The sequence below is a fragment of the Gemmobacter denitrificans genome (genome assembly GCF_036964905.1).
Taxonomy (GTDB): Bacteria; Pseudomonadota; Alphaproteobacteria; order Rhodobacterales; family Rhodobacteraceae; genus Gemmobacter; species Gemmobacter denitrificans.
The window spans coordinates 447,195-503,707 of record NZ_JBALHR010000002.1 but is presented as its reverse complement, the minus strand read 5'-3'; the positions used below and the strand labels follow the sequence as shown (position 1 = coordinate 503,707).

General features: G+C 63.7%; 52 protein-coding genes, 1 tRNA gene, 2 pseudogenes and 1 riboswitch (2 of these 56 cut by a window edge). Of the genes and pseudogenes, 29 read left to right on the top strand and 26 right to left on the bottom strand.

What is annotated here, in order from left to right; all coding sequences use genetic code 11:
* The 5 genes in view from V6590_RS05620 to V6590_RS05600 are tightly spaced (at most 4 nt apart) and all read right to left on the bottom strand, a layout consistent with a single transcriptional unit that may run on beyond the window.
* Nucleotides 1–291: the start of a CheR family methyltransferase gene (locus V6590_RS05620; protein WP_335420770.1), read on the bottom strand. 645 nt of this gene lie to the left of the window's left edge; the window shows 291 of its 936 coding nt (coding positions 1–291); the start codon lies at nt 289–291; its stop codon lies beyond the left edge, outside the window.
* The gene (locus V6590_RS05615; RefSeq protein ID WP_335420768.1) at nt 288–758 is read right to left on the bottom strand and encodes a chemotaxis protein CheW; all 471 of its coding nucleotides are present in this window, start codon (nt 756–758) and stop codon (nt 288–290) included. Before V6590_RS05615 ends, V6590_RS05620 begins: the two co-directional genes overlap by 4 nt.
* A gap of 4 nt (nt 759–762) precedes the next feature.
* Nucleotides 763–2,874, bottom strand: coding sequence for a chemotaxis protein CheA (locus V6590_RS05610; protein ID WP_335420766.1), 2,112 nt, complete (start codon nt 2,872–2,874; stop codon nt 763–765).
* Between the two features lies 1 nt (nt 2,875).
* Nucleotides 2,876–3,244: a response regulator gene (locus tag V6590_RS05605; RefSeq protein ID WP_335420764.1), complete on the bottom strand. Its 369-nt coding sequence runs from the start codon at nt 3,242–3,244 to the stop codon at nt 2,876–2,878.
* The gene (locus V6590_RS05600; protein WP_335420762.1) at nt 3,241–3,546 is read right to left on the bottom strand and encodes an STAS domain-containing protein; all 306 of its coding nucleotides are present in this window, start codon (nt 3,544–3,546) and stop codon (nt 3,241–3,243) included. Before V6590_RS05600 ends, V6590_RS05605 begins: the two co-directional genes overlap by 4 nt.
* A 247-nt stretch (nt 3,547–3,793) precedes the next feature.
* On the opposite strand from V6590_RS05600, the gene V6590_RS05595 reads away from it, so the two are divergent.
* The 3 genes from V6590_RS05595 to V6590_RS05585 are packed head-to-tail and all read left to right on the top strand — an operon-like array spanning nt 3,794 to nt 7,273.
* On the top strand, nt 3,794–4,780 hold the full coding sequence (locus V6590_RS05595; protein ID WP_335420760.1) for a CheB methylesterase domain-containing protein: 987 nt from the start codon (nt 3,794–3,796) through the stop codon (nt 4,778–4,780).
* Complete coding sequence (locus V6590_RS05590) at nt 4,777–5,289, top strand: chemotaxis protein CheD (RefSeq protein WP_335420758.1); 513 nt, start codon at nt 4,777–4,779, stop codon at nt 5,287–5,289. Before V6590_RS05595 ends, V6590_RS05590 begins: the two co-directional genes overlap by 4 nt.
* A gap of 34 nt (nt 5,290–5,323) precedes the next feature.
* Nucleotides 5,324–7,273, top strand: a complete 1,950-nt coding sequence (locus V6590_RS05585) for a methyl-accepting chemotaxis protein (RefSeq protein ID WP_335420757.1) — start codon at nt 5,324–5,326, stop codon at nt 7,271–7,273.
* 195 nt (nt 7,274–7,468) lie between these two features.
* Here V6590_RS05585 and V6590_RS05580 read toward each other — a convergent pair whose 3' ends face one another.
* Together V6590_RS05580 and V6590_RS05575 are read right to left on the bottom strand one after the other, a co-directional pair.
* Nucleotides 7,469–11,155 carry a vitamin B12-dependent ribonucleotide reductase gene (locus tag V6590_RS05580; RefSeq protein ID WP_335420756.1) on the bottom strand — a complete coding sequence of 1,229 codons (3,687 nt, stop codon included), beginning with the start codon at nt 11,153–11,155 and terminating at the stop codon, nt 7,469–7,471.
* A gap of 539 nt (nt 11,156–11,694) precedes the next feature.
* The gene (locus V6590_RS05575; RefSeq protein WP_335420754.1) at nt 11,695–12,573 is read right to left on the bottom strand and encodes a DMT family transporter; all 879 of its coding nucleotides are present in this window, start codon (nt 12,571–12,573) and stop codon (nt 11,695–11,697) included.
* A 159-nt stretch (nt 12,574–12,732) separates the two neighbouring features.
* Here V6590_RS05575 and V6590_RS05570 point away from each other — a divergent pair, with 159 nt between their 5' ends.
* The 3 genes from V6590_RS05570 (at nt 12,733) to eno (ending at nt 15,920) form a co-directional block, all read left to right on the top strand.
* Nucleotides 12,733–13,521 (top strand): DUF533 domain-containing protein, encoded by a 789-nt coding sequence (locus V6590_RS05570; protein WP_335420752.1) that lies wholly within the window; start codon nt 12,733–12,735, stop codon nt 13,519–13,521.
* Nucleotides 13,522–13,623: 102 nt separating this feature from the next.
* On the top strand, nt 13,624–14,526 hold the full coding sequence (locus tag V6590_RS05565; RefSeq protein ID WP_335420750.1) for a DMT family transporter: 903 nt from the start codon (nt 13,624–13,626) through the stop codon (nt 14,524–14,526).
* A gap of 116 nt (nt 14,527–14,642) precedes the next feature.
* Nucleotides 14,643–15,920, top strand: coding sequence for a phosphopyruvate hydratase (gene eno / locus V6590_RS05560; protein ID WP_335420748.1), 1,278 nt, complete (start codon nt 14,643–14,645; stop codon nt 15,918–15,920).
* A 72-nt stretch (nt 15,921–15,992) separates the two neighbouring features.
* Here eno and V6590_RS05555 read toward each other — a convergent pair whose 3' ends face one another.
* Nucleotides 15,993–16,271, bottom strand: a complete 279-nt coding sequence (locus V6590_RS05555; protein ID WP_335420746.1) for an FAD assembly factor SdhE — start codon at nt 16,269–16,271, stop codon at nt 15,993–15,995.
* Between the two features lie 59 nt (nt 16,272–16,330).
* On the opposite strand from V6590_RS05555, the gene V6590_RS05550 reads away from it, so the two are divergent.
* Nucleotides 16,331–17,533 (top strand): pyridoxal phosphate-dependent aminotransferase, encoded by a 1,203-nt coding sequence (locus tag V6590_RS05550; protein ID WP_335420744.1) that lies wholly within the window; start codon nt 16,331–16,333, stop codon nt 17,531–17,533.
* Between the two features lie 9 nt (nt 17,534–17,542).
* Complete coding sequence (locus V6590_RS05545) at nt 17,543–17,962, top strand: hypothetical protein (protein ID WP_335420743.1); 420 nt, start codon at nt 17,543–17,545, stop codon at nt 17,960–17,962.
* Between the two features lie 4 nt (nt 17,963–17,966).
* Here the strand turns inward: V6590_RS05545 and V6590_RS05540 are convergent, their stop codons facing one another.
* The 5 genes from V6590_RS05540 to V6590_RS05520 form a co-directional block, all read right to left on the bottom strand.
* Nucleotides 17,967–19,322 carry an MATE family efflux transporter gene (locus tag V6590_RS05540; protein WP_335420741.1) on the bottom strand — a complete coding sequence of 452 codons (1,356 nt, stop codon included), beginning with the start codon at nt 19,320–19,322 and terminating at the stop codon, nt 17,967–17,969.
* A 67-nt stretch (nt 19,323–19,389) separates the two neighbouring features.
* Entirely contained in the window at nt 19,390–20,292 is a 903-nt protein-coding gene (locus tag V6590_RS05535) for a nickel/cobalt transporter (RefSeq protein ID WP_335420739.1), read from the bottom strand.
* Nucleotides 20,280–21,038, bottom strand: coding sequence for a DUF1007 family protein (locus tag V6590_RS05530; RefSeq protein WP_335420737.1), 759 nt, complete (start codon nt 21,036–21,038; stop codon nt 20,280–20,282). Before V6590_RS05530 ends, V6590_RS05535 begins: the two co-directional genes overlap by 13 nt.
* 78 nt (nt 21,039–21,116) lie before the next feature.
* Entirely contained in the window at nt 21,117–22,085 is a 969-nt protein-coding gene (gene ppk2, locus V6590_RS05525; RefSeq protein WP_335420734.1) for a polyphosphate kinase 2, read from the bottom strand.
* A 270-nt stretch (nt 22,086–22,355) separates the two neighbouring features.
* Nucleotides 22,356–24,101: a bifunctional helix-turn-helix transcriptional regulator/alpha/beta hydrolase gene (locus V6590_RS05520; protein ID WP_335420733.1), complete on the bottom strand. Its 1,746-nt coding sequence runs from the start codon at nt 24,099–24,101 to the stop codon at nt 22,356–22,358.
* Between the two features lie 107 nt (nt 24,102–24,208).
* Between V6590_RS05520 and V6590_RS05515 the strand changes: the two genes are divergently transcribed.
* On the top strand, nt 24,209–24,853 hold the full coding sequence (locus tag V6590_RS05515; protein WP_335420731.1) for a glutathione S-transferase family protein: 645 nt from the start codon (nt 24,209–24,211) through the stop codon (nt 24,851–24,853).
* Between the two features lie 126 nt (nt 24,854–24,979).
* Nucleotides 24,980–26,935, top strand: a complete 1,956-nt coding sequence (gene parE / locus V6590_RS05510; protein WP_335420729.1) for a DNA topoisomerase IV subunit B — start codon at nt 24,980–24,982, stop codon at nt 26,933–26,935.
* An 11-nt stretch (nt 26,936–26,946) separates the two neighbouring features.
* Here parE and V6590_RS05505 read toward each other — a convergent pair whose 3' ends face one another.
* The 4 genes from V6590_RS05505 to V6590_RS05490 form a co-directional block, all read right to left on the bottom strand.
* Nucleotides 26,947–27,708, bottom strand: a complete 762-nt coding sequence (locus tag V6590_RS05505; protein WP_491546693.1) for a glycosyltransferase family 2 protein — start codon at nt 27,706–27,708, stop codon at nt 26,947–26,949.
* A gap of 406 nt (nt 27,709–28,114) precedes the next feature.
* Nucleotides 28,115–29,218, bottom strand: coding sequence for a phage portal protein (locus V6590_RS05500; protein ID WP_335420726.1), 1,104 nt, complete (start codon nt 29,216–29,218; stop codon nt 28,115–28,117).
* A 99-nt stretch (nt 29,219–29,317) separates the two neighbouring features.
* Nucleotides 29,318–30,616 carry a DNA-packaging protein gene (locus V6590_RS05495; RefSeq protein WP_491546694.1) on the bottom strand — a complete coding sequence of 433 codons (1,299 nt, stop codon included), beginning with the start codon at nt 30,614–30,616 and terminating at the stop codon, nt 29,318–29,320.
* On the bottom strand, nt 30,609–30,857 hold the full coding sequence (locus tag V6590_RS05490; RefSeq protein WP_335420724.1) for a hypothetical protein: 249 nt from the start codon (nt 30,855–30,857) through the stop codon (nt 30,609–30,611). The genes V6590_RS05495 and V6590_RS05490 overlap by 8 nt, the downstream gene beginning before the upstream one ends.
* Before the next feature lie 745 nt (nt 30,858–31,602).
* On the opposite strand from V6590_RS05490, the gene V6590_RS05485 reads away from it, so the two are divergent.
* Together V6590_RS05485 and V6590_RS05480 are read left to right on the top strand one after the other, a co-directional pair.
* On the top strand, nt 31,603–32,091 hold the full coding sequence (locus V6590_RS05485; RefSeq protein WP_335420723.1) for a hypothetical protein: 489 nt from the start codon (nt 31,603–31,605) through the stop codon (nt 32,089–32,091).
* 128 nt (nt 32,092–32,219) lie between these two features.
* Nucleotides 32,220–32,357, top strand: a pseudogene (locus V6590_RS05480) (IS5/IS1182 family transposase); the annotation flags it as partial.
* Between the two features lie 16 nt (nt 32,358–32,373).
* Here the strand turns inward: V6590_RS05480 and V6590_RS05475 are convergent.
* From V6590_RS05475 to cobO, 5 genes and pseudogenes are all read right to left on the bottom strand, one after another.
* Nucleotides 32,374–32,511: pseudogene (locus V6590_RS05475) on the bottom strand (IS3 family transposase); the annotation flags it as partial.
* Nucleotides 32,512–32,780: 269 nt separating this feature from the next.
* Nucleotides 32,781–32,856: transfer RNA gene (locus V6590_RS05470), tRNA-Ala, on the bottom strand.
* Nucleotides 32,857–32,912: 56 nt separating this feature from the next.
* Nucleotides 32,913–33,935, bottom strand: coding sequence for a CobW family GTP-binding protein (locus tag V6590_RS05465; protein ID WP_335420721.1), 1,023 nt, complete (start codon nt 33,933–33,935; stop codon nt 32,913–32,915).
* Between the two features lie 52 nt (nt 33,936–33,987).
* A complete protein-coding gene (locus V6590_RS05460) occupies nt 33,988–35,433 on the bottom strand; it encodes a cobyric acid synthase (protein ID WP_335420719.1) in 1,446 nt (481 codons plus the stop codon).
* 230 nt (nt 35,434–35,663) lie between these two features.
* Nucleotides 35,664–36,302: a cob(I)yrinic acid a,c-diamide adenosyltransferase gene (cobO, locus tag V6590_RS05455; RefSeq protein ID WP_335420717.1), complete on the bottom strand. Its 639-nt coding sequence runs from the start codon at nt 36,300–36,302 to the stop codon at nt 35,664–35,666.
* Nucleotides 36,303–36,465: 163 nt separating this feature from the next.
* Nucleotides 36,466–36,660, top strand: a riboswitch (cobalamin riboswitch).
* 80 nt (nt 36,661–36,740) lie between these two features.
* On the opposite strand from cobO, the gene V6590_RS05450 reads away from it, so the two are divergent.
* Genes V6590_RS05450 through cobJ form a run of 7 tightly spaced genes read left to right on the top strand, consistent with a single transcriptional unit; the run spans nt 36,741 to nt 44,673 of the window.
* Nucleotides 36,741–37,139 carry a DUF1636 family protein gene (locus V6590_RS05450; protein ID WP_335420715.1) on the top strand — a complete coding sequence of 133 codons (399 nt, stop codon included), beginning with the start codon at nt 36,741–36,743 and terminating at the stop codon, nt 37,137–37,139.
* Nucleotides 37,136–38,170, top strand: coding sequence for a cobalamin biosynthesis protein CobW (gene cobW, locus V6590_RS05445; protein WP_335420713.1), 1,035 nt, complete (start codon nt 37,136–37,138; stop codon nt 38,168–38,170). The genes V6590_RS05450 and cobW overlap by 4 nt, the downstream gene beginning before the upstream one ends.
* A gap of 3 nt (nt 38,171–38,173) precedes the next feature.
* On the top strand, nt 38,174–41,401 hold the full coding sequence (cobN, locus tag V6590_RS05440) for a cobaltochelatase subunit CobN (protein WP_335420710.1): 3,228 nt from the start codon (nt 38,174–38,176) through the stop codon (nt 41,399–41,401).
* A complete protein-coding gene (gene cobG, locus V6590_RS05435) occupies nt 41,398–42,585 on the top strand; it encodes a precorrin-3B synthase (protein ID WP_335420705.1) in 1,188 nt (395 codons plus the stop codon). Before cobN ends, cobG begins: the two co-directional genes overlap by 4 nt.
* A gap of 2 nt (nt 42,586–42,587) precedes the next feature.
* A complete protein-coding gene (locus V6590_RS05430; RefSeq protein WP_335420700.1) occupies nt 42,588–43,217 on the top strand; it encodes a precorrin-8X methylmutase in 630 nt (209 codons plus the stop codon).
* A 2-nt stretch (nt 43,218–43,219) separates the two neighbouring features.
* Nucleotides 43,220–43,945: a precorrin-2 C(20)-methyltransferase gene (locus V6590_RS05425; RefSeq protein ID WP_335420697.1), complete on the top strand. Its 726-nt coding sequence runs from the start codon at nt 43,220–43,222 to the stop codon at nt 43,943–43,945.
* Entirely contained in the window at nt 43,942–44,673 is a 732-nt protein-coding gene (cobJ, locus tag V6590_RS05420; protein ID WP_335420694.1) for a precorrin-3B C(17)-methyltransferase, read from the top strand. Before V6590_RS05425 ends, cobJ begins: the two co-directional genes overlap by 4 nt.
* A 98-nt stretch (nt 44,674–44,771) precedes the next feature.
* Here the strand turns inward: cobJ and V6590_RS05415 are convergent, their stop codons facing one another.
* Nucleotides 44,772–45,500, bottom strand: coding sequence for a cobalt-precorrin-6A reductase (locus tag V6590_RS05415; protein WP_335420692.1), 729 nt, complete (start codon nt 45,498–45,500; stop codon nt 44,772–44,774).
* Here V6590_RS05415 and cbiE point away from each other — a divergent pair.
* From cbiE to V6590_RS05385, 6 genes are all read left to right on the top strand, one after another.
* Nucleotides 45,499–46,674 carry a precorrin-6y C5,15-methyltransferase (decarboxylating) subunit CbiE gene (gene cbiE, locus V6590_RS05410; RefSeq protein ID WP_335420690.1) on the top strand — a complete coding sequence of 392 codons (1,176 nt, stop codon included), beginning with the start codon at nt 45,499–45,501 and terminating at the stop codon, nt 46,672–46,674. The two genes, V6590_RS05415 and cbiE, sit on opposite strands and share 2 nt — an antisense overlap.
* Nucleotides 46,671–47,018, top strand: coding sequence for a cobalamin biosynthesis protein (locus V6590_RS05405; RefSeq protein ID WP_335420687.1), 348 nt, complete (start codon nt 46,671–46,673; stop codon nt 47,016–47,018). The genes cbiE and V6590_RS05405 overlap by 4 nt, the downstream gene beginning before the upstream one ends.
* On the top strand, nt 47,015–47,797 hold the full coding sequence (gene cobM, locus V6590_RS05400; RefSeq protein WP_335420685.1) for a precorrin-4 C(11)-methyltransferase: 783 nt from the start codon (nt 47,015–47,017) through the stop codon (nt 47,795–47,797). The genes V6590_RS05405 and cobM overlap by 4 nt, the downstream gene beginning before the upstream one ends.
* Nucleotides 47,794–49,104 carry a cobyrinic acid a,c-diamide synthase CobB gene (locus V6590_RS05395; protein ID WP_335420682.1) on the top strand — a complete coding sequence of 437 codons (1,311 nt, stop codon included), beginning with the start codon at nt 47,794–47,796 and terminating at the stop codon, nt 49,102–49,104. Before cobM ends, V6590_RS05395 begins: the two co-directional genes overlap by 4 nt.
* Nucleotides 49,101–49,820, top strand: coding sequence for a uroporphyrinogen-III C-methyltransferase (cobA, locus tag V6590_RS05390; protein ID WP_335420677.1), 720 nt, complete (start codon nt 49,101–49,103; stop codon nt 49,818–49,820). The genes V6590_RS05395 and cobA overlap by 4 nt, the downstream gene beginning before the upstream one ends.
* A 134-nt stretch (nt 49,821–49,954) precedes the next feature.
* Complete coding sequence (locus V6590_RS05385; protein WP_335420674.1) at nt 49,955–50,755, top strand: dimethylarginine dimethylaminohydrolase family protein; 801 nt, start codon at nt 49,955–49,957, stop codon at nt 50,753–50,755.
* On the opposite strand, the gene V6590_RS05380 is transcribed toward V6590_RS05385, so the two are convergent.
* On the bottom strand, nt 50,752–51,159 hold the full coding sequence (locus V6590_RS05380) for a hypothetical protein (RefSeq protein ID WP_335420672.1): 408 nt from the start codon (nt 51,157–51,159) through the stop codon (nt 50,752–50,754). The genes V6590_RS05385 and V6590_RS05380 overlap by 4 nt on opposite strands.
* A gap of 87 nt (nt 51,160–51,246) precedes the next feature.
* On the opposite strand from V6590_RS05380, the gene V6590_RS05375 reads away from it, so the two are divergent.
* A complete protein-coding gene (locus V6590_RS05375; RefSeq protein WP_335420669.1) occupies nt 51,247–52,248 on the top strand; it encodes a GT-B fold glycosyltransferase domain-containing protein in 1,002 nt (333 codons plus the stop codon).
* On the opposite strand, the gene V6590_RS05370 is transcribed toward V6590_RS05375, so the two are convergent.
* A complete protein-coding gene (locus V6590_RS05370) occupies nt 52,249–52,842 on the bottom strand; it encodes a LysE family translocator (protein ID WP_335420874.1) in 594 nt (197 codons plus the stop codon).
* Between the two features lie 76 nt (nt 52,843–52,918).
* Between V6590_RS05370 and V6590_RS05365 the strand changes: the two genes are divergently transcribed.
* Nucleotides 52,919–53,371: an Lrp/AsnC family transcriptional regulator gene (locus V6590_RS05365; protein ID WP_335420666.1), complete on the top strand. Its 453-nt coding sequence runs from the start codon at nt 52,919–52,921 to the stop codon at nt 53,369–53,371.
* A gap of 164 nt (nt 53,372–53,535) precedes the next feature.
* Complete coding sequence (locus tag V6590_RS05360; RefSeq protein WP_335420663.1) at nt 53,536–54,825, top strand: O-acetylhomoserine aminocarboxypropyltransferase/cysteine synthase family protein; 1,290 nt, start codon at nt 53,536–53,538, stop codon at nt 54,823–54,825.
* A gap of 56 nt (nt 54,826–54,881) precedes the next feature.
* Here the strand turns inward: V6590_RS05360 and V6590_RS05355 are convergent, their stop codons facing one another.
* Nucleotides 54,882–55,574 (bottom strand): SIMPL domain-containing protein, encoded by a 693-nt coding sequence (locus V6590_RS05355; protein WP_335420660.1) that lies wholly within the window; start codon nt 55,572–55,574, stop codon nt 54,882–54,884.
* A gap of 176 nt (nt 55,575–55,750) precedes the next feature.
* On the opposite strand from V6590_RS05355, the gene V6590_RS05350 reads away from it, so the two are divergent.
* Nucleotides 55,751–56,513: the 5' portion of a hypothetical protein gene (locus V6590_RS05350; RefSeq protein WP_335420657.1), read on the top strand. The gene runs 2,375 nt beyond the window's last position; the window shows 763 of its 3,138 coding nt (coding positions 1–763); the start codon lies at nt 55,751–55,753; its stop codon lies off the right edge, out of view.

Here is a 56,513-nt window from a genome sequence, read left to right as displayed (position 1 = left end):
GGGGCCACGAAAGAAGCTGGTGACATTCGTCGTGATCGCCGAGGTCAGCGCCTCAAGCTCCGGTTCCGCATCAGGGCGGGCCAGCAGCTTGCGATAGGCCGCAAGGTCGGGCAATCCCAACCGATTGATCTCTTTGGCCAATCGCGAAGCGAGCATCCACCGTTTGCCCTCGCTGAGCACGATCCCCGTACGATCATGAACCAGTTGCGACAGAGCGCGGAAATCTTCGTCCGACATTCCGACCAGCGATGTCTCTGCATGGGAATCGCCGGAACGCGTATGCACGGTCATGGAACGATTCCCGAACCCATCGGCAGGATATGGGTCAGTTCCAATGCCCGCAGCATGCGCCCGTCAGGCATGGTCATGATGGCGGAAATGAAATCCTGCGAACCTTCTCCGACCTGCTCAGGCACTGGCTTCACCATATCTGGCGTCACGCTCAGAATATCTGAAACGACCTCGGCCAGCAGGCCCACGATCTGGTTGTTGACGCTGACGATGATCACCACATGCCGCGGCGACGGCGTGGTCTCGCCCAGGCTGAGGCGCGCCGAAAGATCGACAACCGCCACGACCGATCCGCGCAAGTTGATGACCCCCTTGATATGGGGTTCGGCATGCGGGATCACGGTTGTTGGCGTCCAGCCGCGAATTTCGCGGACATAGCCTATGTCGATACAGAAATCCTGTTCACCAAGCCGGAACGCCACCACTTCGCGGCGGCTGCCCTGGATGTCTGCCGATATGCCAAGCATGTGTTCAGCCTTTCATACTGAGCAAGGGCGGTGCATGTTCGCTTCTTGCGCTTCGGACGAGTTCTTCTGGGTCAATGATCAGGGCGACATGCCCGTCGCCCAAGATGGTGGCGGCCGAAATACCGGGAACCGCGTGATAGTTGTCTTCGATGCTCTTGATGACCACCTGCCGTTGGTCGAGGATACGATCCACGGCCAAGGCAGCCCGGGTGCCTGCATCTGTCACGATGATGACCAGCACACCCTGTTCCGGCGGATCACCCAGCCGGGGCAGATCAAAGACCTCGACCAGATCCAGGATCGGAATCAGTTCTCCTCGGTTCAGGACAACCCGGTTGCTACGACCAAGTGCATGTATGGTGGAACTGGCAGGGCTCAGCGTTTCCACGATAGAGGACAGCGGTAGAACCATGGTCTGCCCGCCGAATTCCAGCAGCATTCCCTCCAGAACCGCAAGGGTCAGCGGCAGCGCGATGGTGAAAGTGGTGCCCGCGCCATCAACAGAGGAGATGGAGACCCTACCACCAAGCGCCTGAATTTCGCGGCGCACAACGTCCAGCCCGACACCGCGGCCAGAAATCGCCGACACTTCGGTCTTGGACGAAAATCCTGGCAGGAACAGCAAGGAATCGATGTCTGATGGCCCCAGAACCGCACCTGTCGGGATCAGCCCCTTGCGTTCAGCAATGTCGCGCACACGCGGACGATCAATCCCGCCTCCGTCATCCGCCACCTCGATGATCACACGCCCAGACCGATGGGCAGCAGAGAGGGTGATGGTTCCTTCGACCGGTTTGCCCGCAGCCTGACGCGCTGCCGCAGATTCAAGCCCGTGATCGACCGAATTGCGGATCATATGGGTCAACGGATCGATCAGCCGTTCGATCACCGTTTTGTCGACTTCGGTCGCCTCCCCAACGGTTACGAGCCGGGCCTTTTTGCCAGTTGCCTCGGTAACTTCGCGCAGGATGCGTTCCATCCGCTGAAAAACCGGGCGCAAGGGCTGGGCACGGATTGCCATCACGCTTTCCTGAATCTCGCCCGCAAGTTGCCTGATCCGATCCAGTCCGCTTGCAGCTTCGCTGTTGCTGTCGAGCCCGGCCTTCGCGATGACCTGCGACAGCATCGCCTCCATGATCACCAGCTCACCGATGAGGTTGATAAGCTTGTCAACCCGGGCAAGATTGACCCGAATAGTGGCAACAGCTCCATCTTGCGCGACCGGCGGCGGGGCGGCGGGCGCGCCACGCGCCCCAGCCGCAGCCAACGGTAACGCCAGAATCTCGGCTGTCGGCTGGATTTGGGCAGCCACTCCCGCTTCCTCTACCGCTTCGGCGGGCGATGTCGGTTCTTCTTCTTGGCTCGGCGGTGGCCCAAGGTTGATACGCACCTGGGCGATGTCTTCAACGAATTCGAACACACGTTCGATTTCAGCCGTCTCGATGCAGCCATCAAGTGTGATCCGCCAGCGCAGACCGGGCTGTTCTGGGCTGAAGTCGGCCAGCGGACGCACTTCAGACAGGTCAGCCTCGACCTGCACGGTTCCAAGGCGCGACAGCGCAAGAATCATCCCGGCGGGTTCGTTCCCGGTTACATAGAGTTCGCCCTGCGGCGCAAAATAGATATCGTGTCTTGGGCCATCAGAGACCGAAGGTGCTTCCGCCTCGATCGGATCAAGGGACAGCATCATGGGTTCGAAGGCGAAACTTTCATCCTTGTCGCCATGACCGCCCGCCAGCTGCTCCAGTTCCGTGGCAACACGGGCGGTCAATTCTGCCGGCGGTGGCACACCGTCCCGCGCGGCTGTAACCAGATCGGCCAGAACATCCCCTGCCCGCAGAAGGGTCTGCATCAGGGCATCTTCCATCACCGTCCGGCCCGTGCGCAGACCATCCAGCACCGTCTCATAAAGATGCGCAAAGCCGACAAGATCGTCGAGGCCGAACGCCCCTCCCCCGCCCTTGATCGAATGCACCGCCCGAAAGACCGCGTGGACGGTTTCGATGTCATAGTTGACCGGATCAGCCGCCAACTGGCGCAACCCGTCGGCCAGACGGTCCAGCAGATCCTCGCATTCCTGAAAGAAGCTGACGCGCAGTGTATCGAGACTTGCCATGTCAGACCCCAAGCACGCGATGGATGACACTGATCAGCGCATCTTCATCGAACGGTTTCACGATCCATCCCGTTGCGCCGGAACGACGCGCCCGGGCCTTCAGATCCACGCCACTTTCAGTGGTCAGAACCAACACGGGGGTCGAGGCATGCACCGGGTCGCGGCGAACGCCTTCAATCACACCAAACCCGTCCAGAACCGGCATGTTTATATCGGTGATCACCAGATCGGGGGCGACATCCACCAGCCGCTTGAGCCCGTCGGCCCCATCTTCGGCCAGATGTACCTCAAATCCACCGGCCTGCAGCGCGCGGGCGATCAGGCCGCGCATGGTTGGCGAATCGTCAATGGCAAGAATGCGATGGCTCATGAATGGCTCCTTCCCGGATCTGCGGCCTCGGTCAGCCATGGGGCATCCGGTCGCAGCCCCAGTGTCTTGCAGACGTCCTCCATCCGGGACGACGGAGAGACAAGGCTCACCGGCTGACCATCGGCTTGCCACTGAAGTCCCGCAGAAATCAGCACTTCCACCGCCAGGCCCCCTATCGTTTCAACCGCAGACCCATCGATCTCCAGCGGCTGTCCCCTGTGCGACAGCAACGCCGATGCAAGGCCACGGGCAGCCGTCGTGTCGAGCTTGCGCTCCAGTTTGAAAACATGATTGCCCGGCATTGGGCCTAGCCCCCCTGTCGCATCGATCTGTCCTGGCGGCCGGAACCGGGAATGGTCCGGGCCAGGTCAGCCCAAATTCTCATTGGACGCTAAATCGCGAATGTTAAGGACTGGTTGCCCGATCAGAAGAGAGTTCGAACGCTTTTGATCGAAAGCAGCGCGTTGGTTGAAAGGGTTCGTTTACGGCTGCAAGTCTAGCCTGTCTGGCAGAGGTCAAATTCATGACCTTGGAATGCCGGAGCCTCGCGTGTCCCAAGATACCGCAAGAAACCAGATCGCGATAGTGGTTGACCCCGATTCCCTGCGGCTGCGCCGCGTGGCCGGGGCGCTGGCACCGTTACGGGTGATCGGAGCCATGTCGCTGTTTGAAGCCTTCAGTCTGGTCGAGGAAGCCCAACCCGTCAGTCTCGCCATTTCTGACACCGCTGCGGCCGAACCGGGATTCGACATGTTCCTGCGCCTTATCAAGGCTATCGGTGCCCGCTGGGTTGTCTACGGCGCCCAACCACCGGCGCAGCTGCCCCCCAATACCGCCTGGGTGGATTTTGGGCGCGACGACAATCCTGCAGTCGTGGCCGATGTTCTGGCGGGACGGACCCGGCCGAAACCTCCGCCCAGCACAACCGCACACAAACCCGAACTGATCCTGATCGGCGCATCGACGGGCGGGATCGCTGCGATCGAGACGGTTCTGTCGCAATTCACCACCGAATGCCCGCCGACCCTGATCGTTCAGCATATCAGGCCGAATTTTCTGGATGGTCTGCTTGACCGACTGAACCGCTGCTGCACACCCCATGTCGTGGCGGCACAGGACAATGCGATACCGACACGGGGCACAGTTCATATCGCGGCAACCGCTGATTGCCACTTGGTGTTGACAGGAACCGCCCGGCCACGGATGGCCATTGTTCCGGCCCCTGCAACCTGCCCACACCGGCCTTCGGTGGATGCGTTGTTTCAATCGGCTGCCGCCTTTGGCCCAAAGGTCGCGGCGGCCCTGCTTACCGGAATGGGTGCTGACGGTGCCCGGGGGCTCGGCGAAATTCGTGCGGCAGGTGGCTTTACCATCGCCCAGAACCGCGAAACCTGCACGGTTTACGGCATGCCGCGAATCGCCGCCGAAATGGGCGCGGCCTCTGCCATTCTTCCGCTGGACCGTATCGGTGCAGCCCTTCTGGCCGGTGCCGCACAATCGGTTCCCGCCCAGGCAAGCTTGCGGGGCCCAAGATGACCGAACAGCGCACCCTTCATGTCATCCAGGGGGAACAGGCGATCTCCGATTCGCAGGATGTGATGATCACGACAGTACTGGGATCATGCGTTGCCGCCTGCATGTACGATCCGCAGCGCCAGATCGGCGGCATGAACCACTTTCTGCTGGCCGATGATACCGGCGCACGCGAGGGGGATATGCGTTTTGCATCGGCCTCGATGGAGCGTCTGGTGAACGGCTTGTTGAAACAAGGGGCACAACGGTCTCGGCTACAGGCCAAGATTTTCGGCGGTGCCCGCATGATGGCCGGGCTTCCGGATATTGGCCGCCGCAACGGCGAGGCAGCCATTGCCTTTCTGGCGGGCGAGCGGATTCCCTGCATTTCCATGAGTCTGGGTGGCAATTCTGCCCGGCGGATCCGGTTCTGGCCCGCAACCGGCAGGGCCCAGCAACTTCTGCTGCCCGAACAAACCAAGGATCCTGTTGTTCCCGTGGCGCCGCGTACCGGCGCTATCGAGCTTTTCTGAAAATGGCCGGCGTGACCTATCCCCGGAGGCAAGAATGAACGTCTTCAATCGTCTCAGCATCAGCGCCCGCTTCACGGCAATGATTTCTGTCATCCTGATCATTGCCTGCACAGGGCTGACCGTATTGTCCAAACAACAGCAGGATGCGCTGATCAATGAACATGCAAGGGATCGGATTTCCTCAGGACTCAGCCTGCTGGAAAGCCAGATCCGGGAACATACCCGCGTCGTCTATGCCGAAAAACCGGAAGAAGGCTATGTGACCAACCTGCGTTGGAACGGAAATCCACTGCTGATCAGCAGCGAAAAGATCGATGACATGCACAAGGGCAGCCATGCCGATCTGACCCTGATGGTGCGTGACCCCAAGACCGGGAATTTTCGCTACCAGATCACCAGCATGAGGAATGAAAAGGGCAAGCGTGCGATTGGCACAATTCTTGAACCTGAAAGCCCTGCCCATGCCGCCTTGATCGCCGGTGTCAGGTATGAGGGGGAGATCATGCTGATGGGGCGGGCCTATATGGCTGCATTCGAGCCGATCCGCGCGGCGGACGGCACAGTGCTTGGTGCCCTCTTCGCCGGGTTCCAGACCGAATCCCTGCAAGCCAAAATGTGGGAGAGCCTGATGATCAAGCTTGGCGGGGCCTTGGCGCTGCTGATGGTTGGTATTGGCGCATCGGCCCTGCTGGTCCGGCGCATGACCCGCCCTATCCTCGACATCAGTGCAGCTGTCGACAATCTTGCCATGCGGGACTATTCCGTCACCGTGCCCGGACTGACGGCCACCGATGAAATCGGTCGTCTTGCCCGGGCTGTGGAAACGCTGCGAACTCAATTGGGCGAGGCCGCGCATATCGCAGAGCTTGCCTCCGAAGCTGAGGCCGCGCGCGAAGAGAAACGGCATGAACAAGCGCGCGTCGTTTCCGAACTCGAAGCCGCCTTGCAGCGTCTGGCCGATGGCACCTTGTGCGAACCGATCGACAGCCCGGCACATTCCCCCTTCCCCGCCGATTATGAAACACTTCGGCTCAGCTACAACCTGGCGCTCGACCGGATCGGCGGTGTGTTGGCCAATGTGGCGGCCATTGCGCAAGGGTTGCGCGACAGTTCGCAAGAAATCGCGGGGGCCAGCCGCGAACTTTCTGCGCGCGCCGAAACCCAGGCGGCGACGTTGGAACAATCGGCTGCAGCCTTGAACGAATTGACCGCCAGCGTTGGCTCGACTGCCGAACGGGCGGGCGAAGCCGAAAGTGCAAGCGTGGAAAACCGCGACGGGGCGGAAAGCGGGGCGGGAATCGTGCGTCGGGCGGTAGATGCCATGCAGGGGATCGAGCGCAGCTCGGGCCAGATCACCCGGATCATCGGTGTCATTGATGACATCGCCTTCCAGACCAATCTGCTCGCATTGAACGCCGGGGTCGAAGCGGCACGCGCGGGCGAGGCCGGTCGTGGATTTGCCGTGGTTGCCTCCGAAGTGCGGGTTCTTGCCCGCAGGGCATCTGAATCAGCCAAGGAAATCAAGACCCTGATTTCCGACAGTTCCCAGCAGGTGGAAGCCGGATCGGAATTGGTTCGTGCGGCAGGCGACAGTCTGGATGACATCGTCAAGCGCGCCAAGGAAGCCTCAAGCATCATTGCGGAAATTGCGGTCGCCGCCACAGAACAGGCGGGTGGTATCAACGAGTTGAACACCGGTATCAGCCAGCTGGATCAGGTGACCCAGCAAAACAGCGCCATGGCTGAAGAAACCCATGCCGCCGCCAGCACATTGTTGAAACGGGCCGAGGAACTGATCATCGCAATGGCGGAATTCCGGCTACCGGCAGTCGCGCGTCGCGAGGTCGAAATGCCCAGAAATGTCACTCCGCTGGTGCCGATCGAATCCCGTGTGATCGACTGGAGCGCGGCAGTGGGCGAAGCCGTCGGCCGCAGACGCAGCGCAGCCGCAACTGTCGGAGACAGCGCCTGGCATGAATTCTGATCCCCCGGGTGATAGCGGCAGATCCGGCATCCAGGAACTGAATAGCGGCCTTGATCGATCGACCAACGCCTTGAAAAGGGCAGGCCCGAAATGAAGATAGCCACCGCCAGATTTGGCGGTGGCTATGTTTTCAGTCACTTACCCCGCAAGGCACAGAAGTTGCTGCGTCAAAGGGGGAAACGGCACCGGATGTGATCAGCTGCAGCCGCTGGTGCCGCCGCAGGTATTGCACTTCATGCAGGTGCCATTCCGCACAAGGGTGTAATTGCCACATTCGCCGCAAGGATCGCCTTCATAGCCCTGCATCTTCGCCTTAGTGCGGGCGTCCATCGACACCGAACCGGTGGACAGCGCGGTGGCCCCCATCGTCCCGGTGGCAAGCCCGGTTTCCGGCAGCACCATCGACAGGGACACAGTGTCACCCGAAAGCGCAGTGCCGCCCATTCCGCCCTGCAGAACCACCAGATCCTTGGGCAGGCGCTTGCGCAGATAGCCGGTCGAGGAAATCTGGCGCAGCACTTCCAAGGATTTGGAGGCGGCCGTTTCGCTGACCGGTTCCACATTGCTGTCGCGCTTGCCTTCGGTCACCCCGCCGCCCAGTTCATCGAAGCTGGCGCCCTTGGGGGCGACATGCGCCAGATCAGTGCGATCCAGGTAGCTGACCGCCAGTTCGCGGAACACATAGTCAAGAATGGAGGTCGCATTCTTGATGCTGTCATTGCCCTGCACCATGCCCGCCGGTTCGAACTTGGTGAAGGTGAAGGCATCGACAAATTCTTCCAACGGCACGCCATATTGCAGGCCAACCGACACCGCGATGGCGAAGTTGTTCATCATCGCCCGGAAGCCCGCGCCTTCCTTGTGCATGTCGATGAAGATTTCGCCCAGCGACCCGTCACCATATTCGCCCGTGCGCAGATAGACCTTGTGGCCGCCCACGACCGCCTTCTGGGTATAGCCCTTGCGACGCTCGGGCAGCTTTTCGCGGTGGCTACGGACGATTTCCTTCACAATCACCTTTTCGATGATCTTTTCAGCCAGAACCACGGCCTTTTCCTGCTGGCTGCCATTGATCAGCGCCTCTTCGGCCTCTTCGTCATCCTCGACCAGAGCAGATGCCAGCGGTTGCGACAGTTTCGATCCGTCGCGATACAGCGCATTGGCCTTGATGCCCAGCGAATGCGACAGTTCATAGGCCGCCAGTGTTTCGCCGATGCTGGCGCTGTTAGGCATGTTGATGGTCTTGGAAATCGCACCCGAAATGAAGCTTTGCGCCGCCGCCATCATGGTGATGTGGCTTTCCACCGACAGATAGCGTTTGCCGGTCTTGCCGCAGGGATTGGCGCAATCGAACACGCTGTAATGTTCGCGCTTTAGGAACGGGGCCCCTTCCAGCGTCATGGTGCCGCAGACATGATCATTGGCGGCATCGATCTGGGCCTTGGTGAATCCCAGATGGCGCAGCAGATCGAATGTCGGATCGGCCAGCTTGTCTGCCGGAATGCCCAGTGTGCCCTTGCAGAAATCCTCGCCCAGCGTCCACTGGTTGAAGACAAACCGGATGTCAAAGGCCGAAGGCAGCGCGGCCTCGATCTTTTCGATCTCGCGCGGGCCGAACCCATGGCCGATCAGCGCGGTATGGTTGATGCCCGGGCAATTGCCGATGGTGCCGTGGCCCACTGCATAGGCGACGATTTCCGCCACCTGGCCTGTGGAATAGCCCAGCTTTTCCAGCGCCGCCGGAACCGATTGGTTGATGATCTTGAAATAACCGCCGCCCGCCAGTTTCTTGAACTTCACCAGCGCGAAATCGGGTTCGATCCCGGTGGTATCACAATCCATCACCAGGCCGATGGTGCCGGTCGGGGCGATCACCGTGGTCTGGGCATTGCGGAAGCCGTGCACTTCCCCCAGGGCCAGCGCCTCGTCCCAGGCGCCGCGCGCCATGGTCACCAGTTCGGCATCCGGGCAATTGGCGACATCGAGCGCGACAGGGTTCACATTCAGCGCCTCATAGCCGTTGGTATGGCCATAGGCCGCGCGGCGATGGTTGCGCATCACGCGCAGCATGTGATCAGCGTTGCGCTGATACCCCGCGAAGGGCCCCAGTTCTGCCGCGATTTCGGCGCTGGTCGCATAGGTGACGCCGGTCATCAGCGCCGTCAGCGCACCACACAGCGCCCGGCCCTCGGCACTGTCATAGCCCAAACCCATATTCATCAGCAGGCCGCCGATATTGGCATAGCCCAGGCCCAACGTGCGGAAATCATAGGACAGTTGCGCGATTTCCTTGCTGGGGAATTGCGCCATCATCACGCTGATCTCCAGCGTCAGGGTCCAGAGCCGGGTGGCATGGATATAGGCCGCCGCGTCAAACCGGCCGCCGTGATAGAAGGTCAGCAGGTTCATCGAGGCCAGATTGCAGGCCGTATCATCAAGGAACATGTATTCCGAACAGGGGTTCGATCCACGGATCGGCCCGTCTTCGGGGCAGGTATGCCAGGCGTTTACCGTATCATGGAACTGAATGCCCGGATCGGCGCAGGCCCAGGCGGCATGGCCGATCTGATCCCACAGATCGCGCGCCTTCACCGTCTTGGCCACCTTGCCATCGGTGCGGCGGATCAGCGCCCAGTCGGCATCCTCTTTCACCGCTTTCAGGAAGGCGTCGGTCACGCGGACCGAATTGTTCGAATTCTGGCCCGACACCGAAATATAGGCCTCGGAATCCCAATCGGTGTCATAGGTCGGGAATTCGATACTGTCGAAACCCTGCCGCGCATATTGCAGCACGCGGTTGATATAGGTTTCGGGGATCATCGCCTTCTTGGCGGCGCGGATCGCGGATTTCAGCGCGTCATTCCTGGTGGCATCTGCCGCATCGGCAGCCAGACCATCCCAAGCGCGGATGGCGGCAAAGATCGCATTCAGATGCTGTTCATGCATCTTGGAGCCGGCGACCAGACTTGCCACCTTCTGCTCTTCGATCACTTTCCAGTTGATGAAAGCCTCGATATCGGGGTGATCCATGTCGCAGATCACCATCTTGGCGGCGCGGCGCGTGGTACCGCCCGATTTGATCGCCCCTGCCGCACGGTCGCCGATCTTCAGAAAGCCCATCAGGCCACTGGACTTGCCACCGCCCGACAATTTCTCGCCCTCACCGCGCAAGGAGGAGAAGTTGGTGCCGGTGCCCGAGCCGTATTTGAACAGCCGCGCCTCGCGGACCCAGAGGTCCATGATGCCGCCTTCATTCACCAGATCGTCCTTCACCGACTGGATGAAACAGGCATGGGGCTGCGGATGTTCATAGGCGCTGTCGGATTGCGTCAGCTTGCCGGTCTTGTAATCGACGTAGAAATGCCCCTGCCCCGGGCCATCAATGCCATAGGCCCAATGCAGGCCGGTATTGAACCATTGCGGGCTGTTGGGCGCCGCCATCTGGCGGGCCAGCATGTAACGCATTTCATCGTAATAGGCGCGCGCATCGCCTTCGGTGCTGAAATAGCCGCCCTTCCAGCCCCAATAGGCCCAGGCCCCGGCCAGACGATCGAACACCTGCTTGGCGCTGGTTTCGCCCACGATACGCTCATCGGCGGGCAGTTCGGCCAGCGCCGCATCATCCGCGACCGAGCGCCACAGGAATTCGGGTACGCCCTTTTCCTTCACGCGCTTGAGCCGCGCGGGCACCCCGGCCTTGCGGAAATACTTTTGCGCCAGAACGTCACTGGCGACCTGGCTCCAGCCTTCGGGAACCTCGACCGCCTCGTTACGGAAGACGACCTTGCCGTCGGGATTGCGAATTTCGGATGTGGTGGTGGCGAAGGTCATGGCGCCATAGGCACCGGTCGCCTCGGTGGTAAACTTCCGCTCGATCTTCATCTGCCCCATCGTCCTTTGTCACTGGGCACGGTTTTTTGCCGCACCATGAATGCCGTCTCGTCTCGCGCCAACCAGCGACAACAGCGCGCACAAAACTCCGTTCCCGCCCCAAACAAGGCGGGTTGCACGACAGGATCGTGCCCGGTTCACTGCTGCGGTCGCTGCTCCTGCAGACACAAGATATGGTGTCACGCCCCGGCGCGCTGTCAAATTGTCGGAAATTCCGCCACCGATCAACACGGAAATTTCACAGATGCCCACAGATTTTGTGTTGACGGAAGCGTTACTCACACAATGCTGCGTTAAGCTTTGATTCAGGGCCCCGCCCCCCGACCTGTGGACAAGCCGGGGAAAACCGCTCGCGCTGTGGATGAAACCCCTGCCATTCGGCTGGTTTCCACCGGGTTCTTGCCCGACGCCGGGATGTGGAAAAGGCCCGTGTCCGCGACCCGGCCAAGGGCTTTTCCAGACATCCATCCACAGGGCGGAATTCTGCCGGGCGCAGCGCAAGCGCCACAACCCGCCCCCCTGCCGCAACGTCAGCGCCGATTGATGAGAATGATTCCCGCCGCCACCAGCATCGCAGCCCCAAGAATGGCCGGGCTGAGCGTTTCCCCCATGAAGGCCCAGCCCAGGATCAGGCTGAAAATCGGGGTAAGGAACGAAAAACTGGCCACCGTCGCCGCCGGATAGCGCCCGAGCAGCCAAAGCCATGTGATGAAGCCACCCGCCACCACCACGCTGGCCTGAAACACCAGCCAGACCCAGTGCATCGGCTCCACCTCGCGGATCAGCGGGCCAAAGGCGGGTGCAGCCAGCAGCAGGATCGGGGCGGAAACGGCAACCATCCACAGGAGCTGCATCTCGGGGCCTACCTTGGCCATGGTCGGGCGGCGGGCGATGAAGGCGGTTCCCGCCCAGCCGAGCGCGCCACCAAGCGCATAAAGATCGCCCGCAAGACTGCCCTGCCCCTGCCCGCCTGAACGATCCAGAATGGCCCAGGCCGTGCCCGCAAAGGCCGCCGTCAGGCCAAGCGCGCGGATCGGTGTGATGCGTTCTCCGGGCAGGCCAAAATGCGCGGCAATCGCCATCCAGACCGGCATGGAATAGAAGATGATCGCGGCGCGGCTGATCGTGGTCAGATCCAGCGCCATGAAAAGGCACAGGAATTCCGCCGCAAAGATGGTGCCCATCAACAGGCCCGCGCCCAGCGTGCCGGGGGTATAGCGCGGCGCGCGGCCCCGCGCCACCATCCAGCCCCAGACAAAGACCACCGCCAGCGCCGACCGCGCCCCGGCAAAGAACACCGGCTGCAGGCCCTGATTGGTGATCTTCACGATGACCTGGTTGAAGGCGAGCAGCAGCGTCACCCCCAGCAGGGCCGACAGGCCGACCCCATCCAGTGCTTCCTTGCGCATGTTCCCGCCCCCCTTGCCTTGCGCCGCATGTGGCATCAATCGGCAACAAAGCGCAATCTGCGGCGTGGGCGGCGAAATTCCCATTGTTGGCCCCGGGGGGCGGCGGCACTCTGGCGGCGGGTCTGTCCCGGAATGCGGACAGCAAACAGGGGAAGTGTGATGAGTCTAGTGAAAACCCTGGCCAAGGTGGCCATCGGCGTGGCGGTCGCCAAGGGGGTCAGCCATCTTGCAAAGAATGGCCTGCCCGGAATGGGGCAAACTGGCGCGACCCGTTCGGCGGGGCGCGGCACACAGATTGGCGGCGCGGGCGATCTGCTGGGCCAGTTGGGCGGGATGCTGGGCGGCGGCAAGGGCGCTTCTGCGGGCGGTCTGGGCGGGCTGCTGGACGGCCTTACGGGTGGCGGCACTGCTTCGCGCAGCCGCAGCCGACAGAATGCGCCCTCGGGGCTTGAGGCGATGCTGGGCGGTGCCGGGGGCGGCAATCTGGCCGATATGCTGGGCGGTCTGCTGGGGGGCGGCGCTGCGGCGGGCGGCCTGGGTGGCATGCTAACTGACGCGCTGCAGGGCGGCACACCCGCCCAACCCAGCCGCGATCAGGAACTGGCTGCGGCACTGATGCTGCGCGCGATGATTCAGGCCGCGAAATGTGATGGCGCGCTGGACGAGGCCGAAAAGCAGAAGCTGATGCAGGCGCTGGATGGCGCGGATCAGGCCGAACTGGATTTCGTCAATGCCGAACTGTCGGCCCCGCTGGATATTGACGGGCTGGCGCGGCAGGTGCCGCAGGGAATGGAAGAACAGGTCTATATGGTGTCGCTGTCGGCCATCGATCTGGATAACCGCAACGAGGCGCAGTACCTGCACGGGCTGGCACAGGCGCTGGACCTGACGCCCGATGAGGTGAACCGCCTGCACGATCAGGCCGGGGCAGCCCGCATCTACGGCTGACCGGCAGGCTCACGGGCCGGGGGGCAAGGCCGCGCGGCGTTTGGCGCTGGTGGCCCCCCGGGCTTTCGCCTATCCCTGTCCCCGGAACGAACGGGGGTGGATATGGCGGGCACGGGCACTGAAACGGCAGGCGCGAAAGACAATCTGCGCGGCATCCTGCTGATGGTCGCCGCTATGGCCGGGTTCGCGCTGGAGGACATGTTCATCAAATGGGCCGCCGCCGGATTGCCGACCGGGCAGATCCTGCTGATGCTGGGCGTGATCGGCACGCCGGTCTTTGGCCTGATGGCGCGGGCCGACGGCCGTCGAGTGATCGACCCTGACCTCTGGCACCCCGCCGTCATCTGGCGCAATCTGGGCGAGATGGTGGGCACCTTCGGCTTCATCACCGCATTGGCGCTGACCCCGCTGACCTCGGCCACGGCGATCTTTCAGGCCACGCCCCTGGCGGTGACGCTGGGCGCGGCGCTGTTTCTGGGGGAACAGGTCGGCTGGCGGCGCTGGACCGCGATCACGGTCGGTTTTTTCGGCGTTCTCATCATCATCCGGCCCGGGCTGGAGGGGTTTGAACTGGCCTCGCTCTGGTCCGTGCTGGCGGTGATCGGGCTGTCGGTCCGCGACATTGCCACAAGGCGCATCCCGCCGCGCATTTCCACCACCCAGATCGCAGCCTGGGGCTTTGCCGCTGTCGCGCTGCTGGGGGCATTGATGCTGGGCGTATCAGGCGGGGCGCAACTGCCCAGCCTGCCGCAGATGGGCCATATCGGCGGGGCGCTGTTCTTCGGGATCAGCGCCTATTGGGCGATCACCCAGGCCACGCGGCTCGGCGAAGTCTCGGTCATCACCCCGTTCCGCTATGCACGTCTGGTCTTTGCGATGATGGTGGGGATGCTGGTCTTTGCCGAACGTCCCGACCTGCCCACCTTGATCGGCGCTGCGTTGATCATCGGATCGGGGCTTTATACCTTTGCGCGTGAACGCCTGCGCAGGCGGCAGATCGCCTGATCCGTCACATTTTCTTGCCCTTGCAGCGCTACCACCCGGGATAGACGCTTTTCATGCCCGCCCGGCTTGGCTAGAGACGCGGGCGAGAGCATGCTTCCCTAATGAGGAACACCCCCATGAGCACGATCATCGACATTCACGCCCGCGAAATCCTCGACAGCCGCGGCAATCCCACGGTTGAAGTGGAAGTGACGCTGGAAAGCGGCGCCATGGGCCGCGCCGCCGTGCCCTCGGGCGCCTCGACCGGCGCGCATGAGGCGGTGGAGCGCCGCGATGGCGACAAGTCCCGCTACATGGGCAAGGGCGTGCTGGAGGCCGTGGCCGCCGTGAACGGCGAAATCGCCGAAGAGCTGATCGGCTTTGACGCGACCGAGCAGGTCGGCATCGACCGCACCATGATCGAAATGGACGGCACGCCCAACAAATCGCGTCTGGGCGCCAATGCCATCCTCGGCGTTTCGCTTGCCGTGGCCAAGGCCGCTGCCGAGTTCACCGGCCAGCCGCTCTATCGCTATGTTGGCGGCACTTCTGCCCGCGTTCTGCCCGTGCCGATGATGAACATCATCAATGGCGGCGAACATGCCGACAACCCGATCGACATTCAGGAATTCATGATCATGCCGGTGGCGGCTTCCAACATCAAGGAAGCGGTGCGGATGGGGTCGGAAGTGTTCCACACCCTGAAGAAGGAACTGTCGGCGGCCGGTCTTTCGACCGGGATCGGGGATGAGGGCGGCTTTGCCCCCAACCTGTCCTCGACCCGCGTGGCGCTGGATTTCATCCTGAAATCCATCGAGAAAGCGGGCTACAAGCCCGGCGAAGACATCTATCTGGCCCTCGATTGCGCCTCGACCGAATATTTCAAGGGCGGCAAGTATGAGATGAAGGGCGAAGGCCTGTCGCTCTCTTCGGAAGAGAATGTCGAATATCTGGCCAAGCTGTGCGCCGATTACCCGATCATCTCGATCGAAGACGGCATGGCCGAGGATGACTGGGCAGGCTGGAAGGCGCTGACCGATCGTCTGGGCAACAAGGTGCAGCTGGTGGGCGACGACCTGTTCGTGACCAACCCGCGCCGTCTGGCCGAAGGCATTGCCGCCGGTTGCGCCAATTCGATGCTGGTGAAGGTGAACCAGATCGGCTCGCTGACCGAAACGCTGCAAGCCGTGGATATGGCCCACCGCGCCCGCTACACCAACGTCATGTCACACCGTTCGGGCGAGACCGAGGATGCCACCATCGCCGATCTGGCCGTGGCCACCAATTGCGGTCAGATCAAGACCGGCTCGCTGGCCCGTTCGGACCGGTTGGCGAAATACAACCAGCTGATCCGTATCGAAGAACTGCTGGGCGAAGTGGCCGAATTCGCGGGCCGCAGCATCCTGAAGGGCTGATCCCTTCCCCGATGTTCAAAGACGGGCGCCCCATCGGGCGCCCGTTTGCGTTCGGGGCCGGGCCTTGCGCGGTTATTCGCCGCGCGGCGCGGCAAGCCGACTGCGGGCGAAGCCGCCGATTTCGTGGATCAGGGCCGCCAGATGGTCAGGGGCTGGGGTCTGCCCCAGAACCCAGGGCAAAAGATCCGTGTCATTCTCGTTCAGCAGCGCGTCATAGAGCGTCAGCCGGGCGTCCGACATGCCGTCCAGATGCGCATCGGCATAGGGGCCAAGCACCAGATCCATTTCCTTGGTTCCGCGCCGCCAGCTGCGCATCCGCAGGCGTTTCAGACGTGCCTCTTGCGTTTCCATGGTTGCCCCCTTTGCGCGCCCGGCCTAAGACATTGCCACATCTTTTGCCGGAGTGTTCCATGGCCTTCCTGTCCGATACGCTTGCCCGTGTCAAACCCTCGCCGACCATTGCCGTCACCACCAAGGCGCAGGAGCTGAAGGCGGCCGGGCGCGATGTGATCGGCCTTGGCGCGGGCGAGCCGGATTTCGACACGCCGCAGAACATCAAGGATGCCGCCAAACGCGCGATTGACGAGGGTAAGACCAAGTACACCGCCGTCGATGGCATCCCCGAGCTGAAAAAGGCGATCTGCGCGAAATTCCTCAAGGAAAACGGCCTGACCTATGCGCCGAACCAGATCACCGTGGGCACCGGGGGCAAGCAGATTCTCTACAATGCGCTGATGGCCACCTGCAATCCGGGCGATGAGGTCATCATTCCGGCGCCCTATTGGGTCAGCTATCCCGATATGGTGGTGCTGGCGGGCGGCACCCCGGTGGAGGTGGTGGGCACGCTGGAAAACCGCTTCAAGATCACGCCGGATCAGCTTGAGGCCGCGATCACGCCGCGCACCAAATGGTTCATCTTCAACAGCCCCTCCAACCCCACCGGCGCGGGCTATACCTGGGACGAGCTGAAGGCGCTGACCGATGTGCTGCTGCGCCATCCGCAGGTCTGGATTCTGTCGGATGACATGTATGAACACCTCGTCTTTGACGATTTCAAATTCTGCACCCCCGCAGAGGTGGAGCCGAAGCTTTACGACCGCACGCTGACCACCAATGGCGTGTCGAAATCCTATGCCATGACCGGCTGGCGCATCGGCTATGCCGGTGGCCCGGTGCATCTGATCAAGGCCATGGGCACCATCCAGTCGCAATCGACCTCGAACCCCTGTTCGGTCAGCCAATATGCCGCGCTGGAAGGGCTTACCGGCCCGCAAGAGTTCCTGACCACCAACAAGGCCCTGTTCCAGCGCCGCCGCGATCTGGTGGTCTCGATGCTGAACACCTGCCCCGGCATCACCTGCCCCACGCCCGAAGGCGCCTTCTACGTCTATCCCGATATCTCCGGCTGTATCGGCAAGACCAGCGCGGGCGGTGTGAAGATCGAGAATGACGAAGCCTTCGCCAGCGCGCTGCTGGACGAAACCGGCGTTGCCGTGGTCTTTGGCGCGGCCTTTGGCCTTTCGCCGAATTTCCGGGTCAGCTACGCTACTTCGGATGCGGCGCTGGCCGAAGCCTGCCGCCGGATCAAGAGCTTCTGCGACGGATTGAAATAAGGGGCAGACATGGCGGGCGATCTGCCGGACTATTACTTTCGCATCCGTGAAAACGGGGCTGTCGTGTTCCGGGTCGATACCGAGAACCGGCAGCGCCGTATCGACATGGACGAAATCGCCACCGTCAATGTGAAGAACGGCAATATCAAACCGCATGGTGATACCCAATTGTCGCCGGAAGACCTGCAGGTCATCCGCGACTGGATGGCCAAGCGGGTGTCGGTTCTGGCCCGGCGGGATATTGACGACATTCACCGGGCGGTCGATTACCTGAACACCACCACGCAATGGGTGCAATCCAAGGCCTCCGAGGCGCAGCTGGACGAGGTGACGGATGCGCTGTTGCTGGCCATGCATGATCTGCGCAGCGTGCTGGTGCGCAAGAAGGCGGAACGTCTGCTGAAAGCGGCAGCCGCCGAGGACGAATAAAGGTTCAGGCCCCGCGCGGCACCCGGGCCCAGAACCGCCACATCAGCAGGCTTGCGGCCAGGGTCAACCCGACCACCAGCCCGATCCAGAGCCCGGCCCCGCCAAATCCCGCCCGAAAGGCCAGCCACCAGGATACCGGGATGCCGACGCCCCAATAGCTGAGTGCGGCCATCCACATCGGCACCCTTGTATCCTGCACCCCACGCAACAGGCCAAGCGCCATGACCTGCGCCGCATCGACCATCTGAAAGGCCGCAGCCAGCGCCAGCAGCGTGGTGCCAAAGGTCATGATCTGCGCGGCCTCGGGCGCGGTGCGGTCGATGAACAGGCCGATGATCGGTTCCGGCCAGATCAGATAGATCGCCACCTGCAGCAGACCGATGGCGGCAGAGACAGCAATGGCCACCAGCCCGCCAAGCCGCAGATCAGCCCATTCCGCCGATCCGGCGAAACGGCCGCTGCGCACCGTGGTGGCGTTGGACAGGCCCAGATGCAGCATGAAGCCAAGCGCGGTGATCTGCATGGCAATGCCATGCGCCGCCAGTTCGACCGTGCCGATCCAGCCCATCATCAGCGCCACCGCCTGAAACAGCCCGGTTTCGGCAAGGCTGGTCAGCCCGATGGGCCAACCCAGCCGGAACACCTGCCCCATCGCATGCCAATCGGCACGCCAGAACCGCTGAAACAGATGAAAGCGCCGCAATTCGGGCAGCAGCGCCGCATAGGCGGCCAGCAGAAGGAAGGTGAAAATCTGCACAAGAAGCGACGCCAGGGCCGCGCCCTCGACCCCCAGTTCCGGCATGCCCCAGCGACCGAATACCAGCGCATAGCAGGCCCCAGAGTTCACAAAGACCGCCGCAACAGTGACCCACAGCACGACCTGTGTGCGCTCCAGCGCGGCGAGATAGCCGCGCAGCGTGGTCACCAGCAGGGCCGGGATCAGACCGAACCCCGCGATCCACAGGAAATCGCCCGACAGGGCCGCGACCTCGGGCGTCTGCCCCAGGGCCAGCAGGATCGGCCCTGACCACCAGAACAGCGGATAGACCACAATCCCGAAGGCGATGGACAGCCAAAGCCCCATCCGCGTCGCGCGGCGCACATCGGTTTCATCGCCCCGGCCCATGGCCTGCGCAACAATCGGCATCACCGCCTGGGCACAGCCTGCGCCAAGCACGAAGAGCACGAAGAAGAACGAACTGCCCAGCACGACCGAAGCCAGTTCTGACACCCCATACCAGCCCATGATGATGGTATCGGTGACATGCAGCATCATCTGTGCCACCTGACTGCCGACGATTGGCAGGCCAAGCGCAAGGGTGGCGCGGATATGCTGGGCGGGGGAAAGCATGGCGGACATCGTGAAACTCTACCAACGGGTCAAATCCGCAGCAAGGCGCACAAATATTGGTACAATCCGCCCCGGATCAGAGCGCCGCCAGCAGCATCTGCCCCGCCACAAGCGCGATCAGCGCCCCGACACAGAATTCGATTAGCGGCACAGCCCGGGCCAGTTGTGCAGGAACAAGGCTTAGCGCCCCTTCGCGCGACCAGACGGCCATGACAGCTACGGCGATCGTCACAAGGGCCGTGCCCAGCCCCATGGCATAGGCCCCCGCGACACCGGCGGCGGCAATGCCCATTTGCCAACTGACCACCAGCAGAAACAGCGCCCCCGAACAGGGCCGCAAGGCCACAGCGGCAATCAGCGCCGCCGCATCGCGCCAACCGGTCACTGCGGCGACTTGATCAAGGCTTGGCGCATGGGCATGGCCGCAGCCGCAATCCTCGTCATGTTCGTGGTGGTGGTGGTCATGGTGTGCCTGCGGTTGTGGTGCCGTCTGGCGACGAAGCCCCTGCCAGCCGCGCCAGACCAACCAAAGACCGATGGCTGCAATCATCGCATGGCTGAAGGGCAGGAAGACCGTCTCTGCCACCCCTTCGACCTTCGTGCGGGCCCAGCCCGCCCCCAGCACCAGCGCATAGACCACCGCCACCGCCACCGTGGCCTGTGCCAGGCTGGACAGCAGGGCCAGCACCACAAGCCGGGCCATCGGCACCCGCCGCGCAACGCCAAAGGCCCCGATCAGCATCTTGCCATGTCCGGGCCCGGCGGCATGCAGAAACCCATAGGCAAAGCAGAGGCCCAGCAATCCGGCCACCGCCCCGGGGTTGCCGCTGGCAATTGCCCGCACGGCCCCCGCCAGATCGCGCTGCACCGCGCGCCCGGCCAGTTCGGCCCAGACCTGCAAGGAGGCAAACCCGCCTGTCAGCCACAGAACCAGCCCCAGCACGCCAATCGCCAGACCGGCAAGGGTTACGGAGCGCATGTGATCTTGACCTCTTCGGAAAAGCTGGCGCCGATGGCGGGGAAATCAGCCTCAAGATTTTCATCGGCCCCATATTCGGCCAGCGCATCCAGCAATTGTTGATCGGCGGCGCTGCGATCGGGTTCCAGCACCTGCGCGCTGCACCCTTTGGGCAAAGCGGGGGTAAAGACGGGAGCAAAGGCGATGGTATAGGCGGTGTAAAACCCCGGATCATAGACCTGCACCTGCAGCCCCTGCAGCGGGTCCAGCGGCGGATCAATCCGCCGGACATGGGTAGAGGTCAGCCGCCCGTCACGATAGTCGGCTGTCCAGCTTTCGGGGCGCGACAGGGCGACAGGCTGCCCCCCGGCAAGCAGGTAGGTATCGCCCGCAAAATCGGCATGCCAGTTCATGTCAAACCCTGACAGGGCGGCATTTTCGGCAGCGGTGGCCGTTCCGTCATGATCGGCGTCCTGCCCGCGCTCCTCGACCAGCACCAGCGAATAGAATTCGTCATAGGTCCAGCGGATGCGCAGCGCCGATGCCCGCCCATCCGCATCGAAGATCACCTCGATCCCGGCATCGACCCAGACATGGGGATGGGCCTGCGCCGACTGGGCTGTCAGAGCGGCGCAAAACGGCAGAGCCAGAAGACAAGCCGCGAATACGCTTCTCAGGTTTTTCTCGCAATTACTTGAAATAATAGGATAATGCGTCGAGAACGCATGGCGGCTCCCTGCCCCAGTCACCCTATTGAAACCGATCATCCGCGCCCCCGAATTCCGCGCAGAAGAATGCACGCTGCCCGCCTGGATGCAAGCGGGCAGCGCGCCCGTTCGGGGGGATCAGCGCTTCTCTGCCTTGCGGAAATCTGGCGGCAGCGCCGTATCAAGGATATGGCCATGCCCGCCGATCACCTGGCTGGCCCGCCCCACGATCAGCGGATCAGGGGTGCCGATCACCGCATGATCCTTGTTGGGATAATCGAGGCTGGACAGGAAATGCCGCATGCAGTTCAGCCGGGCGCGCTTCTTGTCATTCGATTTCACGATGGTCCAGGGCGCATCCGCCGTATCGGTGTAGAAGAACATCGCCTCTTTCGCCTCGGTATAATCATCCCATTTGTCGAGGCTGGCCTTGTCGATGGGCGACAGTTTCCACATCTTCAAAGGGTCGGTTTCACGCGCCAGAAACCGGGCGCGCTGTTCTTCGCGGGTGACCGAGAACCAGTATTTGTAAAGCCGGATCCCAGACCGGACGAGCATGCGTTCCAGTTCCGGGGCCTGACGCATGAATTCCAGATATTCCGACGGGCTGCAGAAGCCCATCACGCGTTCCACCCCGGCGCGGTTGTACCAGCTGCGATCATAGAACACGATCTCGCCCGCCGTGGGCAGGTGCTGGATATAGCGCTGGAAGAACCATTCGCCCTTTTCCTTTTCGCCGGGCTTGGTCAGCGCCACGACCCGGGCATAGCGCGGATTGAGATGTTCCATGAACCGCTTGATGGTGCCGCCCTTGCCTGCCGCATCGCGCCCTTCCATCAGGATCACGAATTTCTGGCCGGTTTCCTGCGCCCAGATCTGGACCTTGAGCAATTCGGCCTGCAACAGTGCCTTTTCGGCTTCATAGGCCTTGGTGCCCATCAGCCGGGCATAGGGGTAACGACCGGATTCAAAGGCCTCGCGGATGGCATCGGGATCGGCCTTTGGAAACTGGCGCGGGCCGGCGGGATGAAAGGCCTCGGGCTGGGCCGGGGCGGGTTCGGCGGCCTTGACCTCGGTCGCGGCCAGAATCGGCGCGTTGTCTTCCATGCGGTATCTCCCCGTTACAATTTACGGGAAATGCCATGTCACAAATCTGTCATTCACGCCTTGATCCGTATCAAACCCGGGGCAGGATTGCAGGAAATGCCCCTGAATAGCCCTAGAAGAATGGAGACGGGGCGGCAGACCCCAGATCTGCCGCCCCGCTTGGGGTAAAAGGAAATGCTGATCTCGAAATGCTGGAAACATGCTTTGGTAATGTGTTTGTGGTAACGCCCGCAGGGTCAGAGTCGCATACCCCATTTGTGGTAGGCCGGGTTATTCCGGCAGGAATTCGTGCAACCGCTGCAGAACCAGCCGCCATTCCTTGAAAAACAGCAACTGCCCGGTATGGGGCAGGAATTCCACCCGCAGCGCAGGATATTCCGACATCAGTTCGCGGATGGTCTGAACCGGCGTCTGCGGGTCCTGATCGCCCTGCAGCAGCACAACCGGCACCTGGCAGGCATGGATCAGGGCCGACCAATCACGTTCGCTGCTGATACATTCGCGGGTAAACGCCTCATGCGCCGAAGTTTTTTCGCCAAGACAGGTTTCCGACCCCAACAGAACCGCCTCGCGCACCTGCGGATCGGCAAAGGTTTCCATATCGGCGGGCGAGCCGCCATTCACCTGGGCGAGAAACTTTTCCTTGCCCAGCTTGCGCGCAAGGCTGAACCCCGCCTGCACCAGAAAGGGCAGAACCTTGGGCGCATACCGGGCATTGGCCAGAATGAAGCGCTGCCATTTGTCCATGCGTTCATATTGCACGGCACTGCGCAGGGGCAGCTGTGCCGCGCAACCGATGATGCCGGTCACCAGCCCGGGGTGCATATTGGCCAATGCCAGGGCAAACCGCAGATCCGCCCCCATGGTGATGATCGCAACCCGCGCCACCCCAAGATGATCGAGCACTGCGGCGTAATCTTCGGCGCAGCCCTGGGTGTGATCGCGGCCCTTGGGATGGGCCGCCGTGCGGCCATAGCCCGCACGGACCGGCACAATCACACGCAGCCTACGCAAACGGGCCTGACGTTCGGCTTCGGCTGGCCAACGGATCAGCCCGTAATCCAGATGCATGAACAGAACCGGACGGCCTGTCGGGCTGCCAAATTCGATCCAGTCCAGCCGACGCCCGTCACGCCCGCGCAGGCTCTGCGTCTCGATGGGCTGAAGGCTGCCCGCCGCAACCATCGGGGCCGCGCCATACGATGGCAGCAAAGAGACATCCATCAACCCGATGACCACCCGCACCAGCTCTGACTGGCTATGGGTTTCGGTCTTGGCCAGAATGGATCGTGCCTGCGTACGAACCGTTTCAATCGAACGGCCGCGCTGTTCGGCGATCTGTTTCAACGGCAGACCAAGCGTGATGCCACGCACGATTTCCACCTCGGCCCCGGTCAGGCCAAAGGCCTCTTGCACCGTCTGGCTGAAATCCTCTGGCCAATACAGTTCGGTCGAAAGCACCAGCGCCAGGGGTTCATCCTCGATCCGGCTGACCCGCAGGATCACCGGGCTGCCGGTCTGTGTGGAACGAATCCGCAAGGAAGCCACCTTTTCAGCCCGACCCGACACGACCTTGCGGATCACGCCGCGCAGCACCTCCACATCTTCGGGTTCGAAAGGCAGCGCCTTCAACGGCCCGCCTTCGGCCACCCCGAAGGCCGCCATGGCCGCCCGGTTGCAAGCCGTAATCAGCGGTCCGCCATCGGTGATCAGCGCCGCCGTGCGCTGAATGTCATCCAGCAAGACACGATAGCCACCCTCTGCCCGCGTCGCCTCATACCGATCCAGAAAGATGCGCGCCCGGCTGACATGGGTATCCAGTTCGGGATCATCCAGCTGCACCGCCTGATCCAGTGATCCGACCCGCAACGCGGCGGCGCGGCCTTCCCAGACCTCCAGCAATTCCTCCAGCCGGATCGGATCAAGCGCAACTTCATAAAGCCGATCGACGATCTCGGCCTTCTGGTCGCCATCGGCAATCTGCGCGCTGCCGGTCGTATGAGATGCGGTGTTCATGCGCGAATCCTTGCCGCAGCGCTGCCGTTGCGGCAAGGATTCGGCTGACTGTGCGCAAGAACCCGCGCAACTTTGTTGATAACTCGCACATATCCCGGAGAATCGCCGTGCTGACCCTGTATGGATGCTATCGTTCGCGTGCGTCGCGGCCGCTGTGGTTGCTGACGGAAATCGGGATGGAGTTTGCCCATCGCCCGGTGATTCAGGCCTATCGTCTGGCGGACCCTGATGCAGCGGATGCACCGGATAACACCCGGTCGCCCAGCTTTCTGGCCGTCAATCCGCTGGGCCAGATTCCGGCCCTGACAGATGGCGATCTGGTGCTGACCGAAAGCCTTGCGATCTGCCTGCACATTGCGCGGGCCTATGGCGGGGTGGTCGGCCCGACAAACCTTGCCGAACAGGCCTTGATGGAACAATGGGCACTGTTTGCATTGGCCATGATCGAAGGCCCTGCCATTGAAATTCTTTACGCAGATGCAGCAAGTGACGCGGGCAAGGCCACCATTCTTGCCGAAGCCGGCAAGCTGATGCGTCCTTTCGCCCGGCTGGAAGCACATCTGACGGGGCGCGACTGGCTGCTCGACCGGTTCAGCGTTGCCGATATCATGGTGGCGGAATGTGTGCGCTATGCGCAGGGCCATGCTCCGCTGATGCAGGCGCACCCCACCCTTTCGGCATGGCTGGAACGGTGCCATGCGCGCCCGGCCTTTCAGGCGATGTGGGCAGGGCGGATGGCTGAACCGGCCTGAGCGGCCCACCGGCCCTAGACCAGCTGCACGTCATCACCCCAAGCGGTTGTAGCCGCCGCCCTTGCGCCATGGGGCGGTGGATGGTCTAATCCGCCCCCGAAGCCCAATTACAAGAATCGAGCATCCATGGCCTCTGACCTGCTTTCCGGCGCTGAACAGACCTATGACGCCTCCTCTATCGAGGTGCTGGAAGGGCTGGAGCCGGTGCGCAAGCGCCCCGGCATGTATATAGGCGGCACCGATGAACGCGCCCTGCACCATCTGGTGGCCGAGGTGCTGGACAATTCGATGGACGAAGCGGTGGCCGGCCATGCCACCCGGATCGAGGTTGAACTGCATGCCGATCATTCGGTGACGATCCGCGACAATGGCCGTGGCATCCCGGTGGATCCGCACCCCAAGTTTCCCGGTAAATCGGCGCTGGAGGTCATTCTCTGCACGCTGCATGCGGGGGGAAAATTCAACGGCAAGGCCTATGAAACATCCGGCGGCCTGCACGGGGTTGGTGCGTCGGTGGTGAATGCGCTCTCTGACCGGATGGTTGTGGAAGTTGCGCGCAACAAGGAATTGTTCCGGCAAAGCTTTTCGCGCGGCATTCCCCAGGGCCCGGTGGAAAAGGTGGGCCCTGCCCCGAACCGGCGCGGGACGACGGTGCTGTTCCACCCGGATGCCGAGATTTTCGGATCTCTGCAGCTGAAACCTGCCCGTCTGCTCAAGATGGTGCGGTCGAAAGCCTATCTGTTCTCGGGCGTGGAAATCCGCTGGAAAACGGCCGTCAATGATGGCGAAACACCGCTTGAGGCAACCTTCCATTTCCCCGGCGGTCTGGCCGATTACCTGAGCGACACGCTGGAAAAGACCACGACCTATGCCGACAAGCCCTTTGCCGGAAAGGTTGGATTTCAGGAAAAGTTCGGGGTGCCCGGGTCGGTCGAATGGGCCATCAACTGGACCCCTGCGCGGGACGGATTCATCCAGAGTTATTGCAATACCGTGCCCACACCTGAGGGCGGTACCCATGAAAGCGGCTTCTGGTCGGCGATCCTGAAGGGCATCCGCGCCTATGGCGATCTGGTGAAGAACCGAAAGGCCGAGCTTATCACCCGCGATGACATGCTGGCTGGGGGATGTGCGCTGATTTCGGTCTTCATCCGTGAACCGCAATTCGTGGGCCAGACCAAGGACCGGTTGGCAACGGATGAAGCCAACCGCTATGTCGAAGGCGCTGTGCGCGACCATTTCGATACCTGGCTGGCCAATAACACCAAATCAGCCGGGGCCATTCTGGATTTTCTGGTGCTGCGCGCCGAAGAACGCTTGCGGCGGAGGCAGGAAAAGGAAACCCAACGCAAATCCGCCACCAAACGGTTGCGCCTTCCCGGCAAGCTGACCGATTGCAGCGCCAAGAACCGAGAAGGAACGGAGCTGTTTCTGGTCGAAGGCGATTCAGCCGGGGGCAGTGCCAAGGGCGCGCGCGACCGAGAAACTCAGGCGATCATGCCGCTGAAGGGCAAGATCCTGAACGTGCTGGGTGCAGCCTCCAGCAAGCTGGGCGACAATGCCGAGATCAGGGATATTTGTGAGGCACTTGGCGTTGGCATGGGCACCAAGTTCAATGTTGATGACCTTCGCTATGACAAGATCATCATCATGACCGATGCCGATGTGGACGGTGCCCATATCGCCAGTCTGCTGATGACCTTCTTCTACACCCAGATGCGCCCGCTGATCGACAAGGGGCACCTCTATCTGGCCTGCCCGCCGCTATACCGTCTGACGCAGGGCGCGCGGCGGATGTATGTGGCAAATGACGAGGAAAAGGAGCTCTGGCTGGCCAAGGGGCTGGGCGGCAAGGGAAAGATCGATGTGCAGCGGTTCAAGGGTCTGGGCGAGATGGATGCCAAGGACCTGAAGGATACCACGATGAACCCGGCCACCCGGCACCTGATCCGCGTCAGCATCGATGAGGATGAACCGGGCGAAACCGCCGATCTGGTCGAACGGCTGATGGGCAAGAAGCCGGAGCTTCGTTTTCAATATATCCAGGAAAATGCCCGCTTCGTCGAAGAACTCGACGTATGATCAGACTGCCTTCAACGGGCCGCGGCTGCCAGGTGATGTGACAGGCGCGGATCATCCTGCGGATTGCGCCCGGCCTTGAGCGCGAGACGGGTGACATAATCGGCACAACACAGGTGATGCAGCCGCGCAACCTCGGGCTGTGACATCGCTGTCGCAAAAAGCGCGTCGAATTCTGCCTGATGCCGAAGGGCGGACTGATCGGTCAATTCATTGCGGTTCGTGGATCGGTAGTACCGATCATTATACCGGTCAGCGCCCTGAACAGCAGAGGGCGTTCCGCGTTTCAGCGCCCAGCTTTCTTCGGACCTCAGCATGTAGTGGTTCATTTGTGCCCGCCGATGGGTGACCAGATGGGCCGGCAGCTGACGCAAGTATGGACCGTCCGGCCATCCCGGTACGGGAACCAGATCGGAATTGACTAGCAAGGCCTCGCAAGAGGCATGATCGGCAAGCGCGGGGTCAGCTTGGCGCGGCCCATGTTCCCCCAACGCCCGAAACCCCGTCGGATTGCGGTGAATCATCTTGATCCAACTGGATATCCAGTGAGCCGTCGGACCTGCCTGTGTGAACTGACGATGGGTGAACCCGTCCTGCCATTTGGTCTGTCCGCCAGTGCCGAAGACCCGCCAGTTGATCGCCATCGCCAGAAAATCAGGGTTGGGCCCCAACAGATCAGGCAGCTTGCCCTGCCCGTCATGCACGACAAGAAACTCATCCACATCGCAGACCAGAACCCAATCGGCGCGTCGTACCTGCGGGGTCTTTCGGGCCATGCGGAGCTTTTCTGCCACGACCTTTCCGCCCGCGGGAACATCGCACCGCATATGCACAAGCCAACCCGCCCGTTGCAAAGCATCCAGCAACTGTGGCGAATGGTCGGTACAATCATTTGTCACCACAACCAGATCGGAAAAGCCAAGCAGCCTGTACCAGCACACCCATTCCACAATGAACGGGCCCTCGTTCCGCATTGAGGCGATGACTGTTGCGCGCATCCATGCTCTCACTTTCCACAGGGGTCGGTCGCGCATTTCTGCATCTCAGCCGACTGCCCGGACAATGCTTCATTCGCAGGAAACACCACCAACCGCCAGAAAAACAAAAGGCCCATGGCCGCACATTGGCGGCCATGGGCGCAGGCAAGTCTATGGCATCAAGCCTGGATCGGCAGGGAAACCGTCAGCCCCCTTTCCGGGCCGACACCAAAACTGGCGGACAACTGCGCGACACGGAATTCAAACCCTCCCGCGACACCATCCGCGAGCTGATCTCCGGCAGCCAATGCGAAATCGCCGCCGTCACCTTGCCGACCAATGGCAGCACCGTCAGCCGGTAGAAGGCCCGGTTCGCCTCCTGATAATTGGCATAGGTCGCGTCGCCCGGGATGCCGATCAGCATCGGCGGCACCCCGAAGGCAATGGCAATCTCCCGTGCCGCAGCTTCCTTGGTCTTCTGGAATTCCATGTCGCTTGGGCTGAACCCCATCGGCTTCCAGTCCAGGCCGCCTTCCAGAAGCATGGGCCGCCCCGCATTGCGCGCGCCCTGGTGATTGGCCTCGATCTCGCTGACCAGCCGATCATATTGATCCGCCGACAGGGTGGCCTGCCCATCCGGGCCCTTGTAGATGATCGCCCCCGAAGGCCGCGCCGCATTGTCCAGCAGCGCTTTGGACCAGGCGCTTGCTGCCGAATGCACATCCAGCGCCACCGCCGCCGCTTGCAGGGGCGACAGGCCGTAATGGTCATCCTGCGGGTGATAGCTGCGAATGTGGCAAACCGGCTGCACCGGCCCTGTCATGTCAAAGCGATGCCTGCGGCCGCCCACCGTGTAATCATAGGCCACCGGCCAACCATCCGGCCCCGGAACAAGGCTCATGCGATCGCTGCGCAGCAGGTGCAATTCGCCCGGCACTGCATCGATCCCCGGCACTGCCTCAAGATAGGCATTCCCGCTCAGCAAAAGCTGGGCATAGATCGCCTCGAACAGATCGGCCCGTCCCTGCGCCGGATTGGGGCGGCGGATCAGGTCCAGCACCGGATGTGTCTCATAGCGCCGCGCGGCGTCTTGCAGCACCAGCGGCAGTGCCGCCGCCGTCTCGGAAATCAGCTTGACCACGCGAAACCCGACCGGATTGCCCTGAAAGCCATTCTTCGTCAGGCTCAGCGTATCGCGCGCACTCCAGACCGTTCGGCCGGATGTCCCAAAGGCCACCACACGCCCGGTGGCCGAGGCTTTTTGCTCCGGCGCCGCCTTTTCGGCCCGCCGCAGAAAATCAAACACCATGCCGTTCTCCTTGCTCCGGGCAAACCGCCCTCTGCCGGTCTCCCCTTGTTTCAGGGGCGACCGCGCTCGCATCTTCTGTGTCCATTCAGGACAGTCGGCCTAAAGCAGCCGCACCTGCGGGCGCCGATAGGCCTGTGCCGGGTCGATCATCAGTGCCGTCAGCGCCCAGACCAGGGCATCCACGCGATCAGGCGATCCCCTGCCCTCATAGCCCCGCGCGGTCATCCGGCACATCTGATCCTCCAGCCGCTCCAGCCCACGCAAATGGCTGACGCGCCCTTGTTCATACAATGCGGCCACCGGCTCGGCCCGTGCGGCCTTGCCCTTGCTGGCCCGGACCGCCTTGAAGCTGACCAATGGATCGACCTGCCGGATCACCGCCTGCACCAGATCGCCGCCCTGGTTGACCTCGGCCACCAGCCGATCTGCCCCATGCCGCTCCATCGCCGCAATCGCCGCGCGCGCCCAGGCGTCGGGCGAGGCACCCTGCACAGTGGCATCCTCCAGCACATAGGCCCTCCAATCCTGGGGCGGCCCTTCGGTCACAGCGCCAACGACAACGATTCCACAATCATCCGATCCGCCATGCCCGGTGACAGGCGGGTCCACCGCCACCACCACCCGGCTCAGCACCGGCGCGCGATCCACCCGGCCGCGCTCCAGCAGCCCCGTGGTCCACAGCGCCCCCTCGGCATCCTCGATCAGCACACCGTCCAATTCCTGCCGCCCGGCGCGCGTGCCGCCATAGCGCGTTCGCACCTCTTCCAGAAAACTCGCGGCCAGATAGGCGCGGTTGGCATCGGTCGGGGCATGGGTCACCACGCTGCTGGGATTGTTCAGGATCGCCTTCAGCACCGCCACATTCTTCGGCGTCGTTGTCACCACCTGCTGCGGATGGTCACCCAGACGCAGCGCGAATTGCAGCTGGTCCCAGGTTTCTTCCGCCCGCTTCCACTTGGCCAGTTCATCCGCCCAGGCCGCATCGAATTGCGGTCCGCGCAGGCTTTCCGGCTCATGCGCCGAAATCACCTGTGCCACCGCCCCATTGGGCCAGACCAGCCGCTTGCGCGTTGCTTCCCAGACCGGCCTGCGGTCGGGGGGCGAACAGGCCATGATCCCGCTTTCTCCAAAGATCATCACCTCGCGCACCTGATCCTGCGTTTCGCCCACCAGCGCCACGCGCCGCGCCTGGCCGGGGTCAGAGGGTCGCGCCCCTTCCACCATGGAACGGATCCACTCCGCCCCGGCCCGCGTCTTGCCCGCACCACGCCCCCCCATGATGACCCAGGTCTTCCAGGCCCCTTCGGGTGGCAGTTGGTGGGGCAGCGCCCAGAATTCGAACATCCACGGCAAGGCGATCAAGGCCGCATTGCTCAGCCCTCCCAGAAACTCATCCACCTGGGCCTGCGTCACGGAGGCGAGCCAGGCGGCGCCCGATTTCAGACCGGGCTGCCGCGAAATCCAGTTCTCCGGCGCCACTTGCGACCCCGGCAACCTGCTTGCGGAGTTTGTCAACGCGGTTCCTTTCTTCCATCACCAACTGGAATGCAGCGCGCAGATCCCTGACCGCCTGCATGGCGGTCTTGGCCTCTCCGAACTCGCCCCGCCGCACCTTTTCGGTGGCCGCGGCCAGTTCCATCGCTACTTCCCGATACATGCTTTCCGTTGCCTTCAGCAAAGCTTCAGGCCCGGCGTCTCCCCCAAGAAATTCCATTCCCATACTGCTGCCGCCTGCTCTCATGCCCCCGCACGAGTGAAATGAAAAAAGCGAGCGCCCGGGTCCCCCCGATCCGTCGCTCGCCCATTTCTTCCAGCATGGCAAATCTCTACACGACAGCGCCCGCAATGTCAAATAATTTTGTATTTTCAATATGTTAACGCACCGCGCGCAACTACCACCCGCGACGCAACACCAGATTCCGCGCAAGAAGGTAGTCACCTCTCGCTGCGCTTGCGATCCAGTCATTTCCATGCGCCTTCCACGCACATTCTGATGCGCGGTCAGCTTCCAAAGAGACAGGGTAGCTCGTCCAACGGGCATTCAGGCAAGTGATCTTGCACGATCACCCATGCAGCAAAAACAGCACCCGAACCCGCCGCATCCCATCCAAATGTATCCATAAGGAAGATCGCGAAACGACAGAAAAGATCGAGCAGTCATCTATGGACTGGTTCACAACTGACTGATTTTTCCGGGAATATGAAGGTCAAAACTGTTCGCATAAATTAAAATAAACCTACACCTCCTGCAAGGCGATAAAATGTTCGACTGGAATATGGCCTGCCACATTGATGCTGGATTCGGCGAGTAAATCGGCAAACTGTGGACTTGTGCAACAACACTCAGTACAGTATCCAACATTGCTGGCTGGGAGGAGGCTTTGATGAGCATTTCCATTTTGAAAAAGAATATCAGCCATTTCTGTATCTGTATCGCTTCTTCAGCGATCCTTGCGGCCTGCGCACCGGAGACGGCATACAGCTATTTCCTGATCAACGCCGAAAATTCAATCGAAATTCGCATGCGGGTTTCCAAGGGTATAATCGGATCGGTAGAAGAAATCGGTGCATCCTGCGGAGTTTATTCGAAAGAGAGATTTCATACAAAGTGCAATTTCGAAGGCAAGAACAGATTGGCGAGTATTGACATCTTCGCGCCTCCCGTTGGCGACTTGAAGGTATTCATTCGCGAAGTGAGGGGAGTTTTTCTTCCAGTATCTCCGGATAAACCATTCGAAGAGAGTGTGAGTGATTTCTACCTTGAGCTTGAAAAGGTTGTTTTGAGTAACATCCCAACCGGATCGAGTTTCACCGCGAAGCGAAACTTTGTTGGAGGTAGTTTACCGGACCAAGAGTTGCCGATCCATAATTAACATAACTTTGCATCTTGATTTCTGCTGTCTTTTAGACTTGGGTTTTATTTGGTCGGCTTTAGGCAGTGTTGACAAAACGGATTCCCCTCCGCGGTCGGCTGTGATTCAAGATCATCTCTACGTGGGAGGTGACCTTGGCACGAAACCTGATGTCGGACGACGAATGGGCATTCTTTGAGGGCTTCATCCGGGCAGTCCGTCATTCGATCGGTCGCAAGCCTGCGGACCATCGTCTTGTTCTGAAAGGCATTTTGAGCTGCTGCCGGTTTCGTGGACAGCGGGTTAAGCTAGTAAAGCGCGGGCCTCGAACTCCATGGGCCTGAGGTAGCCCAGTTTCGAGTGCCGTCTGCGCGGGTTGTAGAAGCGTTCGATGTAGTCGAAGGCATCGGCACGGGCTTCGTCGCGGGTGTTGTAACGTCGACACGCAGATCATTTGGGAGCGCTGCATCGCTTTCAACCTACCCGAATTGAGCCCTTGCCAACGCATGGCCCAGCATGACGCCCAATGCCCGCCAGCGGCAGATGGGGCGCGCAAGAGTTCCAAACTGTACCCCATGACAGCCGAAGCAAAACTGAACTTACAGCGCTCGCGAGTCGCATCTCACTGCAAGCAGGCGCTTATTATTTGCGGGTATTTTGGCGGGTAAGTCAAAAACATCAGAAAAATATCCAATGCATTCAAAGGTCAATGGTGGAGCAGAGGGGGATCGAACCCCTGACCTCGTCATTGCGAACGACGCGCTCTCCCAACTGAGCTACTGCCCCGCGACCTGCGCGATTTCTGGAGAATCGCCACAGGATTGTCAAGCCGCCACGCGGCCCTACCAGCCCTGCCCCACGGGACGGAATTCATGCAGGAAAGAGGCCATCATCGGCACCAACTGGTTGCGCCCCGGGCCGGCCAGAATGATGACCAGCCGTGACCCCTGCACGCCCTCCGGCCAATCCGGCAATTGGCGCGGCGGGCTTAGGATATGCTGCACCACATGAAAGACTGTCGGGCGACCCGGCCATTCGGCCAGTTCCACCAAACCCTTCACCCGCAGCAGATCCGGCCCGTAGGTCGCCTGCAGCGCCGACAGGGCCATATCCATCACCGCCGCTTCGACCGGCTGATCTGCCATGAAGCAAAAGGCCGTGATACCCCCGCCATGGTGGTTGGGGCTGTGGTGATGGCCGCTATGGTCGGCGCGGGCGGCAAAGCGCAGCCATTCCGCCACCACCGGCGGCTTGCCGGCCAGATCATAGGCCGCAATCGAAAACAGCCGCTCGGCTGCCATGTCGGGGGCGGCCAGAACCTCGGCATTTGGGGCCAGGCCTTGCAACCGCGCGATCACCGGGGCCGGGTCGGCCAGATCGGTCTTGCTGACCACCAGCAGATCGGCCACTGCCACCTGCCGCCGCGCCTCTTCCTGCCGGTCCAGCACCTCCAGCGCGGTGGCGGCATCGACCACCGTCACCACACCGTTCAGCACGAAATTCTCCAGCATGATGTCATTGGTCATGAAGGTCTGCAGCACCGGAGCCGGGTCGGCAAGACCGGTGGTTTCGATCACCACGCGGCTGAATTTGGGGCCCTTGCCGCTGTCGGCCTCATCCTTCAGCCGCAGCAGCGTCAGCCGGACATCGCCCGAAACAGTGCAGCAGATACAGCCGGTGGAACTGGCGAAAGCGCGATCCCCAATGCCTTCGATCAATCCGCCATCCACATCGACCGCACCGAATTCATTCACGATCACCGCCGTATCGCCGAAGCCGGGTTCGGTCATCAACCGGTTCAGCAAGGTGGTCTTCCCCGCGCCCAGAAAGCCGGTCAGAATGGTGACAGGGATGCGCAGGGTCATGGCAGGTCTCCTTTGCGGTCCGGCTTATGCGGGCCTGTGGCAGGACGCAAGATCACCGTGCCAGCGCGAGCAGGCCCGGCACGTCCAGATGCGCCTCCATGTGATCGGCAAGGGCGTCCAACGTCGCCTCAACCGTGGCCGAATGCGAAAGGCCCGATGACACCGCGCCAAGCCCCCGCAGAAAGGCCGCCCGAAAATCATCGGCGCGAAACAGACCGTGCAGGTAACTTCCGGTGATCCGCCCATCCCCCGACACGGCGCCCTCCGGTGCTCCATCGACAAAGGCAAAGGGCCGCGCCCGGCCCGGGCCATCGCTGCGCCCGATATGGATCTCATAGCCTTCGACCGGCAGGCCGCTGGCCGCATGCACCGCGCGGGTGCGGGTCAGACGCTTGTCAGGGGTCATGGTCGTGTCGATTTCCAGCAGGCCCAGCCCCGCCGTCTCGCCCGCCGGGCCTTCGATCCCCTCGGGGTCACGCACGACGCGGCCCAGCATCTGATAGCCCCCACAAATCCCCAGAACATGCCCGCCGCGCCGCACATGGGCGGCAAGGTCGATATCCCAGCCCTGTGCCCGCAGATAGGCCAGATCGCCTCGGGTAGACTTGCTGCCCGGAATGACCACCAGATCGGTATCGCCCGGAATGGCTTGCCCCGCAGCCACCATGGTCAGTGCGACGCCCGGCTCTTGTGCCAAAGGGTCCAGATCATCAAAATTCGCGATGCGTGACAGGACCAGCGCCGCCACCTTGAACGCGCCCGACCCGCCCCCGCGCGGCAGATCCAGCGCATCCTCGGCCGGAAGCTTTGCAGCATCTGCAAAGAAGGGCAGCACCCCGAACCCGCGCCATACCGTGCGTTCCGCAATCAGCCGATAGCCGTCATCAAACAGGCGAACATCGCCGCGGAACTTGTTGATCAGAAAACCGGAAATCATCGCAGCATCATCCGGGTCAAGCACCGCCTGGGTGCCAATCATCTGCGCAATGACCCCGCCGCGATCGATATCGCCGGCCAATACAACCGGCACATCCGCCGCCCGGGCAAATCCCATATTGGCAATGTCGCCCGCCCGCAGATTGACCTCGGCCGGGCTGCCTGCCCCTTCCACGATCACCAGATCATGCGCCGCACGCAGGCGCGCAAAGCTTTCCAGCACTGCGCCCATAAGCTGCGGCTTCAGCGCCGCATAATCGCGCGCCTTCACCGTGGCAATGCGCCGCCCCTGCACCACCACCTGCGCGCCGACCTCGCTTTCGGGTTTCAGCAGGACCGGGTTCATATCGGTGATCGGATCAAGCCCAGATGCCAAGGCCTGCAGCGCCTGCGCGCGCCCGATCTCGCCACCATCTGCGGTAACGGCGGCATTGTTCGACATGTTCTGCGGCTTGAACGGCGCGACAGTCAGCCCCCGCCGACGCGCGGCCCGGCACAGCCCGGCCACCAGCAAGGATTTGCCGACATTGGACCCGGCCCCCTGGATCATCAGCGCAGGCATGGCAGAAATCCTTGCGGGATCAGGGGGCGCTGCCCCCTCCGCCCTGCGGGCCGGTTTCCCGGGGGAAACGCGGCGCCTTTACCTTGGGCGGTCAACAGGATCCCTCCCTGTACCGCAACCTGACCCAGCCTGGATTCGGTCAACACCACGTGCCCTTCATCTTGGTCCAAATATCCCGGTAGAGTCGTGCGCCAGCACGCCGGGGGCAGAGCCCCCATCCTTGCGATGCGTCAGAACTCGACGCCCTTCTGTCCCTTGATCCCCGACCGAAACGGATGCTTCACCAATGCCATCTCGGTCACCAGATCAGCAATCTCGATCAGTTCTTCCTTCGCGTTGCGGCCCGTCAGGCAGACATGGGTCATCGGCGGTTTCTCGTCACGCAGAAAGGCAACCACCTCGTCCACCGCCAGATAATCGTAGCGCAGGGCGATGTTGATCTCGTCCAGCAGCACGAAACGGATGTCCGGGTCGCGGATCAGTTCCTTGGCCTTTTCCCAACCCTTCCGGGCCGCCGCAATGTCACGCGCCTTGTCCTGAGTTTCCCAGGTGAAGCCTTCGCCCATGGCATGGAATTGGCAAAGGTCACCGAAGTTTCCTTCGATCAGCCGACGTTCGCCGGTATCCCAGGCCCCCTTGATGAATTGCACGACCGCGCAGGGCATGCCATGGGCAATGCATCGCAGGATCATGCCAAAGCCCGAGGACGACTTGCCCTTGCCCGCACCGGTATGAACGATGACAAGACCCTTTTCGCCTTCCTTGGTGGCCATGATCTTGTCGCGGGCGGCCTTTTTCTTGGCCATCTTGGCGGCATGGCGGGCAAGATCATCCTGCGGGGTGCTTTGGGCTGCGGCGTCGTCGGTCATGGGCATCTCCTCTGACCTGCAGGTCTAACCGATTGCCGCAGGGCCGGAAAGCCCGGCTCCGACCTTTGCCGCAGCGGGGGCGGCGTCGCGCCGATTGCGGCGGCGGATGTCGCCCTTGCCCCTGCAGACGCCGCGCCTGTTCTTGACTCGCAAGGCCAATCTGTCACAAGGCGGTCATGCTGGTTCCTGCCCTGTGGCAGGCGAAGAAGGAATGCGTCCCCCCATCCGGGGCAAGCGCAGCCGCCCCCGCGACCGTGACCGGAGAGGCCCCATGCCACTGGCGTACAGCCGGGAAGGCCGGGACCGGGGGGAAACCCGCTCCGCAAGCCGGGAGACCTGCCAGCAGCAATGAAGTGACGGGCGGACGGGGTGTTTCCGCTGCGCGACCGGGGCCTTTGCCCCTGCCGTGCCATGCCCCTGCCCGATGGGAGAAGACGCATGGCACAGGCCCTGCTGCATGTCTGCACCACCTGCCGCCGCGAGGGGGCCGCGCCCCCTGATGGCCCGCGCCCGGGCGCGCAGCTGCTTGCCGCGCTCCTGGCCGAACCGCTCCCCGAGGGGGTGGCAATCCTGCCGGTCGAATGTCTCTCAGCCTGCAGCAATGGCTGTGCCGTCGCTTTGTCCGCCCCGGACAAATGGACCTATGTCTATGGCCGAATGGACCCCGAAACCCATGCTGCGGCCATTCTGCAAGGGGCGGCGGCCTATGCCGCCACGGCCGACGGGCTTGTGCCCTGGCGCGAGCGGCCCGAAATCTTCCGCAAGCAGAGCCTTGCGCGCATCCCGCCCCTGCCCGCCCTTGACCCCATTCCCGCCCTGAAGGACGCCGCCGAATGACTGACCTGACCAAGATCCCCGTCACCGTAATCACCGGCTTTCTGGGCGCGGGCAAGACGACGCTGATCCGCCATCTGATGCAGAACCCGCAGGGCAAGCGTCTGGCCGTGCTGGTGAACGAATTCGGCACCGTGGGGGTGGATGGCGATATCCTGAAATCCTGCGCCGATGAAAACTGCCCGGTGGAAAACATCGTCGAACTGGCCAATGGCTGCATCTGCTGCACCGTGGCCGATGATTTCATCCCCACGATCGAGGCCCTGATGGCCCTGCCGCTGCGCCCCGATCACATCCTGATCGAAACCTCGGGTCTGGCCCTGCCCAAGCCCTTGCTCAAGGCCTTTGACTGGCCGGCGATCCGGTCGAAGATCACGGTTGATGGTGTCGTGGCCCTGGCCGATGCCGAGGCCGTGGCGGCAGGTCGCTTTGCCCCCGATGTGGCAGCGGTGGATGCGCAGCGCGCCGCCGATGACAGCCTGGATCACGAAACCCCGCTGTCCGAAGTGTTCGAGGATCAGATCGCCTGCGCCGATGTGGTGCTGCTGTCCAAGGCCGATCTGGCCGGGGAGGCCGGTCTGGCCGCCGCCCGCGCGGTGATCGAGGCCGAGGCCCCGCGCAAGCTGCCGATCCTGCCGATGACCGAAGGGGTGATCGACCCGCGCGTCATTCTGGGTCTGAACGCCGCAGCCGAAGATGATCTGGCCGCCCGCCCCAGCCATCATGACGGCCATGACGATCACGAACATGACGACTTCGATACCGTCGTGATCGATCTGCCCGAAGTGGCCGATCCCGACCGGCTGCAAGAGGCCATCCGCCGTCTGGCCCGCGAACAGGATATCCTGCGCGTGAAGGGCTATGTCGCGGTCGTGGGCAAGCCGATGCGGATGCTGGTGCAGGCCGTGGGCGAACGCGTCCGCGCGCAATATGACCGGCCCTGGGGCGATACGCCGCGCGCCACCCGGCTGGTGGTCATTGCCGAACATGATCATGTGAACGAAACGGCGATCCGCGCCGTGCTGGAGGGCTGATCCTTGCACGTCACCTTCCGCGAAAGCCACGGGCTTGAGGAAAGCGAGACCCCCTATGATCCGGGCCAGACACCTGCGGATCTGGTGGTTCTGTCGTTTTCCGACAGCGATCTTGGCGCTTTCGCGGCGGGGTGGCATCGGGCGGCGGGGCGTCTGCCTTCGCTGCGGCTGTGCAATCTGGTGGCGCTGAAACATCCGGTGTCGGTCGATACCTATGTCGAAAACACCCTGCCCGGCGCCAAGGGCATCCTGATCCGGCTGATCGGTGGCGAAAGCTATTGGTCCTATGGCGTGATGCAGCTGCAGGATCTGTGCCGCCGCAAGGGCATCGCCTTGGCCATTCTGCCGGCTGACGGTCGCCCGGATGCGCGGCTGGATGAACTTTCCACCCTGCCGGTGGGCACATTGCGGCGGCTGGCGGCGCTGTGCGATGCCGGGGGGGCGGTGGCGGCGCAGGCGGCACTGGCGCAACTCGCGCTGGCTGCCGGGCTGTATGCCCCGCCGGTGATGGGCGACAAGACGGTGCCCGATTGCGGCTGGTACGATCCCGCGCAGGGTGTGGTGCCGGGGCCAGAGGGCGAAGGCCCCTTGTTGGTGGTGACCTTCTACCGCAGCTATCTGACCGCCGCCGATCTGGAACCCATCGATGCGCTGATCCATCAGGCCCGGGCGCGCGGCCTGCGGGCCTATGGCTTGTTCGCGCCGTCGCTGAAAGGGCCTGCCGCGGCCTGGGTGGCCGAAGCCCTGCGCCTTGCCGCCCCCATGGCCATCGTCAATGCCACCGCCTTTTCGGCCCGGACCGATGCCGGGCCTTCGCCGCTGGATGCCGCCGACTGCCCGGTCTGGCAGGTGGCCCTGTCCACCGCGCGGCGCAAGGAATGGCAGGGGGCTGAACGCGGCCTGTCGCCCGCCGATCTGGCGATGCATGTGGTTCTGCCCGAGGTGGATGGCCGCCTGTTTGCCGGTGTCGTCAGCTTCAAGCAGCCCAGTGCCCGCGATCCCGACCTGCAGTTTTCGCGCTTTGCCCATCGTGCCGATCCTGCCCGCATTGCTGCGGTGATCGACCGGGTCATGGCGCGCTATCATCTGGGCCAGACAGCCCCGGCGGATCGGCGTCTGGCGCTGGTGCTGTCCACCTATCCGGGCAAGGATTACAATCTGGCCCATGCCGTCGGACTGGATGCCCTGGCCTCCTCCGAGGCAATCCTGACCCGACTGGCTGCCGAAGGCCACGCGACCGAACCCGGCGATGGCCTTGGCCGGGCGCTGGAAACGGCACGGCTGGGCTGGCCGCTTGACGCCTACGCATCAGCACTGGCCCGCCTGCCCGAAGATTTGCAAGCCCGGCTGCACGCGGCTTGGGGCGCGCCAGAGGATGACCCGGATTGCCGGGATGGGGCAATGACCTTTCGCGCGCTGTGGCGGGGATCGGCGCTGGTCGCGCTGCAGCCCGAACGGGGCGAAGTGGCCAGCCGGGACGGCGATTATCACGATCTGGCCCGGGTGCCGCGCCATGCCTATGTAGCCTTCTATCTCTGGCTTCGGGCGCAGGGCCTGCAGGCGCTGGTCCATATTGGCGCGCATGGCACGCTGGAATGGCTGCCAGGCAAGGCGGTTGCCCTGTCCGGCCAGTGCTGGCCCGAGGCGCTGATCGGTGCGCTGCCGGTGATCTATCCTTTCATCGTCAATGATCCAGGCGAAGCCGCGCAGGCCAAACGGCGCATTTCGGCCCTGACTCTGGGCCATTTGCCGCCGCCCATGGTCGCCTCGGCCTTGCCCGATGGCCTGCTGCGTCTGGAACGGCTGCTGGACGAATATTCAACCGCCGACGGGCTTGACCCGGCCCGGCGCGACCGGCTGATTGCCGCTGTCCGGCTGGAAGCACAGGCGGCGGGGGTCGAAGAGGATCTGGGTCTTGGCCCCGATGCCTCGCCCGCCGAGGCGATCACCCGGATCGACCGTTTCGTCTGCGACATCAAGGAAAGCCAATATGGCGCGGGCCTGCATGTCTTTGGTCAGGGCACCGGCGAGATGGAAGGGCTGCTGGCCGCGCTCAATGCCCGCCATGTGCCCCCCGGCCCCTCGGGGTCGCCCTATCGGGGGCGCAGCGATGTGCTGCCCACCGGGCGCAATCTTTACGCCGTCGATCCCCGTGCCGTGCCCAGCCGTGCGGCCTTTGCCCAAGGGGTGAAGCTCGCCGAAGAATTGCTGCGCCGCCATCTGCAGGAACAGGGGGATTACCCCAGGTCACTGGTGATCGACCTCTGGGGCAGCGCCACCATGCGCACCGCAGGCGAGGAATTCGGCATGGCGCTGCATCTGGCCGGGCTTGCCCCCCGCTGGGATGCGGGCAGCGAAAGGGTCAGCGGGTTTGACATCACGCCGCTTGCCCTGCTGCGCCGCCCGCGCATCGATGTCACGCTGCGGGTGTCAGGCCTGTTCCGCGATGTCTTTCCCGGCCTTGCGCAATTGTTCGAGGCCGCCACGCAGGCATTGGCCAACCGCGACGAGGCGCCGGAAGACAACCCCTATCTGGCGCGCAGCCCCCGCGTCTTTGGCCCCGGGCCCGGCCAATACGGGCTGGGCATGACCGAGGCGCTGGAAGATTACAGCCCCGAAGGCCGCGCCGCTGCGGGCGAGGCCTGGCTGCGGGGATCGGAATGGGCGATTGATGCGCAGGGCACGGCCCGCCCCGCCCGCGCGGCGCTGGAAGCGCGGGTCCGCGCGGCCGACGGCTTTGCCCATGTGCAGGATCTGGCCGAAAGCGATGTGCTGCTGGCTTCGGATTATGCCGCGCATGAGGGCGGTTTTGCGGCAGCGGTCGCCCATCTGGGTGGCTCTGCCACCCTGTACCATCTGGACAGCACCAACCCCGCCGCACCGCGCGCGCGTCTTCTGGGCGAGGAAATCGCCCGGGTGATCCGCGCCCGCGCCGCCAACCCCGACTGGGCCACCGCGCTGATGCGCCACGGCTTTCGCGGCGGGGCCGAAATTGCCGCGACGCTGGATCATCTGGCCGCCTTCGCCCATCTGACCCGCGCCGTGCCTGCCCATCTGATCGATCTCTATCACGAGGCGACCTTGGGCCGCGATGATCTGGTGGCTTTTCTAGAGGCCGAGAACCCGCAGGCGCTGGCCGCCCTGCGTGCCCGCTTCCACGCGCTGCACGAGGCCGGGCTCTGGGTCACCCGCCGCAATTCGATTGCAGCCATGATGGAGGTGGGCGCATGAGCGGCACACGCGCCGGGGGGCTGTCTGCCCCCCGCCCCCCCCAAGGATATCTGGAGCAGGATAAAGCAGCACCGGTCATTCAGGGCTGGTGCCCGGGCGCGTTGCGTCCCATGGCTTCGGGCGATGGTTGGGTCGTGCGGGTGCGACCCAGGCTTGGGCGGCTGACCCCTGCACAGGCAGCCGGGATTGCCGAATTGGCACAGGCCCATGGCAACGGCCTGATCGATCTGTCGGCCCGCGCGAATGTACAGCTGCGCGGCGTGACAGAGGCCAGCCATGCGCCGCTGATTGCCGGGCTGCGGGCGCTTGGGCTGATTGATGACAGCGTGGCGCAGGAAACCCGGCGCAATATCGTGGTGCAGCCCTTTCATGGCGCATCTGATCCGACCTTGGCGATTGCCGCCGATCTGGCGGCCTTGCTGGCAGCGGATGATGCGCCCGACCTGCCGGCCAAGTTCGGCTTTGCCGTGGATTGCGGTGCGGCACCAGTGCTGACAGCCACGGCAAGCGACATCCGGATCGAGGTGCATGACGGCAAGGTGTGGCTGCGCCCGGATGGGTCATCGCGGGCGAAGGCAATCAGCGCGGACACCGCAGCGGACGAAGCGATTGCTTTGGCCCGCTGGTTCTTGCGGATGGGCGGCGTGACCGGCGGCCGGGGGCGCATGGCTGCCCTGATCGCGCGCGGAATAACACCCGAGGCGTTTGACACCCCGCTGCCCGAAGCGCAGTTCGCGGCCCGCCCGGGCCTCTGCCCAACAGGCGCGATGATCGGATTCGACTTTGGTCAGATGCAGGCCGCCACCCTTGCTGCGCTGGCGCAGCTGGGGGCGCTGCGGGTGACTCCCTGGCGGATGCTCGTGCTGGAAGGCGCGCAGAACCTGCCTGCCCTGCCCGGTGTGATCACGGATCCCGCTGACCCGATGCTGAAGGTGATCGCCTGCACCGGTGCACCCGGTTGCCTGCAGGCGCTGCACCCCACGCGAAGCCTTGCCCGCGCATTGGCCCCCCATGTGCCTGACCTGCTGCATGTGTCAGGCTGCGCCAAGGCCTGCGCCCATCCCGGCCCCGCCCCGCTGACCCTGATCGCCACCGCGCAGGGCTATGCCCTGCATCATGCGGACCAGATCACCCATCATACCGCCGACGAGTTGCTCGCCCGGCCCGAACTTCTGACCCGGTAAACATGCCCCATATGTACGAAACCGATGGTGCCACCATCTATGTGAACTCTTTCGCCACCATCCGGGCCGAGGCCGAACTGGCACGCTTCACGCCCGAGGAAGAGGTGGTGGTGGTGCGCATGATCCATGCGGTCGGCATGGTGGGGCTGGAACGCCATGTCCGCTTTACCCCCGGCATGGCGATTGCCGCCCGCGCCGCACTGGAAGCGGGCGCGCCGATCCTGTGCGACGCCCGGATGGTCAGCGAAGGCATCACCCGCCCGCGCCTGCCCGCCAACAATCAGGTGATCTGCACGCTGCACGATCCTTCGGTGCCAGAACTGGCGCGACAGTTGGGTAATACCCGCTCCGCCGCCGCGGTGGAATTGTGGCGTCCGCATCTGGCGGGCAGCATTGTCGCCATCGGCAATGCGCCCACCGCGCTGTTCCATCTGCTGAACATGCTGGAAGACCCGGCCTGCCCGCGCCCCGCCGCCATCATCGGCTGCCCCGTGGGCTTTATCGGGGCGGCAGAAAGCAAGGCCGCGCTGATGCAGGATGCCCCCTGCCCGGCAGTCATCGTCGAGGGGCGGCTGGGCGGCAGCGCCATCACCGTGGCGGCGGTGAACGCGCTTGCCAGCCGGAAGGAGTGACCATGGCCCGCATTCTCTGCGCAGGGCTCGGCCCCGGCGATCCCGATCTGATGTCTGTCCGGGCCGATCGCGCCGTGCGGGCGGCAACGCAGATCGCCTATTTCCGCAAACCCGGGCGGCGCGGCCAGGCCCGCGCCATCGTCGAAACCCTGTTGCGCCCCGATGCGCAGGAATTCGCGATGGAATATCCGGTCACGACCGAACTGCCCTTCGACAGCCCCGCCTATAATGACGCGCTGGCCCGGTTCTATGATGATTGGGCCGACCGGCTGGCCGCTCTGCCCGGCGAAGTGGTCGTGCTGTGTGAAGGCGATCCCTTCTTCTATGGCAGTTTCATGCATCTCTACACCCGGTTGAAAGACCGTGTGGCGGTGGAGGTGATCCCCGGCATCACCGGGATGGCGGGCTGCTGGCATGCCACGGGCACACCGATCACCTGGGGCGATGATGTGCTGTCGGTGCTGATGGGCACCCTGCCCGAGGAAGATCTGGTCCGCCACATGCGCGCGGCTGACGCGCTGGCGGTGATGAAAACCGGCCGCAACCTGCCCAAGGTGCGCCGGGCTCTCGCCACTGCCGGGCGGCTGCAGGATGCCTGGCTGATCGAACGCGGCACCATGCCCGGCCAACGTATCGCAAGGCTGGCCGAAGTTGACGCCGCCGATTGTCCCTATTTCGCCATCGTCATCGTCCATGGCCATGGCCGCCGCCCGGAGATCGCGGAATGACCGGCTCCGTCACCATCGTGGGCCTTGGCCCGGGCGATGCCGCAAAGGTCACGCCCGAAGTGACCGCGGCCATCGACCGCGCCACGGATATCGTCGGCTATATCCCCTATGTCGCCCGCATCGCCCCGCGCGACGGGCTGACGCTGCATGCCAGCGACAACCGGGTGGAACTGGACCGCGCAACCCATGCGCTGGAGATGGCCGCAGCAGGGCGGCAGGTGGTCGTGGTCTCCTCGGGTGATCCGGGGGTATTTGCCATGGCCAGCGCGGTGTTCGAGGCGCTGGAGGCCCGGCCCGATTTCCTGCACCTGCCCGTCAGCGTGCTGCCCGGCATCACCGCCATGCTGGCCGCCGCCGCCGCCGCAGGCGCACCTTTGGGCCATGATTTCTGCGCCATCAACCTGTCCGACAATCTCAAGCCCTTCGCGCTGGTCGAACGGCGGCTGCGGCTGGCGGCACAGGCGGATTTCGCGATGGCCTTCTACAATCCGCGCTCCAGCTCGCGCCCGCACCAATTCGCCCGGGTGCTGGAGATCCTGCGCGAGGAATGTGAACCCGGCCGCCTGATCATCTTTGCCCGCGCGGTTTCCACCCCGGATCAACAGTTGCGCTGCGTGACACTCTCTGACGCCACCGACGACATGGCCGATATGCGCACCGTGGTGCTGGTCGGCAATTCCGCGACACGGCGGATCGGCCCGCATGTCTATACGCCCAGGTCCGCCTGATGCCTTTATCGTGGCCGAAATATCCGGGGCGGAGCCTCCGGGGCGAAGCCCCGGAACGGCGACCTGAAAGGGGCGCGGCCGCAGGCCGCTCCGCCAGATCAGCGTCCAAGCCAGCTCAAGACCTGCGGTATTTCGGCAAAGACCTGCCGGGGCGGCAGGGTTGGGCGGTCAATCAGGATGACGGGCAGGCCCAGATCACGGGCGGCCAGCAGCTTGGCCTCGGCCCCGCTGCCGCCGGCATTCTTGGCCACCACATGGCTGATGCGATGATCGCGCAGCAGCGCCAGATCGCCGGCATGATCGAAAGGCCCGCGCGCCACGACAGTGCTGCAATCCGGCAGCGGCAGTTCACCCGGCGGATCGACCAGCCGCAGCAGATAGTGATTGCCGGGCCTTGCCGCGAAATCGGCCAGATGCAGCTTGCCAATGGCCAGAAACACCCGGGCACCAGATTCGGGCAAGGCCGCCACGGCGCCTGCCATATCGCGGACAGGGTGCCAGTCATCCCCCGGGCCGGGCGCCCAGGGCGCGCGCTCCAGACCGGCCAGTGCCACCCCTGTGGCCGCGCAGGCGGCAATCGCATTGCGGCTCATCTGCGCGGCAAAGGGATGGGTCGCGTCGACCACATGGCTGATCCGTTCGGTGCGCAGCCAATCGGCCAGGCCGTCGGCCCCGCCAAAGCCCCCCACCCGCATCGGCAGGGGCTGGGGCAGCGGGGCTTCGGTCCGGCCCGCATAGGAAAACACCGCATCCATCCCCAGATCGGCAATGGCGCGTGCCATCCGGCTGGCCTCGGTGGTGCCGCCCAGCAGCAGGATGCGTGTCATGTCTGAACCCTGGCTCCATATCCTTGGTCTGGGCGAAGATGGACCGGAGGGCCTTGGCTCTGCAAGCCGCGCCGCGCTGGACCGGGCCGAAATCATCTTTGGCGGCCCGCGCCATCTGGCTCTGGTCGGGGCGGGAGATCGGGGGCGCGCCTGGCCCGTGCCGTTTTCCACTGCGCCGGTGCTGGCACAACGCGGGCGGCGCTGTGTGGTGCTGGCCTCGGGCGATCCGTTCTGGCATGGCGCGGGCGGCAGCCTGCTGTCCGATCTGACGACTGGCGAATGGGTCAGCCATCCCGCGCCCTCCAGCTTTCAGCTGGCCTGCAATCGGCTGGGTTGGCGGATGGAAGAGGTGCTGTGCCTTGGCCTGCATGCCGCGCCCTTTGCCCGGCTGCGCCCCCTGCTGCATCGGGGGGCGCGGGCCCTGGTCACGCTGCGCGACGGTGCGGCGGCAGCGGAACTGGCAGATTGGCTGGCGGCAAATGGCCATGGATCGGCGCAGATCACCCTGCTGGAACGTCTGGGCGGACCGCACGAACGCATCCGCGCTTTGCCAACCGATGCCGCGGCCGATACACCGGCCGCGCCGCTGCTGGCGGCCATCACCGCCCGGGATCCCGGCCTGCCGCGCGCCAGCGGGTTGCCCGATGATCTGTTTGCCCATGATGGCCAGATCACCAAACGCCCGATCCGGGCGCTGACCCTGTCGGCACTGGCCCCGCGCGCGGGCGAACATCTTTGGGATCTGGGCGCGGGGTCGGGGTCGATCTCGGTCGAATGGGCCCTGGCGGGCGGCACATCCAGCGCGGTGGAGACGCGGGCCGACCGTCTGCCCAATATCCGCGCCAATGCCGAAGCCTTCGGCCTTGCCCATCGCCTCGCGGCCCATCACGGCGATCACGCCGCGCTGCTGCCCGGCCTGCCCCGGCCCGATGCGGTGTTCATCGGCGGCGGCCTCAGCCCCGATCTGATCCTGCGTCTGTGGGACATGCTGGCCCCCGGCACAAGGCTGGTCGCCAATGCCGTGACACTGGAAAACGAGGCAACCCTCTATGCCGCCCAGGCACAGCACGGCGGCAGCCTTTTGCGCATCGATCTGGCGCAAAGCGGGCAGCTTGGCCGCTTCCGCGACTGGCAGGCCGCGCGCCCCGTGGTTCAATGGAGCGTGACGCGATGATCATTGCCGGAATCGGACTGCGCGCCACCGCCACCACCGCCGACCTGCAGGCCGCACTTGCAGGCAGCGGGGCCGCGCGTCTGGCCACGCCCGCCGACAAGGCACAGCACCCGGCCTTTGCCGGGCTGGCACTGCCACTGGTGGCGGTGCCCCTGATCGCCCTTGCCGATCAGCCTGCCCAAACCGAAAGCCCGCGCCAGCCTGCCCGCTATGGCCGCCATTCGGTGGCCGAATGTGCCGCCCTTGCCGCCGCAGGCCCCGGCGCCACCCTGATCCAACCCCGCCGCATCGCCGCGCAAGGCCGCGTGACGCTGGCACTTGCGCTTGCAAAGGAAAGCCCATGACCGTTCATTTCATCGGCGCAGGCCCCGGGGCCGCCGATCTCATCACCCTGCGGGGGCGTGACCTGATCGCCGCCTGCCCGGTCTGTCTTTATGCCGGATCGCTGGTGCCGCAGGCGCTGCTGCAATATTGCCCGCCCGGTGCGCGGATCGTGAACACGGCACCGCTGAGCTTGGATGAGATCATGGCCGAAATCTCGGCTGCCCATGCGGCGGGGCAGGATGTCGCGCGGCTGCATTCGGGCGATCTGTCGGTCTGGTCGGCCATGGGCGAACAGTTGCGCCGCTTGCGGGCGCTTGGCATTCCCTATGATGTGACCCCCGGCGTGCCCAGCTTTGCCGCCGCCGCCGCCGCCCTTGGCGCAGAACTCACGCTGCCCGGCGTGGCGCAATCGGTGATCCTGACCCGGACCTCGGGCCGCGCCTCGGCCATGCCAGAAGGCGAAACGCTGGAGAATTTCGCCCGCACCGGCGCGGTTCTGGCGATCCATCTGTCGATCCATGTGCTGGAGGATGTGGTCCAGACCCTGACCCCGCATTATGGCGCGGATTGCCCGGTGGCGGTGGTCTGGCGCGCAAGCTGGCCCGATCAGCGCATCATTCGGGCCACGCTGGCCACGCTGGAAACCGCCGTCGGGGCCGAATTGGAGCGGACTGCGCTGATCCTTGTCGGGCCGTCGATCGGGGCCGAGGAGTTTGACGAAAGCCGGCTTTATGCGGGCGATTATGACCGCCGCTATCGCCCCGTCGGCACTGACCCGCGCTTTCCCGAAACCGCATGACGACGCCCGGGCTCATCATCTCGGCCCCCGCTTCGGGCACCGGCAAGACGACGGTGACCCTTGGCCTGCTCGCGGCCTTTCGTGCGGCGGGTCTGGCGGTGCAGCCATTCAAGAGCGGGCCGGATTACATTGATCCGGCCTTTCACAGCGCCGCCAGCGGCCGGGCCTCGGTCAATCTGGACAGTTGGGCCATGGCCGCGCCGCGCATCGGCCAGCTGATCGCCGATCAACCGCCCGCCGATCTGATCTTGGCGGAAGGATCAATGGGCCTGTGTGATGGCGTGGCCAACCCCGGCGAAGCAGGCATCGGGGCCAGCGCCGATCTGGCAGAGCTGACCGGCTGGCCGGTGGTGCTGGTGCTGGATACATCGGGTCAGGCGCAATCGGCCACGGCCACGGCGCTTGGATTTGCCGCGATGCGGCCGAACATAACCATTGCCGGGGTGATCCTGAACCGCGTGGCCTCACCCCGGCACGAGACGCTGATCCGCGACGGCATGGCCCGGCATGGTGTTGCCGTTCTGGGCGCACTGCCGCGCCGCGCCAGTATCGAACTGCCCGAACGCCATCTGGGGTTGGTGCAGGCCGGTGAAACCGAAAACCTGTCGCGCATTCTGGCGGAGGCTGGCCGCTTTGTCGCGGATCATTGCGATCTGGCCGCGATCCGCGCGACGGCGGCATCCGCCCCGGCATTGCCCGTGCAAACCTGCAGGATGCCCCCGCCCGGCCAGCGCATCGCCCTGGCGCAGGATGCGGCCTTTTCGTTCATTTACCCGCATCTTCTGGCCGATTGGCAGGCGCAGGGGGCGGAAATCCTGCCCTTTTCACCATTGGGCGATCAGGGCCCCGATGACAGCGCCGATTGCTGCTGGCTTCCGGGCGGCTATCCCGAACTGCATGCGGGCGCCCTCGCCGCAGCCACGCAGTTCCGGCGCCGAATACAGGCCTTTGCAACCCGCCGCCCGGTGCATGGCGAATGTGGCGGCTACATGGCCATGGGGGCAGCCTTGGTGGATGCCAAGGGGGTGGCGCATGAAATGGCGGGGCTGCTCGGGCTTGTCACCTCCTATGAAAAGCGGCGCATGCATCTGGGCTATCGTCTGGCCAGCCTGACGGCCCCGCTGCCCGGTTTTGCCCCCGGGGCACAATTGCGCGGGCATGAATTTCACTACTCGACCATTCTGGCCCAACCCGATATGCCGCTGGCCACCGTGCTGGATGCCTCGGGCGCGGCGGTGCCGGAGACCGGCTCGCGGCGCGGGCTGGCCAGCGGCACCTATTTCCACCTGATCGGGCAGAAAACATGACGACCGGCTTTGTTTCCTTTGTGTCCTCTGGCCCCGGCGATCCCGAATTGCTGACGGTCAAGGCGGTGAACCGCCTGCAGGCCGCCGATGTCGTGCTGTATGACGATCTGTCTTCGGGTCCGATCCTTGATCTGGCGCGGGCGGGGGCCGATCTGGTGTCGGTCGGCAAACGGGCGGGCCGGCCTTCGGCCCGGCAGGATCATGTGAACCAATTGCTGCTGGATTACGCCCGGACCGGCGCAAGGGTGGTGCGGCTGAAATCCGGCGATGCCGGGATTTTCGGGCGGCTGGAAGAGGAAACCACCACACTGGATGCCGAAGGGATCGGTTACGAGATCATTCCCGGTGTCACCTCGGCCTCGGCGGCGGCGGCGGCGGCGCAGATCCCTCTGACCCGCCGCCTGACCGCGCGGCGCGTGCAGTTCCTGACCGGGGCCGATGTGTCGGGCGGCCTGCCCCCCGATCTGAACTGGCAGGCGCTGGCCGATCCGGGGGCAACGACGGTGATCTATATGGGCAAGCGCACCTTCCCCGCGCTGGCCGCCGAACTGATGGCGCGCGGCCTGTCGCCCGACACGCCCGCCCTGCTGGCCCATGGGGTCACGACATCGGATCAGCAGATCGAGCGGTTCACCATCGCCACGCTGGCCAGCCATCTGGCCGGAACGACCAGCACGGCACCCGCGCTGATCTTCTACGGGCCGCTGGCCCCCTGACGCGCCCCTGATCGGTGACACCGTTCACGGCGGCACTGGATTTGCGCCGCCGGATGTGATCGGTGGGGGCAAAGACAGCACCGACCTGCCCGGCCCCGCTAAGGGCCGGTGCCGCAGCTTGACAGGAGAGACCGATGCCGCAGGACCGTTCGTTCCGCTTTACCCATGCCATCACCCGCAAGCCCGCCGGCTCGATCATCCGGGGCCTGCGCGCGGTGGATACCGGCAGCCCCGATCTGGCACTGATGCAGGCCCATCACGCCGCCTATATCGCCACCTTGCGCGAAACCGGCGCCACGGTGATCGAACTGGACGCGCTTGAGGCCTATCCCGACAGCGTGTTTGTCGAGGATACCGCGCTTTGCCTGCCGTCAGGTGCCGTGATCATGCGCCCCGGTGCGCCTTCGCGTCTGGGTGAAGCCGCCGAGATGGCCCCGCATCTGGCGGCGCTTTACGGCGACATTCGCACCATTTCGGGCGAGGCCAGCTTCATCGAGGGCGGCGACATCCTGATGACCGAAACGGAAATCCTCGTCGGTCGGTCGGCCCGCACCAATGCCGCGGGCATTGCCGAACTGGCCGCCCTGACCGCCGATTGGGGCGAAGTGGTGCGCGAAGTGCACACGCCCCCCGGTGTGCTGCATTTCAAGACCGACTGTTCGCTGCTGGATTCCGAAACCATCTTGTCCACCACCCGCCTGTCAGCCTCGGGCTGTTTTGCAGGCTACCGGGTGATTGACGTGGCCGAAGGCGAAGAGGCCGCTGCCAACACGATCCGTTTCAACGATCTGGTGCTGATGCCCGCCGGCTTCCCGCGCACCCGCGACGCGATTCTGGCGGCGGGCTATACCGTGCGCGAAATCGGCAATTCCGAATGTGCCAAGCTGGATGGCGGCATGTCCTGCCTGTCCTTGCGCTTTACCCCGCGCGCCTAAGGCATCAGCACCGCCGCCCGTTCGAATGTGGCGCTGTCGGCGGTGCCGTCGTCATAGACAACCATCACATCCACCCGCGCCACCGAGCCCGGCGGCAATCGGGTATAGGGCAGGCGATCGGTGGCCATGGCATTGGGTTGGGCTGTGCCCTCTTGGCAGGGATCCATCGGCCAATCCTGCAAGGGGCCGCCATTCACGCTGAACATCACCTGCGACAGCCCGCAGCGCCAGCTTTCCAGATGGGTGAAATAGACCAGATCCTCGCCCTGCCATTCGCGCAGCGCGATCCAGTTGCCGCGCGTGGCCTGCAGGATCGGCTTTACCTCGGCTGCGGTGGTGAAATTCTGCGCATGCGCCGCAGGGGCAACCATCAGCGCGGCAAGCAGAAGAAGCGTGCGTATCATCCTGAAATTCCTTGTCTTGTTAACTCTTTCACTGCCCCACATTCCCCGCTATGGTCGGGGCAAAAGGGCAAGGCAGGCCACCCCATCATGTCAAAGGTTCCGCCCTCCGGGCAATCGTTCAATATTCTGGCCATCCTGCAGGGCGGGCGTCTGGCCTACGAAGCCGTGCTTCTGGCCGCATCGCTGCGCCACACCAATCCGGGGTTTCGCGGCAGGCTGTATCTGGCCGAACCCCAGCCCGGCCCGCGCTGGACGCAAGACCCAAGGCTGACCGATCAGCCGACCCGCGATCTGCTGGAACATCTGGGCGCGAAGATAATCCCGTTTGAAAACAAAGTGTTCGGCGAACATTACCCCTATGGCAACAAGATCGAAGCGATCACCGCGCTGCCCGAGGAACCCTTTCTGTTTCTGGACACCGACACGCTGATCACCGGCGATTTCGCCACGGTCGGCTTTGATTTCAGCCGCCCTTCGGCCTCCATGCGGCGCGAAGGCACATGGCCGGAGATCGAGCTTTACGGGCCGGGCTATGCCGCGATCTGGAAATCGCTGTATGATCGCTTCGGGCTGGACTTCGAAAGCACGCTCGATCTGGGCCAGCCCGACGAATACTGGCAACGCTATCTCTATTTCAACGCGGGCTGGTTCTTCCATGAAAGCCCCCGCGCCTTTGGCAGCCGTTTCCTGGATTATGCGCGCGAGATCCGCAACAACCGCCCCGAGGAACTGGTCTGCCAGACGCTGGACCCCTGGCTGGATCAGGTGGCGCTGCCTCTGGTCATCCATTCCTTCGGCGGTGGTCGGCCTGGCCCCGAACTGGCGGGGCTGGATGGCGATGTCACCTGCCATTACCGCAGCCTGAGCCTGCTTTATGCCAAGGAAAGCGATCTGGCCGTGAAGGTGCTGGAGGAAGTCTGCGCCCCGCAGCCGGTGAAGCGCATCCTGAAGGAACATGAACCCTTCAAGCGGCTGGTCTACCAGCCCAAGGGGGCCAAGGCGCGGGCGCTGTTTGATCGCGCCGATCTGCCCCGGCGCGAACAGATCATCCGCAATACGCTGAAGCGCGAAGGGTATTGGTTCCGCTGATCACATCCGCAGAACCGGCAAGAGCGACGCGACCAGCGCCGCCGCCATGGTCCAGTTGAACGCCCGCAGCCGCGCCGGATTGGTCAGCCAGCGCCGCATGCCCTGCCCCATCATCGCCCAAAGGCTGACGGTGGGCAGGTTCACCAGCGTAAAGACAACCGCCACCAGACCCAGCGACCACAAGCTTCGATCCGCCGCATAGAGCGCGATGGCCCCCAGGGCCATAGTCCAGGCCTTGGGGTTGACCCATTGGAAGGCCGCAGCCTGCACAAAGGTCATGGGCCTGCCCGCCTCTGCCGCGGCCTCGGGCGCGCTGGCATGGGCGATTTTCCAGGCCAGCCACAGCATGTAGGCCACCGACACGACCTTCAGCACCAGCCCGGTGGCCGGCAGTGCCAGCATCGCCCCCACCACGCCCAGACCCATGACAAAGCACATCAGGCCAAAGCCAAAGGAAATGCCCATCATGTGCGGGATGGTGCGGCGAAAGCCGAAATTGGCCCCCGAGGCCATCAGCATCAGGTTATTTGGCCCCGGAGTGACCGAGGTGACGAAGGCAAAGCCCAGCAGGGCAAGAAGTGTTTCATATGTCATCATGTGCGCAATCCTGCGCCGGGATGCGCGCATTCGGGTTGCAAAGATTGCAATTATGGATCACATTTCACAACAAATGGCGAAGATTGACCCCACAGACCAAAAGATATTGCGCATCCTGTCCCGCGAAGGCCGGTTGCCCAATCTGGAACTGGCCGACCGGATCGGCCTGTCGCCCTCGGCCTGCCTTCGCCGGGTGCAGGAGCTGGAACGTCAGGGCGTGCTGAAAGGCTATCGCGCGGTGATCGATCCGGCCAAGACCGGAATCACCTTCACCGCCTATGTCACCGTGGGGCTGAACCAGCATACCAAGGCCGCGCAAGAGGCGTTCGAACGGGCAATGGCCCGTGCGCCCGAAGTGATAGAATGTCACAACATCACCGGATCGGTGGAATATCTGCTGCGGGTCGAGGCGGCAGACCTGATCGCCTACAAGCATTTCCATACCGATATTCTGGGTGCCTTGCCGCAGGTGGAACGGCTGACCACCCATGTGGTGATGGGCAGCCCCAAGGATCTGCGGGCCTGACCGGGGGAAGGTGTTCTGCGCCGCGCGCAGGGAAAGGAACACCGGCCCCGCAGCCCCGCCGTGGCGATACCGGTTTCCTTTCCGGCATGGCCACCCCGCCCCCGCCATTGCCCCGGCCGCAGGCATCCCCTAACGTCATCGCGACAATTCGGGGAGGACCGACCATGACCGACAGACCCTTGGGCTTTGACACGCTGGCCATCCATGCGGGCACCGCGCCGGACCCGGCGACCGGTGCCCGGCAGGTGCCGATCTACCAGACCACCGCCTATGTGTTCAAAGATGCCGATCACGCGGCGCGGCTGTTCAACCTGCAAGAGGTGGGCTACATCTATTCGCGCCTGACCAACCCGACCGTGGCCGCGCTGGCCAACCGGGTCTGCGCGCTTGAAGGTGGGGCGGGGGCAATCTGCTGTTCGTCGGGCCATGCAGCACAGATCATGGCGCTGTTCCCGCTGATGGGTCCGGGGCGCAACATCATCGCCTCCACCCGGCTCTATGGCGGAACGATCACCCAGTTCAGCCAGACCATCAAACGCTTTGGCTGGTCGGCCAAATTCGTCGATTTCGATGATCTGGCGGCGATCCGCGCGGCGGTGGATGATGATACCCGCGCGATCTTCTGCGAAACCATCGCCAATCCGGGTGGCTATGTCACCGATCTGGATGCCATTGCCGGTGTGGCCAATGAGGTGGGCCTGCCGCTGATCGTGGACAACACCACCGCCACGCCCTGGCTGTGCAAACCCATCGAGCATGGCGCGACGCTGGTGGTGCATTCCGCCACAAAATACCTGACCGGCAATGGCACCGTGACCGGAGGTATCGTTGTGGACAGTGGCAAGTTCGACTGGTCGGCCAGCGGCAAGTTCCCCTCGCTGTCGGAACCCGAACCCGCCTATCACGGGTTGGCCTTCCACCCCGCGCTTGGGGCCATGGCCTTCACCTTCCATTCCATCGCCGTCGGGCTGCGCGATCTGGGCATGACCATGAACCCGCAGGGCGCGCATTACACGCTGATGGGGATCGAGACCCTTGGCCTGCGGATGCAGCGCCATGTCGAGAATGCGCAGAAGGTGGCCCAGTGGCTGGAACAGGATCCGCGGATCGAGGCCGTCACCTATGCGGGCCTGCCGTCATCGCCCTGGCATGACCGGGTGGCGCGGATCGTGCCCAAGGGCGCGGGCGCGCTGTTCACCGTGGCGGTGAAGGGCGGCTATGAGGCCTGCGTGAAACTGGTCGATCACCTCAAGCTGTTCAGCCATGTGGCCAATCTGGGCGATACCCGGTCGCTCATCATCCATCCGGCGTCAACCACCCACCGGCAATTGCCGCCCGATCAGCAGGTCCGCGCCGGGGCAGCCCCCAATGTGGTGCGCCTGTCCATCGGGATCGAGGATGCCGCCGACATCATCGCCGATCTCGATCAGGCGCTGGCGGCGGCTTCGGCCTGATCCCGGAAAACCGGGGGGACACCTCCCCCCGGTCATTGCTTCGCCCATCCGGGCAATCAGTTCGCGATTTCCCAGCTGATGGTGACCTGTGCGGTGGTCTCAAGTTCGCCCCCGGCCACCGGAACCCCGGCTGCAGAGGCATCGGCGGCCATCCGCATCATCGGCATCGGGGCCGAATAGCCCGGCATTTCGACAATCGCGGTGATCTTGCCCAGGCTGACCCCGGCCGCACCGGCCAGTTGCTCGGCCCGCGCCCGCGCATCAGCCACGGCCCGCTTGCGCGCTTCGGCCAGCTTGGGGGCCAGATCGACCAGACCAAATTCGATCCCGTTCAGCGTATTGGCCCCATCCTTCACCGCAGAATCCAGCACGATGCCCAGCCCGTCCAGCTTGCGCAGCCGCACCGTCACCATGTTCGAGGCGATATAGCCGTTGATCGCGTTTTCACCGCTGGATGACGAAATCCAGTTCGGATTCAGCGACAGACCGGTGGTCTGGATATCCGCCGCAGCGATACCTGACCCTGTCAGATTGGCGATCACCTTGGCCGTTTCGGCGCTGTTTGCCGCCATGGCCGCCGCGGCGGTATCGCCTTCGGTGGTGACCCCAAGGCTGATCATCGCCATGTCGGGCGCACTGGCAACCCGGCCTTCGCCGGTAACCGTGATCACAGGGGCCGTTTCGGCCAGCGCGATGCCCGGCAGGGCCAATGCTGCCGCCATGGCAAGGCTTGTCATTTTCAACCGCATACTCGTGTCCTCCATAGACCTTTAGCGACTTTCCTCGTTTATGACGCGGTTCGAAAGGCCATCCTTGGGCCGGTCACAGGTGTTTTTCTTCCCTTCGGCGGAAAGCTGCTATACTAGGCGGGACAGCCGGACATGGCGACTCCCCGCATCCTTCCCAGCTGTGCTAGACCTGTGCAATGAAACCCAATTTTGCCCTTTCGCTTACCGATGACAGTATCGGCCTCCTGCACCGGACGGCGCGGGGATGGCTGGAAATCGGGGCAACCAGCCTTGACGCCCCCGATCTGGCCGAGGCCCTGAGCTATCTGCGCCGCTCTGCGCTCGGGCTGGCGCCGCATGGCGTGGCCACCAAGGTGGTCATCCCGAATTCGCAGATCCTTTATACCGAGGTTGCAGCCCCCGGCCCGACCGATGTGGACCGCGATCTGCAGATCCGCCGCGCGCTGGAAGGGCGCACGCCCTATGCGGTGGACGATCTGGTATTTGACTGGTCAGGCGACGATCACATCGTGCAAGTGGCCGTTGTCGCGCGCGAAACACTGGACGAGGCCGAAGCCTTCGCCACGCAATACCGGCTAAACCCGATTTCCTTCGTGGCGGTACCCGATCCGGCACAGTTCGCGGGCGAACCCTGGTTCGGGCCTTCCGCGCTGGCCGCGAGCCTTTTGGCCGATGGCGATCACGTCGAACGCGACAGCGAGGCCTTGACCGTCATTTCACGCGAGGCAGGCCGGGGCGACCGCCCGGCCGAGTCTGAGTCCTCCGCCGTTTCCTCTGGGCCTGCGGAGGATCCGGTCATGCCCGAGGCGGAACCGGAACAGCCGACAGCCGAGACGGAGCCCCCGGTTCAGGCGGACTTGCCGCTGGAGCCGCCGCCGCGCGCGGCGGGGCCGGAGGTCATTCCGCCGGTCCATGCGCCCCCGCGCCAGCCGGTCGCCC

Excerpts from the sequence above, each read along its gene's own strand:
- V6590_RS05540 (WP_335420741.1), bottom strand. The coding sequence starts at position 19,322 with ATGTCCGCCATGCTTTCCCCCGCCCAGCATATCCGCGCCACCCTTGCG.
- V6590_RS05600 (WP_335420762.1), bottom strand. The coding sequence starts at position 3,546 with ATGCCGGGCAATCATGTTTTCAAACTGGAGCGCAAGCTCGACACGACG.
- V6590_RS05370 (WP_335420874.1), bottom strand. The coding sequence starts at position 52,842 with ATGACATATGAAACACTTCTTGCCCTGCTGGGCTTTGCCTTCGTCACC.
- V6590_RS05565 (WP_335420750.1), top strand. The coding sequence starts at position 13,624 with ATGGCGGGCACGGGCACTGAAACGGCAGGCGCGAAAGACAATCTGCGC.
- V6590_RS05415 (WP_335420692.1), bottom strand. The coding sequence starts at position 45,500 with ATGACACGCATCCTGCTGCTGGGCGGCACCACCGAGGCCAGCCGGATG.
- cobA (WP_335420677.1), top strand. The coding sequence starts at position 49,101 with ATGACGACCGGCTTTGTTTCCTTTGTGTCCTCTGGCCCCGGCGATCCC.
- ppk2 (WP_335420734.1), bottom strand. The coding sequence starts at position 22,085 with ATGGAAGACAACGCGCCGATTCTGGCCGCGACCGAGGTCAAGGCCGCC.
- V6590_RS05615 (WP_335420768.1), bottom strand. The coding sequence starts at position 758 with ATGCTTGGCATATCGGCAGACATCCAGGGCAGCCGCCGCGAAGTGGTG.
- V6590_RS05575 (WP_335420754.1), bottom strand. The coding sequence starts at position 12,573 with ATGCGCAAGGAAGCACTGGATGGGGTCGGCCTGTCGGCCCTGCTGGGG.
- V6590_RS05365 (WP_335420666.1), top strand. The coding sequence starts at position 52,919 with ATGGCGAAGATTGACCCCACAGACCAAAAGATATTGCGCATCCTGTCC.
- V6590_RS05395 (WP_335420682.1), top strand. The coding sequence starts at position 47,794 with ATGACGACGCCCGGGCTCATCATCTCGGCCCCCGCTTCGGGCACCGGC.
- V6590_RS05485 (WP_335420723.1), top strand. The coding sequence starts at position 31,603 with ATGAGCATTTCCATTTTGAAAAAGAATATCAGCCATTTCTGTATCTGT.
- V6590_RS05500 (WP_335420726.1), bottom strand. The coding sequence starts at position 29,218 with ATGGTGTTTGATTTTCTGCGGCGGGCCGAAAAGGCGGCGCCGGAGCAA.
- parE (WP_335420729.1), top strand. The coding sequence starts at position 24,980 with ATGGCCTCTGACCTGCTTTCCGGCGCTGAACAGACCTATGACGCCTCC.
- V6590_RS05590 (WP_335420758.1), top strand. The coding sequence starts at position 4,777 with ATGACCGAACAGCGCACCCTTCATGTCATCCAGGGGGAACAGGCGATC.
- V6590_RS05570 (WP_335420752.1), top strand. The coding sequence starts at position 12,733 with ATGAGTCTAGTGAAAACCCTGGCCAAGGTGGCCATCGGCGTGGCGGTC.
- V6590_RS05425 (WP_335420697.1), top strand. The coding sequence starts at position 43,220 with ATGGCCCGCATTCTCTGCGCAGGGCTCGGCCCCGGCGATCCCGATCTG.
- V6590_RS05585 (WP_335420757.1), top strand. The coding sequence starts at position 5,324 with ATGAACGTCTTCAATCGTCTCAGCATCAGCGCCCGCTTCACGGCAATG.
- eno (WP_335420748.1), top strand. The coding sequence starts at position 14,643 with ATGAGCACGATCATCGACATTCACGCCCGCGAAATCCTCGACAGCCGC.
- cbiE (WP_335420690.1), top strand. The coding sequence starts at position 45,499 with ATGTCTGAACCCTGGCTCCATATCCTTGGTCTGGGCGAAGATGGACCG.
- V6590_RS05360 (WP_335420663.1), top strand. The coding sequence starts at position 53,536 with ATGACCGACAGACCCTTGGGCTTTGACACGCTGGCCATCCATGCGGGC.
- V6590_RS05610 (WP_335420766.1), bottom strand. The coding sequence starts at position 2,874 with ATGGCAAGTCTCGATACACTGCGCGTCAGCTTCTTTCAGGAATGCGAG.
- cobJ (WP_335420694.1), top strand. The coding sequence starts at position 43,942 with ATGACCGGCTCCGTCACCATCGTGGGCCTTGGCCCGGGCGATGCCGCA.
- V6590_RS05380 (WP_335420672.1), bottom strand. The coding sequence starts at position 51,159 with ATGATACGCACGCTTCTTCTGCTTGCCGCGCTGATGGTTGCCCCTGCG.
- cobG (WP_335420705.1), top strand. The coding sequence starts at position 41,398 with ATGAGCGGCACACGCGCCGGGGGGCTGTCTGCCCCCCGCCCCCCCCAA.
- V6590_RS05385 (WP_335420674.1), top strand. The coding sequence starts at position 49,955 with ATGCCGCAGGACCGTTCGTTCCGCTTTACCCATGCCATCACCCGCAAG.
- V6590_RS05535 (WP_335420739.1), bottom strand. The coding sequence starts at position 20,292 with ATGCGCTCCGTAACCCTTGCCGGTCTGGCGATTGGCGTGCTGGGGCTG.
- V6590_RS05405 (WP_335420687.1), top strand. The coding sequence starts at position 46,671 with ATGATCATTGCCGGAATCGGACTGCGCGCCACCGCCACCACCGCCGAC.
- V6590_RS05555 (WP_335420746.1), bottom strand. The coding sequence starts at position 16,271 with ATGGAAACGCAAGAGGCACGTCTGAAACGCCTGCGGATGCGCAGCTGG.
- cobW (WP_335420713.1), top strand. The coding sequence starts at position 37,136 with ATGACTGACCTGACCAAGATCCCCGTCACCGTAATCACCGGCTTTCTG.
- V6590_RS05550 (WP_335420744.1), top strand. The coding sequence starts at position 16,331 with ATGGCCTTCCTGTCCGATACGCTTGCCCGTGTCAAACCCTCGCCGACC.
- V6590_RS05465 (WP_335420721.1), bottom strand. The coding sequence starts at position 33,935 with ATGACCCTGCGCATCCCTGTCACCATTCTGACCGGCTTTCTGGGCGCG.
- V6590_RS05355 (WP_335420660.1), bottom strand. The coding sequence starts at position 55,574 with ATGCGGTTGAAAATGACAAGCCTTGCCATGGCGGCAGCATTGGCCCTG.
- V6590_RS05450 (WP_335420715.1), top strand. The coding sequence starts at position 36,741 with ATGGCACAGGCCCTGCTGCATGTCTGCACCACCTGCCGCCGCGAGGGG.
- V6590_RS05580 (WP_335420756.1), bottom strand. The coding sequence starts at position 11,155 with ATGAAGATCGAGCGGAAGTTTACCACCGAGGCGACCGGTGCCTATGGC.
- V6590_RS05490 (WP_335420724.1), bottom strand. The coding sequence starts at position 30,857 with ATGGAACTGGCCGCGGCCACCGAAAAGGTGCGGCGGGGCGAGTTCGGA.
- V6590_RS05430 (WP_335420700.1), top strand. The coding sequence starts at position 42,588 with ATGCCCCATATGTACGAAACCGATGGTGCCACCATCTATGTGAACTCT.
- cobM (WP_335420685.1), top strand. The coding sequence starts at position 47,015 with ATGACCGTTCATTTCATCGGCGCAGGCCCCGGGGCCGCCGATCTCATC.
- V6590_RS05460 (WP_335420719.1), bottom strand. The coding sequence starts at position 35,433 with ATGCCTGCGCTGATGATCCAGGGGGCCGGGTCCAATGTCGGCAAATCC.
- cobO (WP_335420717.1), bottom strand. The coding sequence starts at position 36,302 with ATGACCGACGACGCCGCAGCCCAAAGCACCCCGCAGGATGATCTTGCC.
- V6590_RS05545 (WP_335420743.1), top strand. The coding sequence starts at position 17,543 with ATGGCGGGCGATCTGCCGGACTATTACTTTCGCATCCGTGAAAACGGG.
- V6590_RS05520 (WP_335420733.1), bottom strand. The coding sequence starts at position 24,101 with ATGAACACCGCATCTCATACGACCGGCAGCGCGCAGATTGCCGATGGC.
- V6590_RS05530 (WP_335420737.1), bottom strand. The coding sequence starts at position 21,038 with ATGATCGGTTTCAATAGGGTGACTGGGGCAGGGAGCCGCCATGCGTTC.
- V6590_RS05375 (WP_335420669.1), top strand. The coding sequence starts at position 51,247 with ATGTCAAAGGTTCCGCCCTCCGGGCAATCGTTCAATATTCTGGCCATC.
- V6590_RS05605 (WP_335420764.1), bottom strand. The coding sequence starts at position 3,244 with ATGAGCCATCGCATTCTTGCCATTGACGATTCGCCAACCATGCGCGGC.
- V6590_RS05505 (WP_491546693.1), bottom strand. The coding sequence starts at position 27,708 with ATGGCCCGAAAGACCCCGCAGGTACGACGCGCCGATTGGGTTCTGGTC.